Raw genomic sequence first — 56,789 nt, forward strand, 5'->3', positions numbered from 1 at the left:
ATGCCCGGCTGCGGCGATGCCACCATTGCTTCTTCGGTGACCAGCTTGACGGGCGCCGCGGCATAGGCGGATGCCGTTCCAGCTGCACCAGAAATAAATGTAAGGATAACTGATGATGCAAGACAATATGAGAACTTCATTTACGTCTCCGTAAGCCGTTTTTCCGGCCGTCTTATTAGGATGGAGACGTCACTCTATCAAGACCTGAGACATCATGTAAGAAGGTACTAAAAACTGGGCATAGGTCGACCCACCGGCTTGAACCGCGGAGATGCCGTAGAAGGCCCGCACAACGACACGGATGGGTGTTTCCCAGGCAATTGACGCGCTGGCGGTTGCAAATGCTACCCCTGAGCAATTCAGAATTGCTAAAAACGTGTTGCGCCCGACCGACGGCGCGTCTCGTATTGCTGTCGAAGATTGACGATAGTCGATCATCGCGTGCGCTGCGATAAAAGAGCGCCGTTTCTTTATGGAATACCTTGAAATCGTGAGTGAGCCCGGAATGTCCGGGAAGCGTTGACTGGCGGAAGGCAGCCGATTCCAACTTTCGGTCGCAAAGCCGCGCTAGGTTTGGATCCCTCGCATGCCGCTCGGACATATTCGGGACGTCCGTTGACTGCGAGGGTCCCGTCGGCGGCGCGAGTCTGTCCGAACTTCGTCGCGATCAGGGCACGCGATCGCACATCCTTGAGCGCGCGACCCAAGAGCAGTTCATTGGCGCCATCTCCATACATGTCGGAAGTGTCGAAAAGTGTGACACCCAACTCCACCGCACGATGTAGGGTCTTGACCGATTCCTGGTCGTCACGGCCCGCGTAAAACGTCGACATGCCCATACAGCCGAGGCCGACCGCCGAGACGGCCGGACCATAACGGCCCAGTTTTCGCTGATTCATTGCAGCACATCCTCTCTGGATTGCAAAAGCAGTTTGCGCCTGCAGACCGGGACGGGCGATAACCCCTCAGCCTTCCGACAGCTTTTTCAGGCGCGTAATCCACAATTCATGTCCGTCGTGCAGGCCAGCCGGATTCGATTGACGGCTCGCTATCGCGCCGGGTCCTTTAGTGGCCTCTTCGGTCACGACGTGGCAGGACTGCGCGTCGGGTACGAGCAACCACGTGTGGTATGCCGCGACCTTCGGCCCATAGCCGAACCAGCCGAGCCTCGTTCCCGGCACGTATTCGGCAACGGTGCTGCGGATCTGAACGCCAAAGGTGTCCCATGTGAAATGCGTATGCGGCCCGAGCCGCGCCGCGCCGCCGGCGAACCTCACGTTGTGCGAATTGGGATACCACGACGGCCAGCGCGAAGCGTCGAGGAGATGGGCCCAAACCACGCTGCACGAAGCGTCGATATTGATCTCGTTGTGCGAGAACACGTCGGCATGTGCGGGGTCAGGCGTACCGGGCCAATGAATCTGGGCTGATCGCTGGGCCAGATCCTGATCAACCTGATCGGCGAAAGCCACCTGCATTAACGGCAGCGAGGAAACGGCCAACGCACCGGCAAAAAGAACGGCGTCGCGCGGCAGCGAACGGCGACCGCTCGCGCGCTGCGTTCCCGGTGTCACCACGCGACGAAAACGATCGATAAAACCCGGCGCAAAACGCATGATTCGCTCCTGCAATTTCCAGACATTGATTGATCGAAACTGCCGCGACGTTTCGCGGCAACTCATCAGACGGCAATCAGACCGCCGCCGTCCACGTGCAAGGTAGCGCCGGTCGTGAAGCCATTGCTCGATACGAACAGGATGGCGGCCGCGACGTCCTCGGGTGTGCCGACCCGGCCTACCGGCAAGCGGTGGCTCTGGCGCGCATACATCGCGTCACGCTCGGCCTGGTCCATCGCATCCCATAGCGGCGTAGCGACGATGCCCGGCGATTCCGCTCATTTCAGCAGCTCCAGCACGCGCTGCGCCGCGGAAACCGACGAGGCGGGGTTCTGCCCGGTCACCAGCGTACCGTCCACCACGACGTGGGGATGCCAGTCGGCGGCGCTCGTGTAGACGCCGCCAAGACGACGCATTTCGTCTTCGATCAGGAACGGCACGACGCCCGTGCCATGCGCCGCCGCTTCCTCGCTGTTGGAAAATCCAGTGACGCCGCGGCCATCGACGAACGGCTTGCCGTCGACTCCCGTCACGCCACGCAGCACCGCCACGCCATGGCAGACTGCTGCAACAGGGCGCCCCGCGCCGTTCATACGTTCGATTAGATCGATCGACGTCTCGTCATCGGCAAGGTCGAAGACCGGGCCAAGACCGCCGCTGTAAAACACAGCGTCATAATCGCTCCATGTAAGCGTCGCAAGTGCAACCGTATTGGCGAGCGCATGCTGCGTATCGACGTCCGCCAAAAAGCGTCGCGTCGCATCGGTCTGCGCGAAGTCCTCGAGACTTGCCGGATCGATGGGTGCAGCGCCCCCTTTCACGGAAGCGAGCGTGATATGAGCGCCCGCCTCCCGAAACGTGTAATACGGACCGGCCAGCTCTTCGAGCCAGGTGCCGGTCTGGCGGTCCGTGCCCGGAACCAGTCCGGTCGAACTAAGCATGATCAGAATGTTTCTCTCTTTTGACGGCAGCGATAAGCTGCGATTAATGTCGGGCCCGCCCAACGAGCTCGGCCAGGACGTTTTCGAGCGACGTTCCGCCCGGGGTCGTTTCACCAGCGGGGCGCTCGAACGAAATCCACCTGTCGTTGAAACCACGCAGCATTTCGGACATTGCACTCGCCGAGCCCTGCGTCAGGCCCCACGAAAGCCAGGTGTCAGTCCAATGGGTCTCGGGCAACACCTCTGCGCGCACCGCGCGCCCCAGTACCTTCGCGAAGGTCATCGCGACATCGTTCGGCGAATAGCGGCGCGGACCTTCCAGTTCGACGACACGTTGACCACTCCAGTCGGAACTCAGTGCGCTTGCGACGGCCGCGCCCACGTCGGCTGTGGCGACCATCGGAACCGGTGCGTCGAGCGGGGTCAGCATGCTCGGCAGCACGCCGGACTCGCTGACATGAGGGACAAGGCCCGCATAGTTCTCCATGAACCAGCCTGCGCGAATTGAAGTGACATTGGGCAGGCGTGCAAAGCGGCGTTCCATGGCGTGAAGCTTGAGGATGGCCCCGGTGCCGTGTGGACGATGCGCACCGATCGACGACAGCAGCACCACCCGTCGAGGGCCGGCTTTGCCCACAGCCTCATCCAGCGCGTCGAGTGAGCGCTCGTTCTCGGCAAACATGTTGTCGGCCGCAAACCACGTGGGTGTCATCAGATAGACGGCATCGGCGCCCGCAAAGGCTTCCGTCAACGCGTTCACGTCGTTGAGATCGCCAAGGAACGGCTGCCCGCCGCGCTTGCGCCAGATCTCGGCATGCGCCTCGCTTCGCACATACGCCCGTACGGTATGCCCATTCGCCAGCAGCCTCGCAGCGGCGGCGGAACCGACGTTCCCCGTCGCTCCGATTAACGTGTAAGTTCTCATTGATAATGCTCCAGTGTGTTGGGCCGCGTAGAGGTCCCGCGTGTCGACCATTCAACTACCAACGACGGCCTCAATAAAGGCGGCCCGGCTTGAAGGACTCTTTTGAATTGCTTGATAATGCAAAGCTCGTAGATATCTGACGTACGCTGACGCCAGCGCAATCAAAGCGTTCGCATCACCGCTCAATGAGCCGTCAGGGTACGTAATGTCAAATCAGCCAGTGCTGCGTCGGAAGCAGGGTTCTGCCCTGTGATTAGCTCGCGGTCCTGTATCACGTTCGGCGCCCATCCCGATACCGAAGACATCTTGCCCCCGGCTATCGTCAGTCCATCCTCGGGGGTGAAAAGCGGATCGGCATGAAACACGTTACTGGCTGCGATGGACTCCTCTTCGTTGCTGAAGACCGTCATCTGGTAGCCACGATAAGTCCAGCCCGAAGCGAGCCGCTTCGCCTTCGCGATGTTGTCGCTGCGCAGCGCCGCCTGATACGCGGGCGCATCATGTAGCGTGGAGAGCAGCGCTACCGGGCCGTGACACAGAAGCACCGTCGTGCGCTTGTGCCGATGAAAGTCACGCAGGATCGTGCCGAGATCACGGTCGGCCATCAGATCGATCATCGGCGCCGGTCCACCCGGAACGAAGACCGCTTTGTACTGACTCAGGTCCTGGCGCGCGACATCGCTTAACTTCAGCGGGTGGGCCAGGCCGGTCAGCGTGCCCTGATAGCGTTCCGCCTCCTCGAGCGCCTGCTGGCTGCCACCGAAATAGTCGGCAGACAGCGAAGTCTGATCGACAGCGGGCGTATTGCCTTCCGGGTTCGCGAATACCAGTTCATAACCGGCGTCGGCAAATTTACGCGCGGGTATCACGAGTTCATTGAGGTAATAACCCGTTGTAAAGCTTTTATCGCCCTTCAAGGGCAATTCCTGTTGGCTGGACAGGACGATCAGGATTTTTCCTTTCGACTGCTGTGCCGACGCAGCGAGCGAGTGAAACTGGGTCAGGCAAACAGCCAATACACAGAGCACCATTCGTTTGAATGAGTTCATGAGACTTCCTTTGATTTTTTGCGTGGACGCGCACGTCAAGGCTTCAGTTCGGGTCCGGCGAAGCACGACGTTCGGCTGATGGGTATTGGATTCGTTATCGAGGCACAGATAAAGACACCGGCACTAAACTCACTATTTTGCGACGCTTGATAATCACTCATGTCGTCCGGCGGATCTGGCGGCCCGGGCGGCGCGAGCAGCGGTTGCGCAAGGGCGGGAGTTCGTGGTCCAGGCATACCTGGCCAGTTTCGTCTAATTGTTACAATGTCTCCGGCCTTAAAAAAGACCATCACGCTGAGGGTGAGAATGGACCGACTGACCAGCATGGAAGTCTTCGTCACCGTGGTAGATCGCGGCAGCTTTACCGCGGCAGCAGAGATCATCGGCGCGTCGACCACCTCGATCACCAACCACATCCAGGCGTTGGAGCGCCGACTCGGCACGCGTCTGCTCAACCGCACGACGCGGCACCTCAGCGTCACGGAAATCGGTCAAGCGTTTTACGAGCAGTGCGTCGACATCCTCGGCAGGGTCAATGCAGCGGAGGTTGGGGCTCGCGAGATGCACGCCGTGCCGCGGGGCCGCCTGAAAATCAGCGCCCCCATTGCGCTAGGCTCGTATCTACTGTTTCCGGCGCTCAGTGCGTTTCTCAAGGCTTATCCGCAGGTCGAAATACAGCTGATGTTGAACGACCGTCTGGTCGATCTGGCCGATGAAGGATTCGACGTTGCATTCCGCTTCGGCGATCTGGCTGATAGCGGCCTCGTCGCGCGGCGACTGCGCAATCTTGGCCGTATGGTCTGTGCGGCGCCGGAGTATCTCGCGCTACATGGGACACCGAACGCACCGGAGGACCTGAGCGCACACAACTGCCTTGCATTCCACTACGTTCAACCGGAACGCGAGTGGCATTTCAGCCAGCCGACGCCGCACACGGTTCCCGTCTCGGGACAATTGTCCGTCAACAACGTGCAGGCCCTTCTCGCGGCGTGTTTGAACGGCATCGGCATTGCGATGCTGCCGGACTACGTTGCCGACGAATACATAGACGCAGGCCAGCTCGTACGGCTATTCCCGGAGCAGGACTTCTCTCGCGCGCCCTTGCAGTTGGTGTACCTGCCCGACCGGCAAATGACGCCAAAGTTGCGAAGCTTCGTCAACTTTGTGCTGGAACGTTTCTGCTGATGGCCGGCCGCACGAGACCTCAAAATAGGCGATATCGCTATGTCAGTCCACGGGATGATTCAAGCGCACCCGGCGCGTGCATTTGCGTATCGATGACACCCGGCGCGATCGCATTCACCTTGACGTTGCTCGCCGCACGCTTGAAGCGATCTTTGGCGGCCAATTAACGGCTAGGCAGCGACGTGATTCACACAGTAGGACTAGAGTATCGCGTCAATCGCATATGCGAGTTCGCTAAAGGCCGGCGCTATCTCTTCATCCGCCACGCACGCATAGCCGAGCAACAAACCCGACGGCGCCTGCGCCGGCCGCGCGTAATACCCGGACAACGGCCGCACGACAATATTACGCTCCAGCGCAGCAGCAGCCACCAGGCGATCATCGCTGCCTTCGGGCAGCTGGATCACCAGATGCAGGCCAGCATCGCCACCCACGGCCGGCAGCGCGTCTCCATAACGTTGCGTGGCGGCGTCGAGCAAAGCCTGGCGGCGCTGGCCGTAGAGCGTGCGCATCTTGCGAATATGCGATGTGAAATGCCCTTCGTTGATGAACTCCGCGAGGATCGCCTGCTGCAGCAACTGGCCCTCCCGATACAACTCGGCACTCGCGGTGCCAAAGCTCTCCGCCAACACGCCAGGCACGACCATATAGCCGATTCGCAAGCCCGGAAACAAGGTCTTGCCGAAGCTACCCACGTAAATCACCTGCTCCGACGTATCCAGGCCTTGCAGCGAAGCCAACGGCCGGCTGCCATAACGAAACTCACTGTCGTAATCGTCCTCGATGATCCAGCACCGGTTCTGCCGCGCGTACTCGAGCAGCATGCGGCGCCGCGCCAGGCTCATCACCGTGCCAAGCGGATATTGATGCGACGGCGTGACGAGCATCAGCTTCGGTGGCTGCGCAAGGTCGTCGGCGGAAGGATTGATGCCCTCGTCATCGACGGGTATCGGTCGCGATTGCAGGCCCGACACGTGCAAAACACTACGCACGCCCCAATAACACGGGTCTTCGGTCCAGATCACGTCGCCTGGATCGGACAGCAGGCGCACGGCCAGGTCGACGGATTGATGAATCCCTGTCGTGACGATGATCTGCTCCGGCGTGCAATGCACCGAACGCGACGCGCGCAGATAGTCGGCCAGCGCGTGGCGCAGCGAAGCCAGTCCACCGCCCGGTGCATACGTGAGCAGGTCGGGGCGCACGCTGCGCCAATACTTGTTGTGCAAACGGGTCCAGACGCGCGCCGGAAAGCGGGTGACATCCGGCACGCCAGGCATAAAGGCACCCCACTGACGTTTCGACACGCCCGCACCCGCGACCAGCCGCGCGCCGCGGACGGAAAGCGCCCGCCTTACCTGCGCAGGTGGCGCGGACTGTGTCGCGGGTGTTCCCACGTCGCGCACGCCGACGATCTCGTCCGGTGCGCTATCGGCAACAAAGGTGCCGCGCCCCGTGCCTGAGCTCACATACCCTTCGAGCGTCAATTGCTCGTACACCTGCGTGACGGTATTGCGCCCGATGCTTAACTCCTGCGCCAGCAGCCGCGAGGACGGCAGCTGGCTGCCCGCCGGCAAATCCCTCGACAGGATCGCCTGCTGCAGCAGGCGATGCAGCTGACGGTAGATCGGCTGGCCGTTGCCCCGTTCGAGGCGCTGCGCCAGCCAATCGGACAAAACGCTCGCGCTCATGATTGGCTCCTACATTCTTATAAAAATGGCTCTGAATATAAGAGCCAAACTTCATTATAGTGCTGCATGTGCTGCGCTGGATGCGCGGCCTCGACAAAAGCGAGGAGCAAGAGAAATGACCGCGAAGAACGCAGAACTGAAGGCCCGTAAAGATGCCGCCACACCGCGTGGTGTCGGCGTGATGTGTGATTTCTACGCGGAGCGTGCTGAAAACGCCGAGCTGTGGGACGTTGAGGGCCGCCGTTTTATCGACTTCGCCGCCGGTATCGCAGTGTGCAATACGGGTCACCGTCACCCGAAGATTCTGGCCGCGATCCGCGACCAGCTCGATCATTTCACGCACACCGCGTATCAGATCGTGCCGTACGCTTCGTACGTCGAACTGGCTGAGAAGATCAACGAATGCGCACCGGGCGACTACCCGAAAAAAACCGCCTTCTTCACGACCGGCGCTGAAGCCGTCGAAAACGCCATCAAGATTGCGCGCGCCGCAACTGGCCGCCCAGGCGTCATCGCGTTCACGGGTGGATTCCATGGTCGCACGCTGATGGGCATGGCGCTGACCGGAAAAGTCGCGCCGTACAAGATCGGATTCGGCCCGTTCCCGTCGGACGTCTTCCATGCGCCGTTTCCGAATCCGCTGCACGGCGTGACCACGGCGGATTCGCTCAAGCACATCGAGTACCTGTTCAAGGCCGACATTGATCCGAAGCGCGTAGCCGCCATCATCTTCGAACCGGTTCAAGGGGAAGGAGGTTTCTACCCCGCGCCGGCCGAGTTCGTGCGCGCACTGCGCAAACTGTGCAATGAGCACGGCATCCTGCTCATTGCCGATGAAGTGCAAACGGGCTTCGCTCGCACCGGCAAGCTGTTCGCAATGCATCACTATGACGTGGTGCCCGACCTGATGACGATCGCCAAGAGCCTCGCTGGCGGCATGCCGCTGTCGGGCGTGGTAGGCCGCGCCGACGTGATGGACGCAGCGGCGCCAGGGGGTCTCGGCGGGACGTATGCGGGCAACCCACTGGCGGTGGCCGCGGCACATGCCGTGCTCGACATCATCCACGAAGAGAAGCTCTGTGAACGCGCCACGGCTCTGGGCGAGCGCATCAAGGAGAAGCTGACCGCGCTGCGAGTTGAAGTGCCACAGATCGCCGATGTGCGCGGCCCCGGCGGCATGGTTGCAGTCGAGTTCTGCAAGGCAGGCGAATCGGAGCCGGATGTGGACTTCACGAAGCGCGTGCAGACACGCGCGCTCGAACGCGGACTGTTGCTGCTTGTGTGCGGTGTCTATTCGAACGTGGTGCGCTTCCTGTTTCCGCTCACGATTCAGGACGCCGTGTTCGACGAAGCCATGGTGATTCTCGAAGAAGCGATCAAGGACAGCGTGGCTGTCGCCGCATAACGTTTTGACCTGCGCCCGCGTTGCACGATGTGCAGCACGGGGTGCAGAGCGAATCGAATCATCGAACTCGAAGCGCCTGGCGCAGAACACACATGACCACGTTGACCTTGAACGACCCAACTCTCCTGAAGACCCACGCCTTCATCGCAGGCGAATGGCAAGGCGCCGATGACGACGCCACCTTCGAAGTCCGCAATCCCGCCACTGGCGAAACGATTGCCACGGTGCCGCGAATGGGCACGGCGGAAACGCGCCGCGCCATTGACACCGCCAACGCGGCCTGGCCGGCATGGCGTGCCACCACCGCAAAACATCGCGCCACGATCCTGCGCAAATGGCATGATCTCATGCTGGAAAACGCCGACGATCTGGCGAAGATCCTGACCAACGAGCAAGGCAAACCGCTCGCCGAAGCCAAGGGTGAGATCCAGTACGCGGCGTCGTTTCTCGAGTGGTTCGCCGAAGAAGGCAAGCGCGTCTACGGCGATACCATTCCCACGCCCGCCGGCGACAAACGGATTGTCGTGACGAAGGAGCCGATCGGCGTTTGCGCGGCGATCACACCGTGGAATTTCCCCGCGGCGATGATCACGCGCAAGGTCGGCCCGGCGCTGGCCGCAGGTTGTCCGATCATCGTCAAGCCGGCTGAGGCAACGCCGCTGTCCGCGCTCGCGCTGGCCGTGCTGGCCGAGCGCGCGGGGGTGCCGCGCGGCGTATTCAGCGTCGTGACCGGCGAGCCGAAGACGATCGGCGCGGAACTGACCGGCAATCCGGTCGTGCGCAAGCTGTCGTTCACCGGCTCAACACCCGTCGGCCGCCTGCTAATGGCACAGTGCGCGCCGACCGTGAAGAAGGTGTCGCTAGAACTGGGCGGCAATGCACCGTTCATCGTCTTCGACGACGCGGATCTGGACGCGGCTGTCGCCGGCGCTATTGCCTCGAAATACCGTAATAGCGGCCAGACCTGCGTTTGCACGAACCGCTTCTATGTTCACGGCAAGGTCTACGACGCATTCGCCGAAAAGCTACGCGTCGCCGTCGAGCAACTGAAGATAGGCCGCGGCACGGAAGATGGTGTGACGCAAGGTCCGCTGATCAACGAGGCGGCCGTGCTAAAGGTCGAGTCGCATATTGAAGACGCGCTCGCCAAAGGCGCACGCATCGTGACTGGCGGCAAGCGTCACGCGCTGGGTCACGGATTCTTCGAGCCGACCGTGCTCGCGGATGTCACCCCCTCCATGAAGGTTGCACGCGACGAAACCTTCGGGCCGCTCGCGCCGCTGTTCCGCTTCTCGTCGGATGAAGAAGTAATTCGCATGGCGAACGATACGGAGTTCGGCCTCGCGTCGTATTTCTATAGCCGAGATATCGGTCGCGTCTGGCGCGTCGCCGAGGCGCTGGAATACGGCATGATCGGCATCAACACCGGTCTGATCTCAAACGAAGTCGCGCCATTCGGCGGCATCAAGCAATCGGGTCTGGGCCGCGAAGGCTCCCACTATGGAATCGACGACTACGTGGTCATCAAGTACATGTGCGTCGGCGGGATCTAAATACAGTAAGACATCGGGGCCTAAGCAAGCGCTCCTGCAAGCTGATTGCGTGCTGCAGTATCGTACCTGCGAATGCGGACTTGTTATGGAACACCGCGAAAGGCTCTCCGGTGTTGGCGCACCTTTCATCCTACGTGATGATCGTAGTTTCCATAAATCATGATGACGCAGTCTAAGCTTGCGAGCAGCAAGAATGGGGCTACGGATTTCCGATAGCGGTTATCGTTTCCGCTATGACTAGTCCATTTGACGGGGCTTCGACGGCTTTTAGCCGGCCGCCCGGTCAACTCCGGTGAACTGCAACTCATAGCTCCCCGCACATTCACCCACTTTGCTCTCCCTCCCTCTCCCGCAGCAAATCGAGATCAGGGTAACCCCTTATATCGCGTCTCTTTTTGTACCCGTCCAATATAAACGTATATTGTTGACGACGTACATTTAAGCCGTTTTCGGACCGGACATGACAGCGATGCAAGCAGATTTCCCAACAGCTCTGAGCCTTGCCCAGGACTACGCCAGCGGTCGGCTAGACCCGCTCGAGGTAGTCACGCGTGCACTCGATAACGCCGCACTCGAGCCAGGCGCCTTTATCACGATGACGCCGCAACGCGCGCTCACCGAAGCGGCGCAATCCACCGAACGCTGGAAACGTGGCGCGCCGCTGAGCCCGCTCGACGGTGTGCCGGTCGCGTGGAAAGACCTGTTCGACGTTGCGGGCACTGTCACGACCGCCGCCTCGGCGGTATTGGCGGCACGAGCCAACGCGCACGCCGCAATCGCTGACGCGCCGCTTGTCGCGAGCGCGGCCCGCGCAGGCATGATCTGCGTCGGCAAAACCAATCTGTCGGAGTTCGCATACTCTGGACTCGGGCTCAATCCGCATTTCGGCACGCCGGTGAATCGCGCGCTCGACGGCGGCGCGCGTGTGCCGGGCGGCTCGTCGTCCGGCGCAGCGGTGGCGGTCGCGGCCGGCGTTGTGCCGCTCGCAATCGGTACGGACACCGGCGGTTCGGTGCGCGTGCCCGCTGCGTTCAACGGCGTCGTCGGTTATCGCGCGAGCACGGCACGCTATCCCAAGGACGGCATGACACCGCTGTCCCGCACGCTCGACACCTCAGGCCCGCTCGCCCGTACAGTCGCAGATTGCATTGCGTTCGACGCCGTGGTTCGCGGCGTCACAACGCCTGCGCCGTATCTGCCGATCAGTCTCAAAGGCCAGCGTTTCGTTGTCGATCCGTCGTTCAGCGACCGTTATTCAGCCAGCGGACCGGTCCTCGCGAATCTGCGCGCTGTCGTTGAACGGCTTCGCGATGCAGGCGCTCAGGTCGACTCGCGTCGTTTCGCAACGCTCGATCAGCTACACGAATTGATCCGCTCACATGGCTGGCTCGGCGGTCTCGAAGCCTTCGATCTGTATCGCGATCTGCTCGATTCGCCAGACGCCGAACGCATCGATCAACGGGTGCGCACACGTCTCGAAGCAAGCCGTCACGTTCCCGCCGAGCGCCGTGCGTTTCTGCGCGAACAGCGTCTCGCGATGATCACAGCGTTCCGCGACGAACTCGCCGACGCGACGCTGATCGCCCCGACCGTGCCGCACGTCGCGCCGCTGCGCGCGCCGCTCGAAGCCGATCCCGAGCTTTTCGCGCGCGTCAATCTGCAAACGCTCTCGATGACGATGCCTGGCAGCTTTCTCGATATGCCCGCCGTCGCGATGCCGTCCGGCATCGATAGCGACGGCTTGCCCACCAGCGTGCAACTGCTGCGCGCCCAGAACGACGACGACGCGTTGCTGCGCATCGCCGTTTCCGTCGAATACCACGCATTCTGAAATTCGGAAATAAGGAGGAAGCACACATGGCCAAGGAAATTCTCATCGCATTCGGTATCGACGTGGACGCGGTGGCAGGCTGGCTCGGCTCGTACGGCGGCGAGGATTCGCCGGACGATATCTCGCGCGGGCTGTTCGCTGGTGAAGTCGGATCGATGCGTTTATTGAAGCTGTTCGAGCGGGAAAAGCTGAAAACCACATGGTTCATTCCCGGCCACTCCATCGAAACCTTTCCTGAACAGATGAAGGCGGTCGCGGACGCCGGTCATGAAATCGGCATTCATGGCTACAGCCACGAAAATCCGATCGCGATGACGCCGGAGCAGGAAGAAGCAGTGCTCGACCGCAGCATCGAACTGGTCACGCAACTGTCGGGCCGCCGTCCGACCGGCTATGTCGCACCATGGTGGGAATTCAGCAACGTGTCGAACGAACTGCTCGCCAAGAAGGGCATCAAGTACGACCACAGCCTGATGCACAACGACTTCCATCCGTACTACGTACGAGTCGGTGACAGCTGGACCAAAATCGATTACAGCAAGCATCCGGACACATGGATGAAGCCGCTCGTGCGTGGCAAGGAGACCGACCTCGTCGAGGTTCCGGCCAACTGGTACCTCGACGACCTGCCACCGATGATGTTCATCAAGAAGGCGCCGAACAGCCACGGCTTCGTGAATCCTCGGGATATCGAAACGATGTGGCGCGACCAGTTCGACTGGGTGTATCGCGAGCACGACTACGCAGTGTTCCCGATCACCATCCATCCCGACGTCTCCGGCCGTCCGCAAGTGCTGCTGATGCTCGAACGACTGATCGCGCACTTCAAATCGCACGACGGCGTGCGCTTTTGTACCTGCGATGAGATCGCCGACGACTTCCTGCGGCGCCAGCCACGTATCAAGCCCGCCTGAACATAACACCTAAAACGGAGCATTAACGATGAAAGAGAGTCCCTTGTCCAGCGCCGGTTTCAGGCTCGAAAAGATCCTGCCCGTCGACGTGAAGCGTGCGACGATCGTCGCATTCTTTGCGTGGGTGTTCGCGGTGTATGACTTCATCCTGTTCGGCACGCTGTTGCCGGAGATCGGCAAACATTACGGCTGGGACGCTCCCACCCAGGCTGAAATCGCCACGTTCGTCGCGATCGGCACGGCCGTGATTGCGTTCGCAATCGGGCCGTTACTCGACCGCCTTGGACGCAAGGCCGGCTTGCTGTGGACCGTTGCCGGCGCCGCGCTGTGCTCGGGGCTTACCGTCGTCGGCGGAGCGATGGGTCAGTGGCCACTGGTACTGATCCGTTCGCTGTCTGGTCTCGGCTACGCAGAAGAAACCGTTAACGCGACCTATCTGAACGAACTGTATTCAGCCGCCAACGATGCACGCCTGAATCGCAACAAAGGCTTTATCTACAGCCTCGTGCAAGGCGGATGGCCGATCGGCGCGTTGATCGCCTCGGGTCTGACGGCGCTGCTATTGCCGCGCATCGGCTGGCAAGGCTGCTTCGTGTTCGCGACGTTTCCAGCCATCGTCATTTTCTTCATGACGCGGCGCTTGAAAGAAAGCCCGCAATTCATGCTGCACAAGCGCATCAAGCAGTTGCGTGAAGCGGGTCACGACGGGGATGCACGAACGCTTGCCAGCGAACACCACGTCGATTACGAACAGCACAGCCGTGCGGGCCTGCGCGAAGCATTTCGCGGCGATGCATTGCGCGCGACGCTGGTGCTCGGCGGCGGTATTCTGCTGAACTGGTCGGCGATTCAGGTATTCAGCGTGCTGGGCACGACGGTGCTGACGCGCGTGCATAACGTGTCGTTTGAAAACTCGCTGCTGATTCTGGTGCTGTCGAACGTGATCGGCTATTGCGGCTATCTGAGCCACGGCTGGATTGGCGACAAGATCGGCCGTCGCAATACGCTCGCAATCGGCTGGGTGCTCGGCGGTCTGGCATTTGCCGGCATGCTGTTGGGGCCGAGCAGCTCAGGTGTGGTGGTTGCGCTGTATAGCCTGGGTCTGTTCTTCCTGATCGGCCCGTATTCGGCAGCGCTGTTCTTTATCGGCGAGAGCTATCCGACATCGATTCGCGGCACCGGCAGTTCGATCGTCCACGCCATGGGTCCGGTGGGCGCGATTCTCGCGGGCGTCGGTGTGACGTCGATGCTGAATCACGGCGTCGACTGGATGCACGCGGCGCTGTGGTTCGGCGCGTTGCCCTGCTTCCTCTCGGGACTGCTGATCTTCTGCGCGAAGCACGTAAATCCGGAAGCCACGAAGTAACCACCCAGCCACTTGAATACACGTCATGAGCGAGTCACAACACACGAAAGTCGCGCTGGTCACCGGCGCGGCAAGCGGCATCGGGCAAGCGCTGGCGGTCGCCTATGCGCAGATCGGCGTCGCGGTCGTCGGCGGCTATTTCCGCGGCGATCCGCATGACCCACGCCAGACCGAACGCATGGTCGCCGATGCAGGCGGCCAATGCGTGATGCATCCGGTGGACGTCACGTCTGCCGATCAGGTGGACGCGTTTGCGGCAGTCGCACGAGAACGTTTCGGCCGGATCGATTTCGCGGTCGCGAATGCGGGGCTGCTGCGTGCCGCACCATTGACCGATATGCGTGACGAGCAATGGTTCGAAATGCTCGACGTCGATCTGTCGGGTGTGATGCGTACGTTCCGGTCCGCTGCGCGTCATATGGCGGACGGTGGCGCAATGGTCGCGGTATCGTCGATTGCGGGCGGTGTGTACGGGTGGGAAAACCATACGCACTATTCCGCGGCGAAAGCGGGCGTGCCGGGTCTTTGCCGAGCCGTCGCCATGGAACTCGCGCCGCGTCATATCCGTTGCAACGCGGTGATCCCAGGTTTGATCGAAACGCCGCAATCGCTGGACGCGGTCAACTCGCTGGGACCGGATGGCTTGCGAGAAGCGGCGCTCGGCATTCCGCTAAAACGGGTTGGCCGTCCGTCGGAAATCGCGACATTGATCCGCTTTCTGACCAGCGATGACGCGTCATACATCACCGGCCAGGCAATCATCGCGGATGGCGGCTTGACGGTCCGCTGGCCGGGTTAATGAGCGCACGGACTTCACGGTCAATCGCTTCAAGGAGTCGTCTGTCATGAGCAGCACATTTTCACTCGACGGCCGGCGCGCTGTCGTCACCGGAGCGGCAAGCGGGATTGGCGCGGCGATCGCACAAACATATGCATCGGCAGGTGCGCGACTCGTGCTCGCCGACCGCGACGCGGCGCGTCTCGCGCAGCAAGCCGAAGTCTGCCGGAGACTCGGCGCGATCGTGCACACGGTGCAGGCCGACGTCGGCATCGAGGCGGATGCGAATCGCATCGTCGACACCTGTAGCGACGTGTTTGGAGGCATCGATATTCTCGTCAACAACGCGGGCATGCTAACCCAGGCCAGGTGCGTCGATCTCACCACCGAGATGTGGGACGAGATGATGCGTGTCGATCTGCGCAGTGTTTTTCTGTGTACGCGCCGCGCATTGCCGTCGATGATCGCGCAACGCTGGGGGCGCGTGATCAACATCGCGTCGCAGCTCGGCATCAAGGGCGGCGCGGAGCTGTGCCACTACTCGGCGGCCAAAGCGGGCGTCATTGGTTTCACGAAATCGCTCGCGCTTGAAGTCGCGCCCGACAACGTGCTGGTCAACGCAATCGCACCGGGTCCGATCGAAACCCCGCTGGTCGACGGCATCAGCACCGCGTGGAAGACTGCGAAATCCGCCGAACTACCGTTGCGACGCTTCGGACGTCCAGAGGAAGTTGCGCCCGCCGCGCTATTGCTTGCGTCTGACCCTGGTGGCAACCTGTTTGTCGGGCAGACGCTCGGACCGAATTCCGGCGACGTGATGCCGTGAGCGGGCCGTGTGCCCATTTCACCTGACGGAGAATCATCTTGTGCGGAATGTGCGGGCTGCTAGGAGGCGGCAATCACTGGTCGAATACGACCGCACCGGGCGCGGGCGCTGGCAGCCAAAACGCGCGCCGCCAGCGGCTGTTGCAGGCCGCGCTGGCGAATCGTATCCTGATTCCGCTGCGGCTGCGTCTCGACGACTTCCACGGTCAGTCGTTCGTGTTGTCGTCACCCACTGGGGCAAGTGAAATGGTCGGCGATTTCGCGCAAGTGTGGAAGGTCGCTGAAAGGATGCTCGGCCGCGCGCTCGATCCGCTGACGCTGTTCCAGGTGGACGAAGAGGAGCACGCATGAGCCTCGCTTACGACATCATCCCGGTCACCCTCGTGACCGGCTTTCTCGGCAGCGGGAAGTCCACCTTGCTCGCCGATGTGCTGACCGGCGATGCCGCCCGCGACACCGCCGTGCTCGTCAATGAATTCGGCGAGGTTGGGCTGGATCATCTGTTGATGGGCGAAGTCGATACGCAAACCGTGTTACTCGATAACGGCTGCGTATGCTGCTCGATTCGTGGCGAGTTGAAAGATGCGCTGGCCGGGCTCTTCTCGAAGCGCGCACGCGGCGACGTGCCGCCGTTCTCGCGTGTCGTGATCGAAACCACCGGACTTGCGACACCTGCGCCGATCATCGCGACACTGCTAGCCGACCTCGTGATCCGCAGTCACTACGAACTCAAGGTAACGATTACCGTCGTCGACGCGCTCAACGCCGACGCTCAGCGCGCGCGTTATCCGGAATGGCTCGCGCAGATTAGCGCAACAGACCGGATCATGATCAGCAAGGGCGATCTGACCACCGCGCCGCATATTGACGCATTGAAACAGTCGTTGCGGACCATTAATCCGTTTGCCGAGATTGTCGAACGCAATTCGTCGCCCGACGCGCTGCGCGAGCTATTGTTCAAGCCCGCGCGATTTGCGCCGGATTCCGTGCAGAGCGTCTGCGAGATCGGAGCCGGTACGGTGCGTCTTGGCAAAGGCGGCGGACGCCTGGCGCATCGTGTCGACTTCGAACGCAGCGACATCGTTTCAAGCTGCATCCGCATCGAAGACCCGCTCGACTGGCAGGTTTTCACGCTGTGGTTCACGATGCTGTTGAATCGTCACGGTGATAAGATCTTACGAGTGAAAGGCCTGCTGGCACTCGAAGGCGCCGACCGTCCCGCCGTGTTGCACGCAGTCCAGCATCTGGTCCATCCCGTTCTGCATCTCGAGGAGTGGCCCGACGCTTCGCGCGCGTCCACACTCGTCTTCATCACCGAGGGGCTTGATGGCGCAGTAATCGAGGCATCGTATCGCCGTTTTTGCGCAGCGCTCAAGGTAGCCGCCTGAACCGCATCCGAACTCTGTTCACCCGAAACCGCTAAAACCTGTGCGCACTTCCACTGAAGCACCCGCCGTCCATCGCAGCAAGGTCGAATTGCGCGTGCTCGGCACGTCGGTTACGTTGCAGGACCATATCCGCAAGCAGGCGGAACAGGACCTCGGCATCAAGCTGCGTTTTATGGTCGACGAGGGCTCCGCCGTGCAGCGCAACGGCGTGATGCATCCGCACAGCTACGATATCTACGACCAGTGGTTTCACAGCATCGACTGTCTGTGGCCAGCTCGTGCGCTTCAACCAATCGACGTCACGCGCATCGCCCGGTGGGATGAAATCAATTCGCTGCCGCGCGCAGGCCGTCTCGGGCGCCGCGTGTGCACCGGCGCGGGTTCGGTGCCGGTCAACCGTCTTTATGTACAACCGGACAACTCGCTCGGACGCAAGCCGTCGCAGCGGATCAGCATGTTGCCGCTTACCCATAACGCGGATAGCTTCGTCTATCTCGACGACACGTTGCCCGCTTCGCTAATCGAGCGTGGCGAAAGCTGGTCATGGCTGCTCGCGCCTGAACTGGCGGGCCGGGTCGCGTTGCAGGCGGATGCCGCAATCGGCGCAATCGACGCCGCGCTCGCCGTCGAAGCAAGCGGGTTGATGCGCTTCGACGACATCGGCAATCTGACGATCGAAGAAATCGACGCACTGATCGCGACGCTGATCGACTACAAGCGGCGCGGCCATTTTGCGGGTTTCTGGTCAAGCTATGCCGAAGCGGCGCAACTGATGATTTCGAACAAGGTCGCAATCCAGAGTATCTGGTCGCCTGCCACGGTTGCGCTGGCCAAGGCTGGCCTCAAATTCAAGCTCGCAAGTCCGCAAGAAGGCTATCGCGCCTGGTTCGGCGGCATGTCGCTGTCACGCGCCACAGCCGGCCGCGAGCTCGACGCCGCGTACGAATATCTGAACTGGTGGCTCGACGGCTGGGCCGGCGCGACGATGGCGCGACAAGGCTTCTACATCTCCAATCAGGAGCGTTCGCGTAACCAGATGACCGAAGCCGAGTGGGCTTACTGGTACGATGGCAAAGCCGCATCAGGCGAGCTGCCGGGGCCGGTCAGCGAGCATCTGGTAACCGCGGGCCAACGTCGCGACGGAGGCAGTTACGTGTCGCGGATGAGCCGCATTGCGGTGTGGGACTCCGTGATGGACGAGCATAACTATCTGGTGCGCCGCTGGACCGAATTCATGCGCGCTTGAATCCGGCCCATCAGCGTACCCAATCGAACGATGACAAGACGTGCAGGCGTAAGCGCATCGCCACCTGGCTCCGCGACCGAAGCGGCGGCCGAGGCAGCGACTGACGATATAACTGGAACCGACACCTCAGCGGAGGGCGAGACGCGCCTTCGCTACCGTCTGATTCACGATCAGTTGAAAAGTGCGATCGTGCGTGGCCGGATTGCACCGGGACTTGTGCTGCTCGAAGGACCGGTGGCGCGGATCTTCGGCACGAGCCGCGTACCGGTTCGCAAAGCGTTCGAATTGCTTCATGAAGGTGGGCTGCTGCGAACTTTCGAAGGTCGTGGCTATCTGGTTGCCGGGACCGACGGCGGCGAACCTCAACCGTTACGTGTACCGCTATCGGAAGCAGCGCTCGGCTTCGACGGGACGCCTGTGCCGCTCGCGTTGCCGTCCACCAGCGAGCGTATTTATCACGATCTCGAAGCAACGGTGTCGATCGGGATTGCGTTCGGCCATTTCCGGATCGACGAAACCGAGGCCGCCGAGACCTTCGGCGTCAGCCGCGGTGCGGTCCGCGAGGCACTGAGCCGGTTGCGCGATCTCGGTCTGGTCGAAAAATCCACGTACTCGCATTGGATGTGCGGCCCGCTCACCGCGCGCGCGGTTAAACATGACTACGAGTTGCGCTCGCTGCTGGAACCCGCGGCGCTCGCCGCGAGCGCGCCGCTGCTGTCACAAGCGATGCTCGGCTCGGCGCTCGCCGAGCTGGAGCGTGCGATCGCCGAGCCCGACAGCGTCGACTTCGACGCGTTGCAGCGGATCGAAGACACCTTGCATATCGATTGTCTGCAGAATGCGCCGAACCGGAAGCTGCTTGAAACGATCGGCCATGCGCATATGCCGCTGACCGTGAACCACGCGTTCTACAAGGCGTTCGATCTGCATCCGGAACCCTCGACGCTGCTCGAACATCGCACGGTCATTCGGCATCTGCTGAACGGCGATGCGAATGCGGCCGCAGACGCGTTGCGCGCCCACCTTCAGGCGGGACAGACGCGTACGCTGCAACGGCTGAAAGTGCTCGCCGTCTTGCCGGAGCCCGATCTGCCGGGGTTCATGCACAGGATCGCATAGGTGAGGCACTGCTAATCGCAAGCGCGCGTGTGTATGGCAAACAAAAGGAGAAAACCAACACCGCGGTGGCACGCGTAGTCTGCCTTAACAACCGTGCAATGGCCGCATTACAACGCCAGCGCAAGTTCAGGCAAGTTGGCGGTGGCAGCGTGTTTCAGGATCCACGCTACGGCGAAGACTGGAAAGGCGAGGAAGCGTTCCACAATGACCTTGAGATGGCGCGACTGGAATCATCCCTATTGTCCCAGAGCGTCCCCGAAGTAGGGGCGAGACCACGTAAATATCCGATTTTTATTATGTTCTGTGGTCCGGGTGGGAGTCACATTGGCGCCGCTTAGGCCCACCACATCTGGGTCTCCCGATGCGGTCATGCCAGGTTACCCCCAGATCTACCCCCGTGAAATGGCGGAACAAAGTGGAATTGGGCCCCGATGAAAATACAGCCCACGGAACAATCGCATCTATGCCGCTCGCCCCTGTCGATGTCGCGATCTCGCAACACACGCAGCGAAAACATCCCCGTTGCGAACCGGTGACCAACGAAGATAGTCAATGCGCCGGTGATTGGCTCGATTCGACTGCCAAGTCCGGAAGATGGGCAGCTACTCACCACTTGCAATGCGCGCCTCATCGCGAACTTCCCTTGTCCACCGCGGCCGATCAAGTCGCTGGAGGGGCAACGACCGCTCTCAGAGTCCCGCCGTCATTCGCTCGTTACAGTCCGGCTGCAGCTTGCCCGCCAATCCGGTTATCCACGGGCCGGCGATTTATGGTCGGCGAATGGCCGGTTCGGTGGAAAGCCTCAGGCAAAAGACGACCCTCAACTGCGATTCGGACTGGCACAACATAAACGGCGGCGCAGCTGGCCACTGTATCGTCAAGTTTGCGGGCGCACGATCAGATCAAGGCTGATCCAGCCGCGGCGGCAGCTCTCCGGCTGAAAGCCGAGAACGTCAAGAATATGTCGGCCGCGTAGATCGAAGAGATCATCCACAACCCGGAAATCGAGTGGACGATGACGCCCAGGAAGTTCATGGCCTTCGCGACATTCATGAACCGGACAGGCCGCCTCTCGACGAAGCTGGCCGACCGGCACGAGTTCTTCTTCGACAACATCAAGGACCTACCCGGCAGCTGAGGGCTGATGTCGACGAGAGAAGATGCGGCGCCCGGCCACGACGTGATCGCGGTCAGCGTTTAGCGTGGGGCAACGACGGATCGGCTCGAGACTTTCGCTTCCGCGACCGATCGTCGGGCGAACAGTCCTGATCATCGTGCTAAGACTGCGCCGGACCGGTCAAATACGCGTTGTCTGCCGCCCGCGCCCAGGCGACGATATGATCGATGAAGGTCTGCGTAGCACTACGGATATATTTTCGACTCGGGTAGGCAATACACATGTTCAGCGACTGCTCGACCACGCTGAAGTCCGGCATGAGCCGAACGAGCGACCCTTCGGTCAGTTCCGGCTCGATCATGGATTCCGGCAGGAACGAGAAGCCGATACCTAGCTTGGTCATTCTGCTAATCATAAGCAGATTATTGGCAGTAAATCTCGGAAGCAATTCGACAGCGAATCTTTCATTACCGCGTTCGAACTCGACGCTCATTCCCTTCTCGTTCATCGATCTACCAATGAAAGCGAGTTCCTTGAGTTGCTCCGGACGCTCCAAAGACGGCAAACCCAAACGTGAAAGATACGAGACGGACACGACCGGTGAGTTCGAAAACTGCGCCAGTGGTCGTACGATAGCGCTGCTGGACGTCACCGCGCGGCTCGGCACAACCGCTACATCGAATCCTTCGTCTACGATATCCACCTCCCGGTCCAGCAACGTCAAATGAAAATCGACGTCCGGATATGCCGCTATATAGCTCTTGATAGCGGGCCCGAGATTCGACAGCGCGAACGACGAAGACGCAGCCACCCGCAACGATCCGGCGCTGGTGGCGCTGCTGCGGGTGACGTTTCCTTCTGTGGTCGCGATCCGATCCAATATGTCCTTGCAGTCGCCAAGATAGCTACGCCCAATTTCCGTGAGCGTGACTCGCCGTGTCGTACGTTGCAGCAAACGCACATTCAGGCGCTCTTCAAGATTGGCAATCGCACGTGTTACCGCCGAGCGGGAAATTCTGAGCCTCTCAGCAGCCCGGTTGAATCCCTCTGTGTCGGCGACCTCGACAAAAATCGTCATGGCCTCAATCAAGTCCATCACGGTCCTCTATGTTGCAACGCTCCCTCCGACCGATGCCTACAGCCGCCCAATCAGCCGGATAGCGTCGGCAATGGCTCCGGCTGGGCAGTCGTTGTAGAAGACCGCAAGCCCGTCGCGACTCTTTCACGGCTTGCGGTCACTCTCTTAGTTATCGCCTTCGTTGAAGATCGTGATCCGATTGCTTACGGATACCACGCCCGCGACGGCCGACGCCGCGCTCGCAGCGAGATCAATCTGTGCTTGCGTCCGTAAGTTCCCGGAGAGCGTCACCACTCCGTTTGACGCCTTGACGTATATGCGCGTCGGGTCCAAGCCCTTTGTACGGCCGAGTGTGCGCCGAACCGACTTCGCGAGCGCCCGGTTCGCGGTCTTGATCGAAACCGCAGCCGATGCGGCGGTAGATGCCCCCTGTGCGAACACATTCGTGGCATTCAACGTAATCACCAACATACCCAGAGCCAGAATTCGCGTCGTTTTCATACAGCACCTCTATTTATGGCGTATTTGGAATTGGTAATCCGCGCGCATAAGCAAAGCGAACGGATCCATGCTCAATTAGAATGCGTGCCGTATCCCGACGATGACGCCGGTCTGGTTAAGATTGCCGGGCGACGACGTGTCGAGATAGTTCAAAGTAAAGTTCTTCCCGCCACCCACATCCAGATATCCAGCAAATGCATAGAGCGAGGTCTGCTTGGACAGGTTATAGGTTCCTTCGAAGATGAACCAGTTGGGATGGCCATTATCTCTTGTCTGGTAGTGATCCACCTCGGCGGATACGCCGAACGCGGGGGTTATCTGGTAGTAGGCCCCGCCCCAGTACATGTTGCCGTCCGGCGACATCTGAAGTTGTCCGTTGACGTTTAGAAAGCCGGCAAAGAGCGTGGCCGTTCCTACACGCAGCTTGGCTGCGGCACTGAATCGCTTGTCGAGTTCGGACGATGTGTCGACCGGCGCGGCGATCGTACCGCGCGTTTGTTCGTACACCACACGAGCCGAAAACGACCGGAACTGGTAGTCGACCCCGAGCCCCGTATAAGTTCCGGCCGCCATGTGACCCGGATCCTCCTGACCGAACGAGTATTCGGCTTCGCCGCTTAAGCCGCCCACCGCGATCGACTTGTACTTGATCGCATTCGACAGCGTCGTGCCATCGGGAATCAATCCAGCGGACAGCAAGGAGTACTGCGCCTGATACGTCGGATCGTAGTACAAGGACATATCGAACATGATCTTGTACTGACGGCCCACGGTAGCAGTACCGTACGGAGTATCCAGGCCCACATACGCTGAACGGTTGAAAAACGACGTCGGGCTTTGGTTCGCACCGTTGGCCATGTTGATACCGTTCTCCAGCTTGAAGACCGCTGCGTAGCCACCACCAAGATCCTCTCTACCCGTGATGCCCCAATTCGACGGATAAACGTTACCCGATTGAAGTCCGACGACCCCATCATGCTTCGAATTGGCATTAGTCAGGTATTGCACCCCGAGGTCAACCATCCCATACAAGGTCACGGACGACTGTGCCAAAGCCCCAGTCGAAAAGAGACCCAACGACGCAGCGGCTGCGCCGATCAGAAGTTTAGCTTTCGTGTCCATTCGCTTGTCTATTCAGGTAATAGTTATATGTTTCTGATCGCCTCGCCGAGCCAAACCATGGATATCCCGTTCGTCGAACGCGTATGACGAATTGAAATCTAGGTATGCTTATTGAAACGAGCTCATCAAACGCAGACGAAAGCCATCCGGAAGTACTGTCCGTTTATTCGTTCGCGTGAGATAGATTCTTAGACGCGAAAATAGTAGTGACAACTACCGTGGCGTTCAAAGGAGTTGCCACGCGTCCAACCTGGGGAAATTCCAGGGGGTATAGCGGAGAGAGCCCACGAAGAGCACACGGGCTGGGGGAGACAGGTGGTCGGCGAGAAGCGGACACGCGATCTGAAACACCGAAGCAGTGCGAATGAACTACTTCTGGTTGAAGGCGACGCTGGCCTTTACGCCGGGGATCAAGGAGATCTGTGATCGCCGGCGCTCGTCAGAGATCTGACGGCTGATGCCGCATTACCGCGAACCGGAGGCGCTGGAACCGCTCGTCGAAGATCCGTATTGCGTGGTGGTGGTTTGCTCTGCGGCGACTTTTCTCTCCGCGGCCTGCAGGTTGTACGGATAGTCGGGATCCTGGCTGTATGCGGGATGGTAGCCGGCACGCTCGAGCGCGGCGAGCTCCGCATTCACCTGGGCGCGTGTCTTAGGCGCCGCGTCCTGGGCACGAACTATCACCGGCCCGGTCGTCACGGCAATGGTTAAGGCAAGCATCAAACCTGAGAGCAATCGTTTCATCGTATCCACCTGGAGAAAGAGGCCGTATCGCCAACGCTGTACCCTGACTTTTCAGGAGACAACCGACGGCATAGGGACAGTTTATCGAGTGGGTACCGAAAGAGAAGCTAGCCAGCCAGGGACAATCTGTTCGCGAGACAGCAACAAACGCGCTGGCGAGTCATTCGCCGGTGGACCGCCTTAGAATCCGTGATGTATTCCAGTCAGGAAGCCAAGCTGGTTACGGGTCGATGAAGCCCCGATCGTATAGATTGCGGCCGCTGCGCCACCCGTGGCCGTTTCGAAAACCACATCCGCATATAGCTGAGTACTCTTCGACAACGCATACACGTTGCCGAACGACAACTCCGTATAACGCGCAGGCGAAAAACGCGTTGTACTGGCTCCAAGTGCGAGTGAGTCTGCCGGGGTAGCTTGATAAGTGGCGCCCGCGTCGTAGGTCTGGTAGATGGCTGACTGTCCGTCAGACTGTAGTTTCACGAGCGTAAAGAGCGCATGAAGCGTCACAGCACCAACGGTATACGTGGCTCCAGCTCCCATGTTTTCCACTCTGTCAGCGGAGTAAGTTGCTGCCGGTTGCCCTTGAAACGACGAAAGGCCCAACGTAGTGATTTGCGGCGTCCTGTTATGCTCATCGGCGTAGGTTAGTGCCGCTTTGACAGGGCCGCTTTCATACTCAGCACCAATGCTGACGTTACGGCCGAAACCGAAATTCGTTGTGTTGCCCAACCCGATCATCGTCCCTACGGAAAGGCCATTCCAACGCTGGGACACGAACTTCGCGCTGTTCTGAAACTGCACCACCCCGGTCGCGGCGAGTTCGTCGATATTTCCCGGATGGAACATGTACCAATTCGCAGTTAAATAAGCACTGCTCAGTGGGCCGAGCCAGTCGAAGCTGAACGGCGTTTGCCGCCCTAGCGTCACGGTACCAATCGAGTCATCACTCAATCCGACGTACGCCTCCCGATTGAAAATCACGCCAGGTGTCGTCATCGCGCCGGTCGCCGTTGAAAAACCGCTCTCCAGGCGAAATACGGTTTTCACACCGGAGCCCATGTCCTCGACGCCGTACAGACCGAAGCGATCAGGCTGCATCGTGTTGACCGTTGTGACCTTCGCGCCAGCGCCCGCGTTGTTGAAGTAACCGACTCCAACATCCGTACTGCCATACAGCGTGACGCTGCTTTGCGCTCGCGCAATCCCGCATACTGCCAACGCCCCGAACATCAACAATGCTTTCTTCATGCTGCAACCCCAAGCCAGAGACGAGATTTATCCGTGCGCGCCGCATGTGGGCGCGGCATGCGCTATCTTGACGCTGGTTTGGACCAGTGCCACGTTATTCCTACTTGTAGGAATTTTGACGAAACTGTGGAGCCCAAAAAATAGTTGTCAACGAGAACCATGAGGATTTTCGACGGACGCAACGTAGCGCAAGATCCACTCGTCGCACGACATCAGCACATATGGAGGCGAGCGACGGCACGCGGTAACGTTCGAATAGTCCCGCGCGCAAATTTCCGTGGCAACTACCGTGCTGCTCACAATGGTTGCCGAACGTATCGGGATGGGAAGCGTGGATCATCATCCGCGCCGATCTTGCATGTGCCGACCGGATGATAGTTGGTTTAACTGTCCATTTCACATCGCTTGCGATCTCCCCGCTCTTCTTTACGAACTGAAGCACCTGGAAGCATCTCGTCGCCGATGAACTCCGCGAGCGGACCAGTCCGCACGACCTTGCGAAGATAACGGACGGCCTCGACCAGTGTCGCCAGATGGCGCGGCTCTGCCAGAAAGTTGGGTTCGACCACTGATGGGGCCATCGGATCGGAACTGGCCAGTCGTACCCGTCCCCTCGAGAGTGGACTCACCAGATTGGCCAGTAGCGTAAAGCCGGGGGCGTTCTATCAATTGGCCTGCGATTTGTTATTTTTCCTTCTGCCCATCGCTAGGGACCTTTGCTTTTTATCGGCATCATTGACGATGCCCCGTAGGATCAGTTTGGTGGCGAAATCGATATATTGTTCCGCCAAGCCGTCGGGCCGCGCGTTCTTTTCGAAGAGAACATCGAGCAAAGGTCTCGCCTCGATGAAAAAAGTACAGATACCCAGCATCGCAACGTGCAGAAAGCGGGGATCGACCTCGTCCGAAATGGTATCGGATCCGCCAGGTGCCAGGAGGGCCTCGCTCAAAGAGACACCGCCCAATGCGATTCCCCGCAATATCTCATCGTGTCGCGGAGTGGAGTTGCCGCGGTAGATCTCGCCGAGCACCAGCCTGAGGAGATACGGATTCTCCCGAAGCACGGTGATCAATAGGGCCAGACGCCCCCGCAATCGCTGCTCAAGTGTGGTTCCGTCGGAAACAATCGGCCTGCTCTTCGCCTGTACGTCTTCGAGCATATGCGCTACTGCAGCCCGAAGCAGTCCTTGCCTGCTCTTGAAGTAATAGCGAACTAGCGCGGGGTCCACCTTGGCCGCGGATGCGACATCGACTACCGTCACCTTCTCCGGCGGTGTCACACGCAGTATCTGCAACGTAGCATCAAGGATAGCGACGCCACCCACGGACGTCGACTGGCTGGGTCGTCCGGCGCCTCGACGGCGACCCGATCGCTTAGCGACTGGCTTTGACGCTGCCATATGTTCGACGTGTTCCATGTTTCATGGAGACGAGCCCGCTAACGCGACTTTACTAACGGGGGATGAGCTTTAAGCGAACAGATCTAATCGACCTGAGCGACCACGCCTAAGGCGAAAGGTGCGCTTTTAGGAAACCGACGACCGCCTTAATTCTAGCATTGACGAGAGGGGTTTCAGGAGTGCATCAACCAGATGAAATGCACTCCAACCGCCGCCTTAACGGGCACCGGATGCCGACGTGCCGTCAGTCGACGGGCCATACTGCGATCCGTTCAATTGCTTCGCGGCAAGCTTTTTCTCAGCCACCTGCAGATTCGCCGGATAGTCCGGGCCGTGGCTATAGGCGGGGTTGTAGCCGACGTGCTCCAACGCCGCCACTTCTGCCTTGACCTGTGCGCGAGTGACGGGTTGCTCGTCTTGCGCAAAAGCCGGAACAGTTGCGAAACCGATAAGTGCTACCAGAACTGCCGAGATAGTCGTGCTTTTCATGATATCCATCCACTGGAGAGGTTCCGCGACTAGCCAGGGTGACTAGCCGCACCGAAACTAACGGTATGAAGCCAGTTTACCGAATGGATACTGAAAGAGAAGCGAGGCAACGAGGGATAGATTGTTCCGCAAGCAGCAACAGATTGGCCAAGTGCCCAAAGACCCGATCGTTACGTCTGCGCAGCTTCGTTGCGGCAATCAGGGACATGACGCGGTTCAAAGATCCAGCACCAGCCTGCCGCTTTTTAGACCCGAAACACATACCATCATGACTTTATTGGCCGATTTCTGCTCCGCGCTCAGCACGGAGTCACGATGGTCCGGACAGCCTGACAGCACGCGAGTCTCGCAAGCCCCGCAGACACCCTCTTCACAACTGTGATCGACGTCCACGCCGGCGTCCAGCAATGTGCGAAGAATGCTTTTGCCTTCGCTGATCTCCAGCGTTTTCCCGCTTCGCGCCAGCTCGACAGTAAATCCGCCAACCGTCGATGCCTGTAGACCTGCGCCCCCCGCGAAGCGTTCGACATGGACATGTTCAATACCTGTCTGGCTACATGCCGCCTCGAACGCATTCAACATCACTTCCGGCCCACAGCAATAGGCATGAACGCCAGACGGGCTCGACGCGAGTGCGGAGGTCAACTCGAGCGGCTTGCCGTCATGCTCGTCGTCGAAATGTAGCTGGACGTCACCGCCGAGACGCTCAAGCTCATCGAGAAACGCTGCCTGTCTGCGGCTGCGCGCACAATAGATCAGGCGCACTTCCGCATTCATTTCCCGTAACGTTCGGTACATGGACAGTATTGGCGTAATGCCAATTCCGCCTGCCAACAGAATCGTCGCGGCAGCAGTCTGATCAAGCGCGAAGTTGTTTCGCGGTTCACTGATAGGGATTGATGCACCGCATCGCAAGGCTTCGTGAACATACCTGGAGCCCCCTCTGCTGCGACTGTCCTGCAGAATGCCAAGCACGTACCGGTTCTTCTCGTGGAAGGAATTGCAAAGCGAGTAGCTACGCACGAGCCCGTTTGGAAGGTGTAAGTCGATGTGAGAACCGGGAGCGAATTCGGGGAAGTGCGCTCCCAACTGCGGAATCAGTTCGACACTAAGGACTCCGATTGCTTCCTGACGCAATGTCCGGACAAAAGCGTCCAGGAGTGTTTTGCCGCTCATAATTATCCGACGCCACTCGACGTGGCCTTCCATATAAACAGTTTCAATTGCAATCGGGCCGGATTCCGGCCGCTCCGGCATCCGGCCCGAGAACGGCTGCATTGCTCATTCGTCGCCGTTGGCGCCATGAACGACAAAATATTGCGCGCGCTGCGTCTTCTGCCCAATCGCTTCCTCATACGCCTCACGAACGCTCTCCGGTTGCCCAGACTGCCCAATGAAATCGAGCAGGAAAGGCCCCAGTAGCGGGTGCTTGATCTGCTCTTCCCTCGGCATGCCGTTAATCATTTCCTCTCGGCACGCGGAGGGTAGATACACGTCTTTATTCTTGTCCTTATCCGTGATCAACGCCTTCGGCTGTTTGCCACTCGCAACTGCCTCGAGCTCATCGAAAAATCTCCGGCGCATCATGATGACTCCACGGTCACTTGCGCCCAGTGTCTCCTTGGTACGGTCCGTGATGGTCCCCTGACCGACCCATGCCGCGAAGTCCTGGTTCGCAACGTGAGTTTTGATCCAATCGCCATTTTCGTCGTAAAGCGGCCCATACCACGTCGGAATCGACTTTTGAACGTACGGCTCCTGTTCCTTCGGTACCCGGCTAAACACCCAAAGGATACTCAGGGTTTTGTGATCATCGATCGGCACCCGCCATTCCACGTGATGCCCCAGGTAGAACGCATTCGGCCACAGCGTTACCCGACCGACCGTCCATTGCGGGTGGTGTTCGTGTTCGCTGGCCCGCAGACGCTTGTATATGAAACGTAAGCGACATTTGGCGGCCGTCTTGACGATCAGAATTTGATCTCGAAGAGGCGTTCGTTGAGGCCTTGGAGGTCAAAGGCAGAAGGATCGAAACTACCGCCGCACCAGTCGAGCAACCGGTGGTGTTCCTCATGAGCGGGATCGATGATCGCGTCGAGGAACTCGATGTAGCCGGGTACACCGCCAACATCTTCCGGCGGACAGGCATTGCGGCCGCCCAGGCAGATGGGCGAGCGCAACTCAGGATCAGGCGGCAGGACCTTCTCGACCTTCACACGATGCTGCCAGTTGTCACCGTAATCGTAGATGTAGGTGAATGACTTCAGCGCACCGAGCGCCTTGCCCAGGCTCACCCGCGCTTCGTTGAGCATCGGAGGGTCACTCGGGAAGTCCGGATCGGGCACCCCGTAGTTGATGTCGCCGAACACGAATTCGTGCAGATGGCCGCCATCCCAGCCCATCGCCCACAGCAGCAGGACATGCAGCTTCGGCAGCTTGATCGAGGCGGGGACCAGAACCCGCCTCCAGACCGCCGGCTTCAGATACTTCAGCTCGATGTGCAGCTGGTAGACCGGTGCCGGTGAGTTGACCGCGCGTAACGCGGGTTTGCGAGTCAATGTCATCGTCACGCAGCCTGCTGGACCGGTTGCTTCACCGGCATCAAATGCCACGGCAGCAACTCGTCAATCCGGTTGATGGGATGATCGGCAATCCGCTCGAACACCGTACGCAGATACGCATACGGTTCGATACCATTCAGGCGTGCCGTGCCGATCAGGCTGTAGATGACCGCCGCACTCTGTCCACCGCCGTCAGAACCAGCGAACAGATAGTTGCGCCTGCCGAGAACCAGCGGCCTGATTGATCGCTCCGCGGTGTTGTTATCTATCTCGATGCGTCCGTCTTCACAGTAGCGCACCAGCGCAGGCCAGTTCCCCAGCGCATACCGGATCGCCTTGCCAAGGCCCGACTTCACCGAGACCTGCGCGAGCGTATGTTCGAGCCAGTCCTTCAGCGCACCTGCGAGCGGCAATGCCCGCGTCATGCGCACCGACTGCCGGACCTCCGGCTTGCGGCCGCGCACCTCGCGCTCGATGGCATATAGCGCCGCGATGCGGCTGAGTGCCTCCTGCGCCACCGGCGAACGCTCCAGTTCGTACAGGTCGTAGAACTTGCGCCGCACATGGGCCCAGCACGCTGCCTCGATGATCGTGCCATCGCGGTACAGCGCATCGTAGCCACTATAGGCATCCGCCTGCAGGATGCCCGACCAGCCCTGCAGATGCGTACGGGGTCGCTCTCCCTTGCGGTCGGGCGAGTACTGGTACCAGACCGCCGGGGGTGCCCGGCTGCCCGTCGGCCGGTCATCGCGTACATACGTCCACAACCGCGCCGTACGCGTCTTGCCGCGTCCGGGCTCCAGCACCGGGACGGGAGTGTCATCCGTATGGATTTTTTGCGCCTCACGCACATATCGACCAACGACATCCGCCAGCGGCTGCAGCAGTGCGGCGGACTCGCGAACCCACGAGGCCAGGGTGGCACGGTCGAGTTCAATGCCGGCACGCAGATAGATTCCTGCCTGCCGGTACAACGGCATATGGTCGGCGTACTTGGCAACTACCACCTGTGCCAGCAGGCCGGCTGCGGCCATGCCGCGTGCGATCGGGCGCGACGGCGCCGCTTCCTGGACGACCTTCGCACAACGGCTGCAGCTCAGCCGGGGGCGCACGTGGCGGATCACCCGGAAGTACCCCGGCACGTAGTCCAGCATCTCGGAGGCGTCTTCACCCAGCTTGCGCAGCCGGCCGCCGCACTCGGGGCAGTCGCAGTCCTGTGGCTTGTGCTCCACCACCTCGCGTGGCAGGTGCGCAGGGAATTCGCGCGAGCGGCGGCGTAGTGGGACCACCGGCGCTTTCGTGTCTACAGGTTCATCACGCACCGGTTCTGGCGCCGGTGCCGCCACGGCATCTTGCTGCGGCAGTGACCCGTCACTGAGTGCGAGCTGCAGTTGTCCCGTCAGTTCTGCCATGCGCTCCGACGAGCGTCCGTACTGCCAGCGCTTCAGACGCGAGATTTCGGCAAGCAGGCGCGCGATGGTTTCTTCGCGCGAGACAAGCATGCGCTTGAGTGTGTCGATGTCGTCGGGAAGTCGGCTGACTGGCATGCCTGAGAGCTTACCAGGCACGCGCAGAAGTAGGGGCAAATTTACGCGGCGCATCCGGGTTTCCACGTCCGTTCGGGGCGTCGCCAGTCGATGCCTTCGAGCAGCATCGACAGTTGTGCCGCCGACAGATGGATGCATCCCGCGTCGGCCTGCGGCCAGATGAAACGGCCACGCTCCAGGCGCTTGACGTACAGGTTCATTCCATCGCCACTCCACCACAGCAGTTTCACCAGACCGCCCCGGCGACCACGGAAAGCGAACACGTGGCCTGAGAACGGGTCTTGCTCAAGCGCCACCTGCGCCAGTGCAGCCAGACCATCCATGCCACGGCGCATGTCGGTGATGCCTGCGGCGAGCCAGATGCGGGTGCCGGTCGGCAGCGCGATCATGCCGGCCTCAGGCAATGCAGCACCAGTCGCAGCTGGGCTGGGTCTACCTTCCCGCTCACTCGCACGCGTGCGCCATTAAGCTCGATCTCGATACCTGGAGTCGCGGCTTCCTGTGCGCGCAATGGCAATTGCGCTGTTGGCACCGGTAGCGACGAAACCGCCGTCGGATCATCCAGCGATATCGCCACCGGAACGAACACTGCCGCTTCGCTCTCCCTCTTGTTGCCCGGCAGGTCGGCACGGTATTGCCTGCGCCACTTGAACACCATGTTCGGATTCAGACCGTGCGACTGCGCGAGCTTCGCCACCGAGATGCCCGGCTCACACGCGGCCACTGCAACTTCACGCCGGAATTCAGGCGCGTAATTCGGCCGCCCCTTGCGGCTTCCAGCTCTGCCGGTCTCTGTCATCAAAGTGGTCCCCACTACTCGAAGTGATGGACATCACTTTGGACACTCTCAACGTCGATGTCGATACGGCCTTCAAATGACGCTTACCAAGGAACTGCTAGCGCAGGCAGTTCACGCGGCGAGTTCGCGCAGCCGAGCACCATTTGTAAGAGTCAATTGTGGTGCGGTCCCGGAAGCGTTGTTCGAATCTGAGTTGTTCGGTCACGAGAAGGGAGCCTTCACCGGCGCTTCGACCAACAGGACCGGTCGCTTCGAGGAGGCGGACGGCGGTACCTTGTTTCTCGACGAAATTGGCGACCTGCCCTTCAGCATGCAGGTCAAGCTCCTGCGCACGCTGCAGGAGCGCACAGTGTCGCGCATCGGCTCCTCGAAGGAACGCAAGCTCGACGTCCGGATCGTTGCCGCGACGAATCAGGACCTCAAGCAGCAAGTCGCCAACGGCACATTCCGCCTCGACTTGTTTTACCGGCTTTACGTGGTTCCCATTCACATCGCGCCCCTTCGCGAGCGTGCGGAAGACGTTGCTTCGCTGCTCGGGCATTTTGTGCTGGAGGCGAACAAGCGATTCGGGCGCAACGTGCGTCTGTCCGGCGACGCATTAGCTGCATTGATCCGCTATACATGGCCTGGCAACGTGCGCCAGCTGCAGAACGTCGTGGATCGGCTCGCGCTGCTTTCGGACTCTGTTCTCATCGATGCCCCTGCGGTTCTGTCAGTCCTCACTTCGGAAGACAGTGTACCCGTGACAGGAAAGGAAGCGCCGACGCAAGGCGCAGACATCGTGATCCTACCGGCGCGTCGTATCGGCGAAGCAGACCGCGAGCAGATCATCATGGCGCTAAAGCTAGCTGGAGGCGTCAAATCGCAAGCAGCGCAGAAACTTGGACTAACGCTCAGCCAACTGAACTATCGGATCCGGGTGCTTGGAATCGTGACCGTCAGGTAAAACAGGACAGAACTGCCGCTCAAATCGATTCTGACGCGACGTCTCGGGCCAATCAGACCGATAGAGCCAACCAGTCGCTCGTACCGTTCAGGCACGCCACTAACCCCGTCGTCCGGTGGCAAGGGCCTTCGGCGAGGCCCCTTTTAGTACCGTTATCCAGCAGCTATGTACCTGCGCACGTATGATCGCTCGCATGACAAATTTAGGGGGTGTCGATTTGAGGCAACCCTTCAGTCGGAGTGAGCACAATATCTTGTATGCCTCCCGATTGGACAGTAATGTAGACGACAATGTCATCAGTTTCATTTTTAACGTGATGCGTCACGCCAGGATCGATGGAATAGTAATCATGCACTTCTATTTTCTCAACCATATCGCCAATTTTAGTTTCAACGGTCAACACACCTCTGATTACAGTGAAGCGATCGTTGACGTTTGTATGACGGTGCCATAATGTCTCCCCCCCAACAAGAACTGTTGTCTGCGCAACTCCGTACCCTTCTTCTCGCAGTAACGTTCGATATAAAACCTTGCTATTGGCAAGAGGAATGTCCTTGTCGTTCATTTTATTGCTCCAGTAAAAATTGACAATCTTGATAATTTAATAGCTTCACAGCAGGTGTAAAAATTTTGTGGCCCGACGAAGAACCTACATGGTCTGAACGCAAGAACCGAACCATGCAGTCCGAGAGACGCGTGTCTGAGGGAATGCGAGCATTTGCATGGTCTGCCAGACGGAACCTGCACCACCTATCTAATGATGGCGGTTGAAATGTTAACAAAGCACATAATTTTGTTAACAATCATTTGGACGCGGTGTCGTCGAGAACGTTGGCTCTATAGCCCGGTTGGTGTGGCGTGCGAAGCAAACAGCATGACTGCATGCATTCTGGCCGCTACTAACCGACACAACGCTTAACGACACACATGGCATCATTATTGCTTGCCCGGGGTATCAACCCCTGACACGTCGTGCGGTTAACAGCTGAGGTGTCGCCCTTCGAAAAGCTTGTCTAGGCTTTTCAGCTTGCTCGTTATCGGTCATCAGTTCGAGTTGTTGGAAATCAACGATCCACGGCCTATGCAAGGCGGAAATGATTCATCGTCGTGGCCGTGGAAAAGGCGTGAGTCTGTCGAACAGGCGACGCTGGAACGGGTGGCATGGTTTTCATCGACTGATGGAACCGCTCGGCTATATCCCGCCCGCAGAAGCTAAGGCAAAAACTACTACGGGTAACTCAACAATGCTGCTGGACTCGCCCCTGCATGACCGCCCCGCACGTTCCACTTAAAATCTCAGAAGACTGTCCGAACGAGTGAGGCCACCTCTTTACGCGATAACTCTCAGCATGTACCTCGGCAGATTCTCCTCACCAATCGGAGCTTTCGCCATGCATGACGCCTCGAATTTCCGTATTGTCCAGAAGGTGCTCATTCACCATGAGGAAGGCAAATGAACGCGAAGAAAAGCGGTTTGCACAGCGCCTTGGCGAAAGTTGACTCGCAACGTATCAAGAAGACCGACTACGACGAAATCCCCGAACTCGGCGACGAATTCTTCCAGGGCGCCGACGAGGACCGCGCAGGCGAGCTCGTGAGGCGTGGGCGCGGCCGACCGACCGGCTCGAACAAAGCTCAAATGAACCTGCGTATCGATCTTGACGTGATTGAAGCGTACAAGGCTCAGGGAGAGGGTTGGCAAACGCGTATGAATGACGCGCTGCGCGATTGGGCGAAATCACACGGCATGATGCGTTAAGGGGCCCAATCAAGGGGGCCCACCGGTCCAAGCGCTCAAACCTCATGGGACACCGACGCCCCACCCGCCCTCACCCCCTCTCCCCAATCCCCTCCACCCGCGGAATCATCGCCGCCTGCCCCCGATACGTTCCCGCCTCATCCACCAACTGCCAAACAGTAGCGTGTTCGATCCAGAATCGCTCACCCGACTTGGCAACACGCACTCCCCGATACCCGGTAACAAAACCATCACGCGCGACCTGATCGAGAAACGCCTGTCGCTCGCTACGCTCAGGCATTTCCGCAGAAAGCCGCGAAGGCAGCGCGATAAGCTCATCCCAGCTATACCCAAAGATCGCCTGAGCGCGCACGTTGCCATAAACGAAGACAGGATCTGCCGAAGCACTATGTGCAAGAACACCAAACGGCGCCGCCTCATAAAGCCAGGCAGCGCCTTCAGAAACGCTCATGCCGTCAGGAACGAGTGACTTCCCCACGAGTCGGCGGTAGCTGTCGGAGAGGAGGCAAAAGAATTCGGTATCGGTACACCGTGACATCAGAGAAGGCTCCTGAAATCGCATAAGAGAGGGTCGTAGCAACAAGAGAAAACGCTGGCCCTCGCGAGTTTATTCCAACGAAGTCCCCCGCCCGCTCGACAATTTTCCACAACTCAAGAGTAAATGAAATGCGGCAGAAGCCTCCAGACCGCAAACTAAAAACCGACCTTTTCTTACGTGCGATTACCACATCCGCAATACCCCCGTCGGCTCAGTACAATCCATTCCACGCTACTTCAACCCCTCGTAGTAGCGCCGTTGGTACCTCGACGTATGTGCTAAGGTCCGCCCTTCCCTCGGCGGGCCTCTTTTTTTGTGCCGGCCGAACGTCGTCGACATCACCAGGAAATCGCCCGTAAGGTCGCGTAAAAAACTTTGTTGTCCTGTTTGAGTCTGTATTCACCGATATCAACGTGATTCGACTCAACATGCGCGCAACAATCCTTGGGACCCTCCTGATAGCCGTCTTTTGCATCCTCGCGGTGGCATTGTGCGAATCGAAGACCATCGAGCATCTGGTTCTCGATGGCGGAAACGACGATGTGCAACAGCAGGACACGTACGTCGAATGCGCGCACTACCCGCTGGGCCTCTGGACAACGTTTCGGGGCGATTTCCACCACGGGCTCGGAAGACTTCGAGCGACGTACGACCGTTATCACTTCAGCTACCTCGATGCGATCGATGCCGCAACAACGCTTCCTATCGAGACCCTTGCACTCGAGGAAGCCCACCCCGCCGCCACTCAGGCAATTCACTCAGAGCTGGGCGCGTCTGGCGCAACTTCAACAACGTCGGGCATGACGTGTGACCTGGAATCGACCAGCGACACGGCAACGCCATGATCCTCGCCCCGCTGCACAGGCACCAGCGCACCACTCGATGCCAGTTTCCAACTCGGTTACCGCAAAAAAAAAGCGTCGTGCAAGCACGACGCAATAAATCCTGAGTTTCGAGGGTCAGGACGTGAGAGACCAGAAGCACTGGAGCCATCTATCTCCAGACACAGCGAGTTATACGGCAAAACGGGGCTGCAACTGAAGATCGGGGATGGCTGAAAATTACGTCAGGTAATCCTGAATGAAAGTTCTGTGACGGTCACAAACGGGGTCAATGTAGCGCTTTCCCTATAAAAGCAGCCTTCCAAGCTCCAAAAAACGCGCCCTTACAAAAAATTCAGGAAATCCCTACGCCCACGCGCTACAGAGATCGATGCGCGCTGCCGTATACCGAAGTAGCAACCATGGTTATGGTCCCTTCACCTTAGCTTCACAAAGTTCAGCCGCGGACATAAACGATTCGATACACGCAACAAGGACAACTTCGGACAATGGACAGGCCGCGTATCGGTACCGTTAGGAGAGCCGAGATTGGCGCTTGGCGGTCCGATTTCGCAGATTGGACTCGTTAGCGATGGACCCGCGGGAATACGCAATTATGAAGCTCACGAAACTCCTGAAAGCCGTTAGAGAAATTGCGAGCATTCCGCGAGACAATCCGGATCTGCTGATCGCCCAGTACCGAGCTTTCACGTTTCAGATGCCGCTCATGTACGTGGTCCTGATGATCAATACATGGGGGCTCGCGACAACGCACATGCACGTGGCGCCGCATTGGCTGACCGTCGACATACCCGTCATCATGACTGTGATCTCGGTGGTGCGCTTGATCGGCTGGCTGCGTCGCTCGCGGCAGGAAGCAACCCATGAGATTGCGTTAAAAGCGCTCTCCCGTACCCAACGACTCGCGCCCGTTATTGCTCTCACCTTTACGCTGTGGGCGTTCGCGCTCTTCCCTTACGGCGACCCGTATGAAAAGGCTCACGTAGCCTTTTATATGGCCATCACCGTGATTGGCGTGATTTTCTGCATGATGCATTTGCGGACGGCCGCCTTCACGGTTGCATTCATTGTAAACGGCTTGTTTGTCGTCTTCTTCGCCCTGTCCGGGACCTTGGTCTTTGTCGCAATCGCCGTCAACACGGCGCTTGTTTCCGCGGCGATGCTCGCCATCCTGCTGGTTCACTATCGTGACTTTACCGGCATGGTCAGTGCGCGAGCGGAGAATTTCCGGCTCGCCAATATCGATAGCCTGACGGGGTTGGCCAACCGTCGCGCGTTTTTTTCGTACCTTGATTATGCCTATACGAAAGCGAAATCGGATGGAAGCCGTCTCGCCGTCGGCATTATCGACCTGGATGGCTTCAAACTCGTCAACGACATCTACGGCCATGCCACCGGCGATAAACTGCTGCAGATCATTGGAACGCGCCTCGTCGAGGCATGTCCGGAAAACTACTATGTCGCAAGACTCGGTGGGGATGAATTCTCGATTGTAGCTTCGAACTTTGGCGACACGGTCGAACTGCTGGCGAACGGAGAATTGATCTGTTCTGCCATACGAGCTGTTGCATCGATGGGCGATATTACGCTGCAAATAGGCGGGTCGATCGGCTTCTCGGTCTTTCCCGATATGGCGAGCGACACGACGCAACTGTTTGCGAACGCCGACTATGCGCTGTATCACGGAAAGCGCGGCAGTCGTGGCAAGGTGACGCTGTTCTCCACCGACCACGATGCCAAGATCCGCTACGAAGCAAAGATCGAGCAGGCGCTGCAACACGCCAACCTCCAGGATGAACTGACGGTCGTGTTCCAGCCGATCGTCGATGTTTCGAACCGCGCGACCATTGGATTCGAAGCACTCGCCCGGTGGACCAGCCCCACGTTGGGCTCCATCACACCGGCGCAATTCATTCCCGTTGCAGAACGCACCGGAATGATCGAGAGGATCACTAAAACACTACTGAAGAAAGCACTTGTGCACGCGCTGCTTTGGCCGTCGTCCATCCGTCTTTCGTTTAACCTGTCTGCCCACGATCTTAGCTCTCCGGATACCGTCCTCGACATCATTACGGAGATCGGCAAAAGCGGCTTCGATCCGGCTCGTCTCGATCTGGAAATAACCGAAACCGCTTTCATTCGTGATTTTGCGCAGGTCCGTCGTGCCACGGAGACGTTGCGAGCACTCGGATGCGGTATTTCTCTCGACGACTTTGGAACCGGCTTTTCGAGCCTGACGCACCTTCATGCGTTGCCGCTCACCAAGATCAAGGTCGACCGTAGTTTCGTCGCGGATCTAAACACGAATCCCACGAGCTACAAGATCGTCAAGTCGCTCCTCGCGCTCAGCCGGGACATGGATCTTGATTGCATTATCGAAGGCATCGAGACAAGAGACGAGCTGGCCATTCTCAAAACGCTAGGCGGTCTGATGGTTCAGGGCTATCTGTATTCCAGACCCATCCCGGCAAATGAAGTCGTTAGTTTCCTTGAACAACCGCTGACGGTCGCTTAGGCAACGCCGTGCAAACCACACATCATACCGGCCGCGACTCCTCGATTAGCCGCTCCAGCAGGCGCTTCAACTGCTTCGAGTTACGCGGTCCAAGCGCGTCTTCGATCGCCTCATGATGCGCATCCACGCTACGCTTCAATCGCCCCACCATCTCCAGCCCGCGATCGCTGATATACAAGAGTACCTTGCGACTGTCTTGCGCGTCCTGTGCGCGCTGTACGAGTCCGCGGCTCACCAGTTTGTCGACGTTCTTGGTCAGCGCGGGCCCATTCAGTAGCACCTGCTCGGCGAGTTCGCCCATCGAATGACCTTGCTCGTCGGATACGACCTGCAGAATGCGCCAGTGCTCCTCGTTGACGTCCTCATCGGCAATCGATTGGGCAATGCCCATCTTCATCTGCCGGTGCGCCGAGGCCAGAAGCCAGGCGAGATACTGCGAAAGGTCGTGTTCGGGCATGGTAGATGCATGGTGTCGAAGCAATGGCATCGATCTTACGCAAATTAATTTTCCGTGGAAAGTATCGGTGCAAAACTGGCTGAAAATGTGCCAAGCTGGCGCTCGTCCGCCCGTGGTTGGTGCAACGCTTGCGTACGGCATGACGTTTTTGCCGGTCAGGCGTCGCGGCTAGCCTCGCTTACGTGTTCGACCACTTTGGCATCACACGCCCATCGATGAGTCAGCGTCTCGGTACCCGAAGCAGTAAGCAGGAATTAAACATCGCCTTGTGCGTGCCGCTCGGTGGCGCCGCGGGCATCTGGGGGCCGTCCGCGCTGGCGTCGGCGCGCCTCGCCGTGGCTGAGCTCAACAGCGGGTCGGGCATCACCGGCCGGCCTTGCAGGCTGATCACCCTCAACGCCGGCGACGACGCGCAGGCGATCGAAGACAGTCTGGTCGAACTGGTTGAGGAAGGCGCCGTCGATGCCCTCGTCGGCATGCACACCAGTGCGGTTCGCCATGACCTCCTGCACGCAATCGGCGGCCGCATCCCTTTCGTGTACACACCGCTCTACGAGGGCGGCGAACGTACGCCCGGGGTATTCGCAATTGGCGAAACGATCTCCAGACAACTGCGTCCCGCCATTCATTGGCTGAACGAGCACCACCGTCCGCGGCGCTGGATGTTCATCGGCAACGACTATGTGTGGCCGCGCGCGTCGCATCAGGTCGCACACCGTTTCGTCGCCGAATCCGGCGGCAGCGTCGTCGGCGAGATGTTTCTGCCCTTCGGCGGCGGCGACTATGAATACGTTCTCGACCAGATTCGCGAGCAACGTGCAGACGCCGTCCTGCTCTCGTTGATCGGCCAGGACGCGGTGGACTTCAATCGCGCCTTCGGCCACGCCGACCTCGCCTCACACGTTCTGCGCCTGTCGTGCGCGCTCGGCGAGAACGAACTGCTCGGTATCGGAGCAAGGAACACGGACAACCTCTACGTCGCCTCCGGTTACTTCGCATCACTGGATACCGACGCCAACCAGTCGTTCAAGGAGCGCTATCACAGCCATTGCGGCGTACGTGCGCCGACGCTGGATACCTTTGGGCAGTCGACCTACGAAGGCATCCACTTCCTTGCCGCTCTGCTCAACGACGCGCGACAGCGCAATGCCACTACCGCCAGTCTGGCCCGCCTCGGCACCGCGCCCCTCTCCTACCGCAGCGCTCGTGGCGCAGTTTACGCTGGCGGCCGGGTCAACCGGGTGCCGATCTATCTGGCAAGGGTCGACGGTCACGCATTCCGCGTGCTGACCCATCTCTGATCGCGCCGCACACTCCGTTGGTGCCATTTTATTTTCCATGGAAAATAAAATGGTTGACTCAGAAAATAGTCGTCCATACCATTGCTCGCAAGTTGGTCAGGCATCCAGGTGCCTGACCGCGCCGCCTTCCATCGTCGAATGGTTACCGGCAGCACAGTAGCCGCAGGTCTGTCCGGAATTCAACTTACGGAGCAACCATGGCAGTCAAACGTCCTACGCTGAGCCAACTTGAAGATGTCGCGTTGAGCCTCGGCATTCACCTTTCAGAAACGCAACTGGCTAGCTACAACGGCTTGCTGCAAGCGAACTTCGACGCTTACGATGTCGTCGATGCCCTCCCCGACTATCTGCCGCGCGTAACCTACCCGCGAACGCCGGGCTATCGTCCGAGCGGCGAAGAAAATCGCTATGGCGCGTGGTACGTCAAAGCCGAAGTCAAAGGCGCGCCGGGCGGCAAGCTGGCTGGCAAGACGGTCGCGCTCAAGGACAACGTCTGCCTCGCCGGCGTGCCGATGATGAATGGCGCCTCGACGCTGGAAGGCTACGTGCCCGACGTGGACGCCACCATCGTGACGCGCCTGCTCGACGCCGGCGCGACAATCGTCGGCAAGGCCACGTGCGAGTACTTCTGCTTTTCCGGAGGCTCGCATACGAGTTCGCCAGCGCCCGTCCATAATCCGCACCGCAGAGGGTATTCGGCTGGGGGCTCGTCGTCCGGTAGCGCCGCGCTGGTGGCTGCGGGCGAGGTCGATCTCGCGATCGGCGGCGACCAGGGCGGCTCGATCCGCATGCCGGCGTCGTACTGCGGCGTCTACGGCATGAAGGCCACGCATGGTCTGGTGCCGTACACCGGCGTCATGCCAATCGAGTTGACGATCGACCACACCGGCCCGATGACCGCGAACGTCACTGACAACGCCATCATGCTCGAAGTCCTCGCCGGCCCTGACGGCCTGGATCCGCGTCAATACGCGGGGCAGACGGCCAAGCCCTACAGCGACCTGATGAAAGAAAGCGTCAAAGGCCTAAAGATCGCCGTGGTCAAAGAGGGCTTCGGGTGGCCGCAGTCGCAGGCCGCGTCTGACGCCAAAGTGCGCGAAGCCGCGGCGCGCTATAGCGATCTGGGTGCGAAGGTCAGCGAAGTATCGATCCCGATGCATCTGCTCGGCCCCGCCATCTGGCTGCCGATCGCCGCCGAAGGCGCGACCCAGCAGATGATGAAAGACAACGGTCACGGCTTCAACTGGAAGGGACTGTATGTGACCGGCATGGTGGACTTCCATGCCGGCTGGCGCGAACGTGCAGACGAGCTCTCGGAGACGCTGAAGCTCACCATGGTCTTGGGCGAGTACTTCATCAAGCACTATCGTGGCCACTTCTACGCGAAGGCCCAGAATCTGTCGCGGCAACTGACGCTGGCGTACGACACGGCGCTGGCCGATTACGACCTGCTCCTGATGCCGACGTTGCCGCTGACTGCGACGCCTTTGCCCGCCGCAGACGCGCCTCTCGAGGAAGTGATTCAACGTGCCTTCGAGATGCTGCCCAACACCTGCCCGTTCGACGTTACCGGCCACCCGGCGATGAGCGTGCCATGCGGCATGGTTGAAGGCCTGCCGGTCGGCATGATGTTGATCGGCAAGCACTGGGACGAAGCGACGATCTATCGCGGCGCTTACGCATTCGAGCAGGCTGCAGACTGGAAAACGCTTTGACGCCACTGGCGGATTAGGCGTAGAGAGCGCTAACATAGCGCTCGTATTCGATCTTGTTCACCTTCAGGAATCTTTCCATGGATCGCCGTTCCTTCATCAAGACCTCCGCTCTCTCGCTGGCTGCTGGTGCGGCCTGCGGCATATCGTTTGACGCATCGGCCGAGGATGAAATTGTCGTGGGCGGGATCACCGATTTATCAGGAGGACTCGATATTTACGGCAAGCCCATGGCCGACTGCCTGACGCTCGCCGTCGAAGAATGGAACGCGCAAGGTGGACTGCTGGGCAAGAAGATCAAATTGCTCACCTATGATCCGCAGTCGAACATGCAGCTTTATACGCAGTTTTCCCAGCAAGCTGCCTTGAAAGACAAGGTCGCGGTCGTGCACGGGGGCATCACCTCCGCTTCGCGCGAGGTCATGCGTCCGGTGCTCGACCGCTACAAGACCCTGTATTTCTACAACACCCAATACGAGGGTGGCGTGTGCGACCGCAATACGTTCTGCACGGGCGTGACGCCGGGTCAAACCGTGGCGAAGCTGGTGCCTTATGCAATGAAGAAGTGGGGCAAAAAGGTCTACGTGGTCGCAGCGGACTACAACTATGGCCAGATCACCTCGCAGTGGGTCAAGAAATTCGTGCAGGACAATGGTGGGTCGGTGGCATCGATCGATTTTTTCCCGCTCGATGTCACGAACTTCGGTCCGTCGATCTCGAAGATTAGGCCGCCAAGCCCGATATGCTCGTCTCTGCGCTGGTGGGCGGCGCGCATATGTCGTTCTATCGCCAGTGGGCCGCAGCGGGTCTGCACAAGAAGATTCCTCTTGCCTCCACCACCTTCGCTGGCGGCAACGAGCAGATCGTGCTCTCGCCCGACGAATGCGACGGTTTCCTCGTCTGCTACAACTACTTCGAGACGATCGACAACCCCGTCAATACGGCATTCAAGGACCGCTTTCACAAACGCTTCGGCGCCAACTATCCGAACATCACCGAACTGGCGATGGGCACTTACCAGGGCTTCAACCTGTGGGCGCAGGGCGTGAAAAAAGCCGGCACGCTGGACCGCATAAAAGTGATCGAAGCGCTGGAGTCGGGTATCAGCATCGACGCGCCCAGCGGCAAGGTCTCGATCGACGCAGCCACGCATCACTGCGTGCTGAACGTCAATATTGCCGAGGTCCGCAACAAGAAGCTCAATATCGTCGAGACCTTCCAGGCGCAACCGCCGAGTGACACCAGCGCCGTCTGCAACCTCATCAAGAACCCGCGCGACAACCAGCAATATGTCATCAAGCTTTGATGCTTGTGCGAAGCGCCCCCGCGCCGTCCGAAGGAGCCGTTGATGGATCTTGCCGCGATCGTCCTGATTCAGATCCTGTATGCGATCTCGAGCCTGATCGTCATCTCGTCCGGGCTCGCGGTCATCTTCGGGATGATGAAGGTGATCAACCTCGCGCACGGCGAGTTCATGATGCTTGGGGCGTACGCGACCATTGAAGCGATGCGCCTCGGCATCAATCTGTGGGTGGCGATCTTCGTCGTCGCGCCGCTGACGGTGGGCCTGATCGGCATCGTACTGGAGCGGGTTTTCATCCGTCGCCTGTATGGCCGCATGATCGATACGATGCTTGCCACGTGGGGCTTGTCGCTGCTGCTGATCGGCGCGGTGACGTCGATCGCCGGCAATACAACCGCCGGGGTGTCCGCTCCGCTTGGCAACTTTACGATTGGCGCTTACTCGGTCAGCAGCTATACGCTCGTGATCATCGTTGTCGGCGCGCTGCTGGCGCTCGTCTTGCGCTGGGTCTTGCTGCATACATCCCTTGGCCTGATCGCGCGCGGCACCATGCAGAATCCGCAGATGGCCGACGCGCTGGGCATCAACCCGAGCCTCGTGTATTCCGCCACCTTTGCGGTCGGTGCGGCCTTGTCCGGCTTTGCGGGTGGCCTGCTGGCACCGCTGACCGGCGTCGTGCCGACGATGGGCGGCGCGTTTATCGCCAAGGCGTTCATTACCGTGATCGGCGGTGGCCCGGCGATTGTCGTCGGCCTCGTCAGCGCGTCGACGCTGTTCGGTGCGATCAACCAGATCGCCACCTTTGCCTCGACGCCGGTGTTCGGCGAAGTCGCACTGCTGGTCGGCGCAATCATCATGTTGCGGCTTCTGCCGCAAGGCATTACCGGCCGCTTCTTCAAGGGGTCGCTGTGACGAGGCCTGCGCAATCCAGCCGGTCGGCGCAGGGGCCTGACGCGCTGCAGCGTTTCTCGCGGTCGTGGGCAAGCGCTGCGCTGACCGTTGCACTGGGGCTGGCGCTGCTGTTCGTGCTACCGCACGTGCTCGACGACTTCGCCCTAGTGCAGGCCACCGTCTACGTGGTGATGTCGATCCTCGCCATCAGCCTCGCGTTTATCTGGGGCTACGGCGGCATTCTGTGTTTCGGGCAGTCCGCCTTCTTCGGGCTAGGCGCCTATACCTACGCGATTGCGGTGACCAACCTCGGCGACAGCACCGTGCCCTTCGTGCTGGCCATCGTGGTGCCTGCCGCGTTCGCCGCCATCCTCGGGTACCTGATCTTCTATGGGCGGCTGTCCGACGTCTATATGGGCGTCATCACGCTGACCGTGACGCTGATTCTGTTCAACCTGATCAACTCCACCGCGGGGCCGGAGTGGAAAATCGGCACTGCCCCGTTGGGCGGCTTCAACGGCATACCGGGTATCGCACCGCTGAACACGCCCGGTAACATCGACGACACGATCGGGCCGCGTGGCCTGTTCGAGCTGTCGCTCGGCGCGCTGCTGCTGGTCTATCTGTTGCTGAGGGCGCTGCTCGCCACGAAGCCGGGCCGGGTCATCGTCGCCAGCAAGGAAAACGAGCAGCGTCTCTTGCTGCTCGGTTACGATGCCCGCGCCTACAAGCTGTTCACGTTCGTGCTCGGCGCAGCTATTGCTGGACTGGCCGGGTGCCTGTTCGCCAACTGGGGCGCCTTTACCAGTCCTACCGTATTCAGTCTCGCGCAATCGGCGCAGATCATCATCTGGGTGATCGTCGGCGGCCTCGGCACTTTAGTGGGTCCGGTAGTGGGCTGCATCGCCATCCAGTGGCTGACCACGCAGATCGGCACCCAGCAGACCATCAACTCCAACCTGGTCCTCGGCGCCATTCTCGTGGTCTTCGTCTTGATGGTGCCCAAGGGGATCGTGCCAAGCCTGGGTTCGCTCGGCGCCGCGCTCGTATCGCGCTTGCGCCGTCAGCGCGATATGGCCAACGTCAACGCCGCCGTGAAGGAAGACCCGGACGCCGGGACGCAGGCAGCAAAGATCGATCAAGCCGCAAAGCTCGATCCGCATGGAGAAGCCGTGCGATGACACCGCTTCTCGAGACCCGTGATCTGAACGTACGCTTCGGCGGTGTCCACGCGACCCGCGACGTCAATTTCACCTTGGCGGAAGCGGAACTTCGCTGCGTGATCGGGCCGAACGGCGCCGGCAAAAGCACCTTCTTCAAACTGCTCACAGGCCAGGTGAAGCCCACGTCGGGACAGATCCTGTTTCGTGGTCAGGACATCTCGAACATGCAGCCGCATCAGCCGGCACGGCTTGGCATTGGCATCAAGACCCAGGTGCCGAGCCTCTTCAACGGGCTCAGTGTGTGGGAGAACGTCTGGCTCGCCGCACGCCGGGTGAACACGCCGCAACAGACAGAACGCGTCACACGGGTGACGCTCGAGCGCGTCGGCATGCTGGCGTACCGCGATGCGACGGTCGGCCTGCTTGCGCACGGACAGCGCCAGTGGGTCGAGCTGGCGGTGGTGATTGCACCGGACCCGCCGTTGATCCTGCTCGACGAGCCTGCGGCCGGCATGAGCGATGCCGAGGTCACGCGCACCGCGGAGCTGATCCTCGAGATAAACCAGCGACACGCGCTTGTCGTGGTCGAGCATGACATGAGTTTTATCCGCAAGATTGCGCGGACAGTCACGGTGCTGCACCAGGGCGCCATCATCCGCGAAGGCGCGCCGGATCGCATCATGAGCGACCCGCTGATCCAGCAGATCTATCTTGGCAAAAAGCCGCAATGAGCGGAGTGCGATGATGCTCGAAGTTGTCGATCTATGCGCCGGCTATGGCTCGATCCCGGTGCTCTACGACGTGTCGCTGTCGATCGCCAGTGGGGAATCGATCGGCATTCTCGGCCACAACGGCATGGGCAAAACCACTTTGCTGCGCTGTCTGATCGGAGCGTTGCCGGCGACCTCGGGCACGATCCGTTTCGATGGCACCGACGTGACGCGCGCGGCGCCCCACGCGCGAGCGCGACGCGGAATGGCCTACGTGCCGCAGGGCCGCGAGATCTTCCCCGCGTTGAGCACGCTGGACAATCTTCGCCTCGGACTCCTGAAGACAGGCCAGCGTCCGGTGGATGCGCTCGAACGGCTGCTGGCCGATTTCCCTCGCCTCAAGCCCTTGCTAGACCGCACCGGCGGATCGCTGTCGGGCGGCGAGCAGCAGTTACTGGCCCTTGCCCGCGCGCTGGCCGGCAATCCCAGCCTGTTACTGCTCGATGAACCGACCGAGGGCATCCAACCGTCGATCATCGACGAGATCGCCGAGACCCTGGTGCTGTTGCGCGAACGCAGCCAGCTCACCATCGTGCTGGTCGAACAGAATCTGGATTTCATCGCCGCGGTGTCGCAGCGGGTGCTGGTGATCCGGCGTGGCCAGGTCGGCGACGAGATTCCGCGCGAACACCTTGGCAACCTCGACATCATGAGCCAGTACGCCAGCGGTTACGCCTGATGTGTACCGACCTCGGCGTGGCTTGAGGCAGTCCCCGACGACGTGCGTGTCATCGCGGCCGCTTCAACCTGGCTATATGTCAGCGCCGACAGCACCGTATGATCATTGAAGCGGAACGAGCACAGTATCTGCGACACCGCGGCGAGCTTCGTAAGCTCCTGGAGCGAGAGCGTCACCAGAACATCGGCCACCTCGGGCGACACGCCAAGGGTGCTCATAGCCGTGCTCCTGTCTTCTGCAAGCAGGCGCTGGATCAGCAGAAGATAGGCGAAATTCATCTCGTGTATCAAGCCTTGCGTGTCCTGATTCATTTCAACCACCCCCGTGGTACCGGCCGGATCGGCTCTACTGTGAGAGCACGGCGCTTCGTACAGACACAAGCAATCGCCACAAGTCGATACTAGACACGCTGCGCCGGTAGCGCCGTCAGGACTCCCAGATATTGAATTAGGCCGATACGGAATTCTCCGTAAGGAATTCCTTAGCCGTGCTCCACGTCCCTGTCCGTGAAACCCATTGTCAAGAATTTGACTTTTTTGCCGTCAACCAGGAAACGCCCTCGCCTGGCGAACGCCGGGCCGGCTCATGAATACCTGATTTGAGGATAGCCACGATGACATGGCGCGTGTACACAATGCCCCGGCCGGCCAGTGCTTTCAACTGGATGCCGACGCTCGAACGCATCAGGGAACTGGTGGAGGCGGACGGCGGCAAGTTCTCGCTTCAGCTTGTCGATTCCGAATACGAGGCCGCGACCGAGGCCGCGAGAGCGTTTGGATGGGACGGCCAGTTCCTCGAAGGACCGCACGTTTTCACGCTGCCGAATGCGGATTCGATGCAGTTCGGGCTGGTGTGGACCCAGCCCGACGAAAAGCTTACGACGTTTATCGTTTCGCCGCGGGCGCTGCCCTGGCTCGAATGATCATGCGACCCTGGGCGCCGTGCCTCATTCGTTCGCGACCTCCGGCATGATCTTCCCCATCTCCATTGCCTGACTTGGAAGCAGTTCCTGAATGCCGATGACAATCTGGTCATCGGGTGCGCCGGTCGCGGTCTGAAACAGCTTCCAGAGACGCTGGATCAGTTCCCGCTTGTATTCAGGTGTACGACCGGTCCGGATCAGAAGCGTCAGCGCGGCGGTGGCCGCCGTTTCTCCGGCAGTAAAGCCGTTACCGGCCGGATACTCCTGAAACACCACATGCACCCAGTTCTTCGGCACACCCGAACAGGAAGCGTGTAGCTCCGTCAGGTCGACCGCGAGCCGCGTCTTGGCCTCGCTGCTGAGTACGCCATCCTGAGTCACCAAGGTATAAAGCGGCATTGAGGCTACTCCTGTCCTGACGTTTCCAACCCGTCACTCGACGTAGTTCTTCAGAATCCGCAGATCCGTCACCGAGTACGACATCCCCAGCCGATAACCGCGGCCAACGCGCAGCGGAGCGATCAGGTGCATTTCCTCGCCGGCGACCTCGGGAAGTTTCAGCTCCGCGGATCCGGTCCAAACATCGACGATCGCCAGATTGTCCGTGAGCGACATGGTCAGTTCATCGACGGGTGGTTTGTCCTGAACTCCGGCGGCAAGCTGGGGAAAGTAGCGGCGCATGGTCGTCGGCCGGTTGAACACGGTCGTTGGGTCTGCGACAGGCGCCTCTAGCTGGATACGGGCCGTCGCCAGCCGTTCGCCGTGCGCCGAGACACTCGCGCCGAAGCGGCTTCCCTTGGCAAGCGGCGCGGCCGCTGCACTCGGCGCGGAGAAACTACGGGTCTGATAGACGCTCGCGAGTTTCTTCGGGAAGCCCTGCGCCCATCCACGGGCGATAGCGGCATCGTTGTCGACGAAGATATACGGGCAATAGTTGACCGGCACGCCGTCGAATACCGCCTCGACCAGAACGAATGCCTCGCGGTACTGATAGCGGGCCGGGTCTGTCAATTCGTCGTTTGACGCCGTGAACTGCCAGTCCAGAAACCAGAAGAAGGCGCGCCCTCCCGACTTCTCGTCCACGCTCACGCCTTTCGGCAGCACGGCCGCGATGGCCTTCGGGTCGGCCCAGTATTCGATGGCCATACAGTCGCTCGAATAGTGCCACGGCGGCATCGTCGCAAGTGCGGATTGTCCTTGCGGCGTAACAGGAACTGAAAACGCTTTAAGCATTTCGTTTCGTCCTCGATGGGAGAGACTGCAGTCGCGATAACCCATTATTCTCGAAGGCGCTACCGTGTCCTATCCCCCGATCGGGGGGCGAAATGGCCGTTTGAAAGCGTCACGCAAGGCAGTTGTCCGTGCCGGTACATCGAAGGTTTTCGCAGTCATTTTGCCGGTATAGAATCGGCCAAATGTTTAAAACTACGTTAACGCCTGCCGAAGACGCCAGGGCTCGCCATGACTCAGTGGTCGATTGCCTTGCCGTGATGAAATCCGCGCCAGACCCAGCGCACCGAGGCGACCATCGCGCTTCATATAGGATTGCAAGAATGAATGGGCCGTGCGGTCGGAGACAAAAGTGAGCGAATTCCCGCCTTTCCGGCTCGACCGGGCCAACCAGTGTGTCTGGCAAGCGACGCCAGACGGGGGCCATTCCCGGCTCAATCTCAGGCCCCGTGCGTATGACATGCTTCAGTACCTGGTCGACAACGCTGGCCGTCTCGTGACGCACGACGAGTTTCTCGACGCGCTCTGGCAAAACGTCACGGTGCAACCGGAAGTGCTGAAGGGGCACATGCTGTCCATACGCGCTGCGCTCGGCGACGATCCGGCCAACCCCCGCTTCATCGAAACGCTGCGCGGCCGCGGCTACCGTTTCATCGCCCCACTGCTGGCCCGCACGCCAGTCAACGCCACGGATAATGCCGAGAAACCGGCTGACGGCACTTTCGTCGGACGCACCCCGCAGTTGAACAAGCTCAAAACGCTATTCGACGAAGCTTGCGCAGGCGAATCGCGGATTGTGTTCGTCGCCGGCGAACCGGGCATCGGCAAGACCACGCTCGTCAACCAGTTCCTCGAATCGCTCGACGGCCGCGGCGACGTGCTGACATCGCTCGGGCGCTGTGTGGAGGGTTATGGCGGCACCGAGCCGTATTACCCCGTGCTCGAGGCGCTGACCCAACTGGTGCGCGGCGACGCAGGCGCCGCCATCATGCGCAGTCTAATCTCGATAGCCCCCACCTGGGCCGCGCAGCTTCCCGGTTCGGTGCCGGAGCGGCATCGCGCGCAGTTACAGCGGCAACTGGTCGGCGCGGTCAGTGGCCGTATGCTGCGCGAGATCTGCGAATTCTTCGCCGCTCTCTCGGCGCAAACGCCGCTCGCCCTCGTCTTCGAGGACCTTCATTGGTCGGATTATTCGACGGTCGACATGCTTTCTGCCCTCGCCCGTCATCGCACCCATGCGCGCTTGATGGTCGTGGTCACCTATCGCCCTGAGGATGCGGAGTTCGCTCAGCATCCACTGTGCCGCCTGAACCACGACCTCGGTTTGCAGAAGCTTTGCCACGACATCGTGCTCGAGCCTCTGACCGAAAGCGCCATCGCCGAGTACCTCGAAGGCAAGGCGCAGAACGCTCGCGAGAACGGCCTGGCGCAACTCGTTTGCGAGCACTCCGGCGGGAACCCTCTCTTCATGGTGGCGACGCTCGATCATCTGGTCGCACAAGGCATCGCGCAGTCCACCCCTGAGGGGTGGAAGCTGCATCTTTCTCCGTCGGAAGTGCGGCTCGAAGTGCCGCTGACACTAAGCCAGGTGATCGAGCATCGTATCCAGCGGCTGACGGGCAATCAACAACGCGTGCTGGAAGCCGCGAGCGTGGCGGGACTCAGCTTCGATGCGACGCTTGTCGCTCCAGCGGCCCAGCTAAGCCAGGAAAGTATCGAGGAGACGTGCGAAGCGCTGTGCCGCCAGGAGAGCTTCATCCGTCGTGAAGCGCCTGCGCCGCTTGATCGCATGATCACGGCACGCACCTACGCATTCCGCCATACGATGTACCGGCAAACCTTCTACGAGCGTCAGGGCGCCCTGCGTACCGCTCATTCGCATCTGCGGATTGCCGAGGAACTCGAAGCGCGCAGCGCTCCAGAAGAGCACGGCAGCGTCGCGGCGGAGCTGGCCCAGCATTTCGCGGCGGCCAAGCAATGGTCGCGTGCGCTGGGGTATCTGCGGATCGCCATCCAGACCGCGAAGAAGCGTCTCGCGTACAACGACGCACTCGCTATCCTCGATCGGGCCATGATGCTGGCCGCTAACTTGCCGCACGAAGCACGGGCCGCGGCCGAGGCTGAGTTTCTCGAGGGGCGTGCGTCAGTCTTTACCGCCGCGCATGACCGGCGTGCGCTCGAGACCTGCGAACAACTGGCGAGGCGTGCCGCGCAACTCGGTCTGATCGATATCCAGAGCCGCGCGTTGCTGAGCCTCGCTTACGCCTATAGCTGGCGCGATCAGTTGCGCAGCAGCCGGATCATCGACGAAGCGCTGGTGCTGAGCGAGCGGCAGACGAATCTGCAACAGCAGGCGCGCACCCGCATCAGTTGTTATGTCTGGAGAATGTGGGTGCGCGGCTGGCGTGCCGACGACATCCGTCAGTGCGAAGCGGCGCTGGAGCCCTTGGGCAACGGCGACGATCCGTTCACGACCGCCTGGTCGCAGTGCGAATACAGCATGGTGCTGATGGTGTCCGCGCAGTATCAGCAGGCCCAGGACAACATTCTTGCGAACTACCGGTTCCTCGTCGACAACGATGAGAACCGGCCCGAGTTCAACATGGCGCGCGCCACATGGATGGTCAATCTCGGCGTGCCCTGGACGCTGTTGTATCTGGGCGAGCTTGGTCGCGCGCACCAGGAGTTCGACCGGGCGATTGCGATGTACGCCACCAACGGCAATCAATACGGCGCCGATACACTCACGCTGTATCGCTGCTGGGTGCAATTCCATGCGCTGGACTTCGACGCGATGCTCGAGTCCTGCAGCCAGGTTCTCGCGGAAACGCTGGCCGGCACCGCTGTGCGCTGCTCGACCCTTCCCGCCGAACAGCGGCTCGCCATTCTCCTGAAGGGACTGGCTTATCTCGGTCTCGGCGACACCTGTACGGCGCGCGTGCATTTGCTCGATGTCATGCAGCGCATGGATAACGAGCCGGTGATTTTCGACTGGTACTGGCGGCTCGCGCTCGAATGGGGACTCGCGAGCCTTGCGCTAATGCAGGGCGATCTCGACGAAGCGATGACGCACGCCGCGCGTCTGGTCAAGGCGGCGACCGCTACGGAGGAGCGCACGTGGCAAGGTTTGTCGTGGGAGATCCAGGCCCGCGTCGCGCTGCGTTTTGGCGCGCTGCCGGACGCCGTGCGTTATGTGGAAAAAGCGCTCGTTGCCACGCAGCATTTCCAGACCCCGCTCGCGGACTGGCGCATCCATCGCACGGCGAGCGAGACCTACCGCTTGAGCGGCGATGCGCAAACCGCCGAGCGCCACGCCGAACTCGCGGCTTCCAAAAAAGCGGCGCTCGCGGCAAGCTTGCCTACCGGGCATCGTCTGCGCGCCACGCTCGACGCCGGGGATTAGCCCTCGACCGGCTCCGCGAGGCGCCGGCCGAAACCCGCGTCCCTCGGGATCGAGCTGGCCAGATGGGCACGCGATTCGACGTAACGCTGCTGCGCTGCCGCCATATGCTGCGTGTCGCCGCGCGCTTCATGCAGCCACATGGCGGTGCGCTGCAAACGCCAGTTCGCGAGCGGCGTCTCGAAGCCTACGGTCACCGAAAACGCGGCTTCCAGCTGGACCTTGGCGTTCTGCAAATGGCCCTCGCCCAACGATGCTCGTGCCATTGTTTCCCACGCGAGCGCGTGCCAGGTCCGTTCTTCGGTGGCAAGCGCGCGTTCGAGAAAGCGGCGCGCACGATATTGCGCCGTATCGTGATCGCCTTCCGCCATCGCGAGGTCGGCGCATCCCCATTCGAGCGCCAGTCGCCAGTACCAGTCGAACATGATCGGCTCACGCTCCATCTGCCGTTCTGCTTCGGCAAAACGCGCTGCGGCAGCGACGGTTTCACCCAGTCCTGCATGAGCCAGCCCGGAGAGAATGGTCCAGACGCGCTGCTGCGGCGGCAGGAATGCAGCGCGTTCACGGGCCTCGTCGTCGGACCCAGGCCGATCCGCCGCCTGCCTGAACTGACGGTCGAGTTCGAGGACAGTCTCGAAGTCCATCGTATGAACCAGCAGCCAGCCGCGATAGACCTGCAGCGTGCGTGCCGCGAAGTAGTTGCCGTTGTCGTGATACTGCCGGATGCCACGGTCGAATTCGTCGAGCGAGCGTCCTAGTTCGCCAAGCGACAGGTACGCCCACGGCACACCCAGACGCATCATCCACATTGCGCGTGCAATATCGAAGCCTGGAGAGCCCACCGCGTGGTCGTACAACACCCGATAGCTCGCTTGCGTGGTCTGCAGCGCTTTGCGGTACTGCGTCGACACCATCATCAGCATGCAGTGCTCCATCTGCGCTTGAGCAATGGACACCGGATCGCCTACCTCGCGCAAGGTGGCGAGCGCGTCGCTGAATTGCTGCGCATCGGCCGCGTTCCAGCCTTGCGTCCAGATACGTCGCACATTGCACGCGATCTGCGTCGACGCGCTGACGCGCCGGTCCGGATAAGACACACTGAGTCTGAGCGCATCGTCGAGGCATTCCACCGAGCGAGCCTGATCGTCCCAGCTCAGGACGTACGAGAGACCGAGCAGCGCGCGCAGTTGCACTTCGATCTTGCCGAGCCGCGTAGCCTGTTCGTGCAGCGCCCGGTATGCGTCGATCGCCTGCCGGTCATGGGCGGCCGCATACAGCGCCGCGCGCGCTTCGACAAACTCGACGCGGCGCAACGCGCGCAAGTCGGCCGGCAGGCGTGCGAGCAGCGTATCGGCCTGATCGAGCGCGGCGAGCGCTTCGCGATATGCACAGCGAACCTTGGCGGTTTGCAAGGCGGTGCGTACATAGTCGAGCGCCTTATCCCATTGCTGCGCATCGGCAAAATGCCAGCAGAGCTCCGCCGAGAGACTGGCACGTTGCCCTGCCGGAAACAGGCTCTCGAGACGCTCGCCAATCAGCCGGTGCGACCTCGATCGCCGCGTCAGCCCCTGGCGGTCATAGAAGACGCTGCGGACCAGCGCATGCGTAAAGCTGAACAGTTGCGCGCTGGTGCCATCGGGCAAGCTCTGGACACCGGCGCGGCGGATGAACTGGCCCTGGCGAGCGAGGTTGTCACACTGTTCCTCGAACGCCTCGACGCTCATCGCGACTGCTTCGGCCGTTGCCGCCGGCGCAAACGTCAGTCCGGCCACGCTCGCCGCCTCAAGCGTGCGTTGCGCCTTGGCAGCCAGCCGCCGGATTCGCATTTCGATGACCTGCACGATCGTGCGCGGAAGCGCCTCGCGCAACTGCGCGGCGCTCGCCGTCTGATGCCATCCGTCAGCCGTCCTGATCGCCAGGCCATGCTCGTATAGATGCTCGAGAATCGCCTGCATGAACAACGGATTGCCACCCGAGCGTTCGGCGACCAGATGCGCCAACTCCTCGTCGAGCGGGTTCAGGCTCGCACCATGCATGAGCCAGGCGCCGACCGAATCGGGCTTGAGCGGCGCAAGCTCGACCACCTCGCACGCGCCACGAAGCAGTAGCGTGTAATTGAGTTTCATCACCGGATGCCGGACGGACGAGACGTCGTCGTTACGGTAAATGGCCACGATCATGAGCCGCAGCGATCCCTCGAGCTGAGCAAGCGCGGACAGCATGTCGATGGTCGAAAAGTCCGCCCAGTGCAGATCGTCCAGCACGAGCAACAGCGGGCGTTCTCTCGCCAGCGCCTGCAGCAGGTCGCAGATTTCGCGCATCATGCGTTCGCGCCCGGCGCCGATCGTCCGGGCGAGCAAGGAATCGAGGATATCCGCGGGCACGTAGGACGGCATCAGGATGGCCCAGGTAGGCGCGATCGAGACGAGCGCCGCCTTGACCTGTTCGCCGCCTGCTGCGCGGCAGAGGCGGCCGAGCGCTTCGAGCACCGGATAATACGGTTCGGTGCCGCCATAGCCTTCGACACACCCGCCTCCCAGCACCCGCGTGTCCTGGGCTGCCGCGGCGAGGAACTCGTCGACGAGCGCTGTCTTGCCGATACCCGCCTCGCCTGTGATGAACACGATCTGCCGCGTGCCAGCCTCGACACGCAGGTGTGCCGCCAGCAAGGCATCCAGTTGCGGCGCGCGGCCCACGAAACGCTCCGCTCTGCGCGCAAAGAAGCCCGACTCGCCACCCATGGCGAGATTGCCGACCGGCGCGATGAAGCGATAACCCTGCCCACGATGCGTTTCAACATAGCGCGGCCGGCCCGCATCGTCACCCAGCGCGCGACGGATCGCAGCGACATGTCCTTTCAGCACTTCGGGCTGCACATGCACGTCGGGCCACACCGCTTCGAGGAGCGTGTAGAACGACATCAACTGCTGCGCGTGTTTCACCAGATGGCGCAACACAGCGAAGGTCTTGGGCGGGAGGTCGATACGGGTAGCAGCTTGCGCCGGATCCAGTCGCCACAGACATTGATTGGACAAATCAAGCTGAAAGCCGGGAAACTGAAACGACGAGTGGATGTGCAAGTCTGCGTTCAAGCCGGAAAATTCCTCGGGATCTGGATCAGGCCAAGGCGGGTGGCGAGCGTGACCGCCTCGGTCCGGTTTCTGACCGACAGCTTAGTATAGAGATGCTTCGCGTGCGATTTCACGGTCTCAGGCGCGATGCACAGTTCGACCGCGATCTGCTTGTTGGACAGGCCTCGTCCCATCAGGTCGACGATCAGGCGCTCGCGTTCGCTCAGTCCCGCGGCCGCGTTCGGACGTCGCGCCGCGAATGGCTCAATGGCCTGGCGCGCGCCGCGCTGCCGGTGCACCAGCAACAAGCCCGCATAAGGCAGCAATTCGCCTGCGTCATGCACGGACCCGATCCGCCGTTGCACGATCGCCTCGATCAGCTCCGCGACGCGCACGCGGCAATCGACGAGCGTTTGATGCAGACCGACCGATGGCGCGAGCTTGAGCAGATTGACCAATACCTCGACGGCTTCGGCGCGTTGACCCGTCACGAGCAAGGCCTCGACAAGCAGTAGTGCAACGGGCACCGCCGCATACAGACCGCCGCGCCGTACCGTGTCGAAATGAGCCTGCCGCAATGACGCAACATCGACGGTACCGGGCGAGCGGGCCAAAGCGACGTGCGCCCGCGCGATGGTATGAAACCGCACGATCTCGAGGGCAGCGCTGCTACCACTGGCGCTCGCCGCCCGCTTTTCACATGCGAGCGTGGCGAGACGTTCCAGACATTGCCCGGCCTGCTCGACGCGCCCGTTACCTGCTTCGATTTCGACCTGGTACGCGAGGCTCGCCGCCTGCAGCCGCGCCCAGCCGCGCCGTACACCGAGCGCCTCCGCCTCGCTGAGAATGACC

At 60.4% G+C, this 56,789-nt stretch carries 54 protein-coding genes and 3 pseudogenes; 27 read left to right on the forward strand and 30 right to left on the reverse strand.

What is annotated here, in order from left to right; all coding sequences use genetic code 11:
- Positions 1-470: 470 nt before the first annotated feature.
- The 6 genes from M0954_RS03150 to M0954_RS03175 all read right to left on the reverse strand — a co-directional run bounded on the left by M0954_RS03150 (position 471) and on the right by M0954_RS03175 (position 4,570).
- Complete coding sequence (locus tag M0954_RS03150; protein WP_297351592.1) at positions 471-899, reverse strand: aldo/keto reductase; 429 nt, start codon at positions 897-899, stop codon at positions 471-473.
- Between the two features lie 66 nt (positions 900-965).
- Positions 966-1,616 (reverse strand): SRPBCC family protein, encoded by a 651-nt coding sequence (locus M0954_RS03155; RefSeq protein WP_297351594.1) that lies wholly within the window; start codon positions 1,614-1,616, stop codon positions 966-968.
- A 65-nt stretch (positions 1,617-1,681) separates the two neighbouring features.
- Positions 1,682-1,879 carry an SDR family oxidoreductase gene (locus M0954_RS03160; RefSeq protein WP_297351655.1) on the reverse strand — a complete coding sequence of 66 codons (198 nt, stop codon included), beginning with the start codon at positions 1,877-1,879 and terminating at the stop codon, positions 1,682-1,684.
- A gap of 15 nt (positions 1,880-1,894) precedes the next feature.
- Positions 1,895-2,557 (reverse strand): type 1 glutamine amidotransferase domain-containing protein, encoded by a 663-nt coding sequence (locus M0954_RS03165; protein WP_297351596.1) that lies wholly within the window; start codon positions 2,555-2,557, stop codon positions 1,895-1,897.
- 43 nt (positions 2,558-2,600) lie between these two features.
- Positions 2,601-3,482, reverse strand: coding sequence for an NmrA family NAD(P)-binding protein (locus M0954_RS03170; RefSeq protein WP_297351598.1), 882 nt, complete (start codon positions 3,480-3,482; stop codon positions 2,601-2,603).
- Positions 3,483-3,664: 182 nt separating this feature from the next.
- On the reverse strand, positions 3,665-4,570 hold the full coding sequence (locus M0954_RS03175; protein ID WP_297351600.1) for a type 1 glutamine amidotransferase domain-containing protein: 906 nt from the start codon (positions 4,568-4,570) through the stop codon (positions 3,665-3,667).
- 267 nt (positions 4,571-4,837) lie between these two features.
- On the opposite strand from M0954_RS03175, the gene M0954_RS03180 reads away from it, so the two are divergent.
- A complete protein-coding gene (locus tag M0954_RS03180) occupies positions 4,838-5,716 on the forward strand; it encodes a LysR family transcriptional regulator (protein WP_297351602.1) in 879 nt (292 codons plus the stop codon).
- Between the two features lie 200 nt (positions 5,717-5,916).
- Here M0954_RS03180 and M0954_RS03185 read toward each other — a convergent pair whose 3' ends face one another.
- On the reverse strand, positions 5,917-7,407 hold the full coding sequence (locus tag M0954_RS03185) for a PLP-dependent aminotransferase family protein (RefSeq protein WP_297351604.1): 1,491 nt from the start codon (positions 7,405-7,407) through the stop codon (positions 5,917-5,919).
- Positions 7,408-7,522: 115 nt separating this feature from the next.
- On the opposite strand from M0954_RS03185, the gene M0954_RS03190 reads away from it, so the two are divergent.
- The 12 genes from M0954_RS03190 (at position 7,523) to M0954_RS03245 (ending at position 20,970) form a co-directional block, all read left to right on the forward strand.
- Complete coding sequence (locus M0954_RS03190) at positions 7,523-8,812, forward strand: 4-aminobutyrate--2-oxoglutarate transaminase (protein WP_123386253.1); 1,290 nt, start codon at positions 7,523-7,525, stop codon at positions 8,810-8,812.
- A 92-nt stretch (positions 8,813-8,904) separates the two neighbouring features.
- On the forward strand, positions 8,905-10,365 hold the full coding sequence (gene gabD / locus M0954_RS03195) for an NADP-dependent succinate-semialdehyde dehydrogenase (protein ID WP_297351606.1): 1,461 nt from the start codon (positions 8,905-8,907) through the stop codon (positions 10,363-10,365).
- A gap of 460 nt (positions 10,366-10,825) precedes the next feature.
- A complete protein-coding gene (locus M0954_RS03200; RefSeq protein ID WP_221182725.1) occupies positions 10,826-12,196 on the forward strand; it encodes an amidase in 1,371 nt (456 codons plus the stop codon).
- Between the two features lie 26 nt (positions 12,197-12,222).
- Positions 12,223-13,110, forward strand: a complete 888-nt coding sequence (locus tag M0954_RS03205) for a polysaccharide deacetylase (protein WP_297351608.1) — start codon at positions 12,223-12,225, stop codon at positions 13,108-13,110.
- A 28-nt stretch (positions 13,111-13,138) separates the two neighbouring features.
- Positions 13,139-14,476, forward strand: a complete 1,338-nt coding sequence (locus M0954_RS03210; protein ID WP_122156650.1) for an MFS transporter — start codon at positions 13,139-13,141, stop codon at positions 14,474-14,476.
- Between the two features lie 25 nt (positions 14,477-14,501).
- Complete coding sequence (locus M0954_RS03215; protein ID WP_122156651.1) at positions 14,502-15,275, forward strand: SDR family NAD(P)-dependent oxidoreductase; 774 nt, start codon at positions 14,502-14,504, stop codon at positions 15,273-15,275.
- Positions 15,276-15,321: 46 nt separating this feature from the next.
- Positions 15,322-16,080 carry an SDR family NAD(P)-dependent oxidoreductase gene (locus tag M0954_RS03220; protein ID WP_297351610.1) on the forward strand — a complete coding sequence of 253 codons (759 nt, stop codon included), beginning with the start codon at positions 15,322-15,324 and terminating at the stop codon, positions 16,078-16,080.
- A gap of 47 nt (positions 16,081-16,127) precedes the next feature.
- A complete protein-coding gene (locus tag M0954_RS03225; protein WP_367279487.1) occupies positions 16,128-16,430 on the forward strand; it encodes a hypothetical protein in 303 nt (100 codons plus the stop codon).
- Positions 16,427-17,467 (forward strand): GTP-binding protein, encoded by a 1,041-nt coding sequence (locus M0954_RS03230; protein WP_122156654.1) that lies wholly within the window; start codon positions 16,427-16,429, stop codon positions 17,465-17,467. Before M0954_RS03225 ends, M0954_RS03230 begins: the two co-directional genes overlap by 4 nt.
- A gap of 40 nt (positions 17,468-17,507) precedes the next feature.
- The gene (locus M0954_RS03235) at positions 17,508-18,713 is read left to right on the forward strand and encodes an extracellular solute-binding protein (protein WP_297351614.1); all 1,206 of its coding nucleotides are present in this window, start codon (positions 17,508-17,510) and stop codon (positions 18,711-18,713) included.
- A gap of 30 nt (positions 18,714-18,743) precedes the next feature.
- Positions 18,744-19,832, forward strand: a complete 1,089-nt coding sequence (locus M0954_RS03240; protein ID WP_122156655.1) for a GntR family transcriptional regulator — start codon at positions 18,744-18,746, stop codon at positions 19,830-19,832.
- A gap of 1,015 nt (positions 19,833-20,847) precedes the next feature.
- Positions 20,848-20,970, forward strand: coding sequence for a hypothetical protein (locus M0954_RS03245; RefSeq protein ID WP_297351616.1), 123 nt, complete (start codon positions 20,848-20,850; stop codon positions 20,968-20,970).
- A 139-nt stretch (positions 20,971-21,109) separates the two neighbouring features.
- Here the strand turns inward: M0954_RS03245 and M0954_RS03250 are convergent, their stop codons facing one another.
- The 15 genes and pseudogenes from M0954_RS03250 to M0954_RS03315 all read right to left on the reverse strand — a co-directional run bounded on the left by M0954_RS03250 (position 21,110) and on the right by M0954_RS03315 (position 32,438).
- Positions 21,110-22,045 carry a LysR family transcriptional regulator gene (locus M0954_RS03250; RefSeq protein ID WP_133894375.1) on the reverse strand — a complete coding sequence of 312 codons (936 nt, stop codon included), beginning with the start codon at positions 22,043-22,045 and terminating at the stop codon, positions 21,110-21,112.
- Positions 22,046-22,192: 147 nt separating this feature from the next.
- Complete coding sequence (locus M0954_RS03255; protein WP_122156658.1) at positions 22,193-22,528, reverse strand: BON domain-containing protein; 336 nt, start codon at positions 22,526-22,528, stop codon at positions 22,193-22,195.
- A 75-nt stretch (positions 22,529-22,603) separates the two neighbouring features.
- The gene (locus M0954_RS03260) at positions 22,604-23,650 is read right to left on the reverse strand and encodes a porin (protein WP_133894374.1); all 1,047 of its coding nucleotides are present in this window, start codon (positions 23,648-23,650) and stop codon (positions 22,604-22,606) included.
- Positions 23,651-24,115: 465 nt separating this feature from the next.
- A complete protein-coding gene (locus M0954_RS03265) occupies positions 24,116-24,394 on the reverse strand; it encodes a DUF4148 domain-containing protein (protein ID WP_133894373.1) in 279 nt (92 codons plus the stop codon).
- Positions 24,395-24,574: 180 nt separating this feature from the next.
- A complete protein-coding gene (locus M0954_RS03270; RefSeq protein ID WP_133894372.1) occupies positions 24,575-25,642 on the reverse strand; it encodes a porin in 1,068 nt (355 codons plus the stop codon).
- 383 nt (positions 25,643-26,025) lie between these two features.
- Positions 26,026-26,271 (reverse strand): GMC oxidoreductase, encoded by a 246-nt coding sequence (locus M0954_RS03275; RefSeq protein WP_297351618.1) that lies wholly within the window; start codon positions 26,269-26,271, stop codon positions 26,026-26,028.
- 36 nt (positions 26,272-26,307) lie between these two features.
- Positions 26,308-26,802 carry a hypothetical protein gene (locus M0954_RS03280; RefSeq protein WP_297351620.1) on the reverse strand — a complete coding sequence of 165 codons (495 nt, stop codon included), beginning with the start codon at positions 26,800-26,802 and terminating at the stop codon, positions 26,308-26,310.
- Positions 26,803-26,823: 21 nt separating this feature from the next.
- Positions 26,824-27,060, reverse strand: a pseudogene (locus M0954_RS30305) (TetR family transcriptional regulator); the annotation flags it as partial.
- Positions 27,061-27,258: 198 nt separating this feature from the next.
- The gene (locus M0954_RS03285) at positions 27,259-27,531 is read right to left on the reverse strand and encodes a DUF4148 domain-containing protein (RefSeq protein WP_297351622.1); all 273 of its coding nucleotides are present in this window, start codon (positions 27,529-27,531) and stop codon (positions 27,259-27,261) included.
- A 216-nt stretch (positions 27,532-27,747) separates the two neighbouring features.
- A complete protein-coding gene (locus M0954_RS03290) occupies positions 27,748-28,707 on the reverse strand; it encodes a PDR/VanB family oxidoreductase (protein ID WP_133895043.1) in 960 nt (319 codons plus the stop codon).
- 105 nt (positions 28,708-28,812) lie between these two features.
- Entirely contained in the window at positions 28,813-29,355 is a 543-nt protein-coding gene (locus M0954_RS03295; protein ID WP_297351623.1) for a hypothetical protein, read from the reverse strand.
- A gap of 146 nt (positions 29,356-29,501) precedes the next feature.
- Positions 29,502-30,095 carry a plasmid pRiA4b ORF-3 family protein gene (locus M0954_RS03300; protein ID WP_297351625.1) on the reverse strand — a complete coding sequence of 198 codons (594 nt, stop codon included), beginning with the start codon at positions 30,093-30,095 and terminating at the stop codon, positions 29,502-29,504.
- Positions 30,096-30,097: 2 nt separating this feature from the next.
- A complete protein-coding gene (locus M0954_RS03305) occupies positions 30,098-31,639 on the reverse strand; it encodes an IS66 family transposase (RefSeq protein ID WP_297351627.1) in 1,542 nt (513 codons plus the stop codon).
- Between the two features lie 41 nt (positions 31,640-31,680).
- Positions 31,681-32,028, reverse strand: a complete 348-nt coding sequence (gene tnpB, locus M0954_RS03310) for an IS66 family insertion sequence element accessory protein TnpB (RefSeq protein ID WP_133894297.1) — start codon at positions 32,026-32,028, stop codon at positions 31,681-31,683.
- Positions 32,025-32,438 (reverse strand): transposase, encoded by a 414-nt coding sequence (locus M0954_RS03315; protein ID WP_297351629.1) that lies wholly within the window; start codon positions 32,436-32,438, stop codon positions 32,025-32,027. The genes tnpB and M0954_RS03315 overlap by 4 nt, the downstream gene beginning before the upstream one ends.
- Before the next feature lie 76 nt (positions 32,439-32,514).
- On the opposite strand from M0954_RS03315, the gene M0954_RS03320 reads away from it, so the two are divergent.
- Complete coding sequence (locus M0954_RS03320) at positions 32,515-33,384, forward strand: sigma-54-dependent Fis family transcriptional regulator (RefSeq protein WP_297351631.1); 870 nt, start codon at positions 32,515-32,517, stop codon at positions 33,382-33,384.
- Between the two features lie 202 nt (positions 33,385-33,586).
- Here M0954_RS03320 and M0954_RS03325 read toward each other — a convergent pair whose 3' ends face one another.
- Positions 33,587-33,949, reverse strand: a complete 363-nt coding sequence (locus tag M0954_RS03325) for a cupin domain-containing protein (RefSeq protein WP_297351633.1) — start codon at positions 33,947-33,949, stop codon at positions 33,587-33,589.
- 502 nt (positions 33,950-34,451) lie between these two features.
- Here M0954_RS03325 and M0954_RS03330 point away from each other — a divergent pair.
- Together M0954_RS03330 and M0954_RS03335 are read left to right on the forward strand one after the other, a co-directional pair.
- Positions 34,452-34,676, forward strand: a pseudogene (locus tag M0954_RS03330) (hypothetical protein); the annotation flags it as partial.
- A 161-nt stretch (positions 34,677-34,837) separates the two neighbouring features.
- Positions 34,838-35,143 (forward strand): BrnA antitoxin family protein, encoded by a 306-nt coding sequence (locus M0954_RS03335; RefSeq protein ID WP_297351635.1) that lies wholly within the window; start codon positions 34,838-34,840, stop codon positions 35,141-35,143.
- 70 nt (positions 35,144-35,213) lie between these two features.
- Here M0954_RS03335 and M0954_RS03340 read toward each other — a convergent pair whose 3' ends face one another.
- Positions 35,214-35,681 carry an MEKHLA domain-containing protein gene (locus tag M0954_RS03340; protein ID WP_297351637.1) on the reverse strand — a complete coding sequence of 156 codons (468 nt, stop codon included), beginning with the start codon at positions 35,679-35,681 and terminating at the stop codon, positions 35,214-35,216.
- Positions 35,682-36,094: 413 nt separating this feature from the next.
- Between M0954_RS03340 and M0954_RS03345 the strand changes: the two genes are divergently transcribed.
- Complete coding sequence (locus M0954_RS03345; protein ID WP_122155974.1) at positions 36,095-36,526, forward strand: hypothetical protein; 432 nt, start codon at positions 36,095-36,097, stop codon at positions 36,524-36,526.
- A 592-nt stretch (positions 36,527-37,118) separates the two neighbouring features.
- Positions 37,119-39,038 carry an EAL domain-containing protein gene (locus M0954_RS03350; RefSeq protein ID WP_297351639.1) on the forward strand — a complete coding sequence of 640 codons (1,920 nt, stop codon included), beginning with the start codon at positions 37,119-37,121 and terminating at the stop codon, positions 39,036-39,038.
- Between the two features lie 22 nt (positions 39,039-39,060).
- Here the strand turns inward: M0954_RS03350 and M0954_RS03355 are convergent, their stop codons facing one another.
- The gene (locus tag M0954_RS03355) at positions 39,061-39,495 is read right to left on the reverse strand and encodes a MarR family winged helix-turn-helix transcriptional regulator (protein WP_297351641.1); all 435 of its coding nucleotides are present in this window, start codon (positions 39,493-39,495) and stop codon (positions 39,061-39,063) included.
- 215 nt (positions 39,496-39,710) lie between these two features.
- Between M0954_RS03355 and M0954_RS03360 the strand changes: the two genes are divergently transcribed.
- The 7 genes and pseudogenes from M0954_RS03360 to M0954_RS03390 all read left to right on the forward strand — a co-directional run bounded on the left by M0954_RS03360 (position 39,711) and on the right by M0954_RS03390 (position 47,314).
- Positions 39,711-40,796 carry a substrate-binding domain-containing protein gene (locus tag M0954_RS03360; RefSeq protein ID WP_122159097.1) on the forward strand — a complete coding sequence of 362 codons (1,086 nt, stop codon included), beginning with the start codon at positions 39,711-39,713 and terminating at the stop codon, positions 40,794-40,796.
- A 197-nt stretch (positions 40,797-40,993) separates the two neighbouring features.
- On the forward strand, positions 40,994-42,511 hold the full coding sequence (locus tag M0954_RS03365) for an amidase (protein WP_297351643.1): 1,518 nt from the start codon (positions 40,994-40,996) through the stop codon (positions 42,509-42,511).
- Between the two features lie 227 nt (positions 42,512-42,738).
- Positions 42,739-43,814 (forward strand): annotated as a pseudogene (locus tag M0954_RS03370) (transporter substrate-binding protein).
- Positions 43,815-43,856: 42 nt separating this feature from the next.
- Positions 43,857-44,723: a branched-chain amino acid ABC transporter permease gene (locus M0954_RS03375; protein ID WP_123387235.1), complete on the forward strand. Its 867-nt coding sequence runs from the start codon at positions 43,857-43,859 to the stop codon at positions 44,721-44,723.
- The gene (locus tag M0954_RS03380; RefSeq protein ID WP_122155980.1) at positions 44,720-45,883 is read left to right on the forward strand and encodes a branched-chain amino acid ABC transporter permease; all 1,164 of its coding nucleotides are present in this window, start codon (positions 44,720-44,722) and stop codon (positions 45,881-45,883) included. Before M0954_RS03375 ends, M0954_RS03380 begins: the two co-directional genes overlap by 4 nt.
- Positions 45,880-46,596, forward strand: a complete 717-nt coding sequence (locus M0954_RS03385; RefSeq protein WP_122155981.1) for an ABC transporter ATP-binding protein — start codon at positions 45,880-45,882, stop codon at positions 46,594-46,596. The genes M0954_RS03380 and M0954_RS03385 overlap by 4 nt, the downstream gene beginning before the upstream one ends.
- Positions 46,597-46,606: 10 nt before the next feature.
- The gene (locus M0954_RS03390; protein WP_297351645.1) at positions 46,607-47,314 is read left to right on the forward strand and encodes an ABC transporter ATP-binding protein; all 708 of its coding nucleotides are present in this window, start codon (positions 46,607-46,609) and stop codon (positions 47,312-47,314) included.
- Here M0954_RS03390 and M0954_RS03395 read toward each other — a convergent pair.
- Positions 47,305-47,625 (reverse strand): flagellar transcriptional regulator FlhD, encoded by a 321-nt coding sequence (locus tag M0954_RS03395; protein ID WP_122155982.1) that lies wholly within the window; start codon positions 47,623-47,625, stop codon positions 47,305-47,307. The genes M0954_RS03390 and M0954_RS03395 overlap by 10 nt on opposite strands.
- 302 nt (positions 47,626-47,927) lie before the next feature.
- On the opposite strand from M0954_RS03395, the gene M0954_RS03400 reads away from it, so the two are divergent.
- Positions 47,928-48,236: a hypothetical protein gene (locus M0954_RS03400; RefSeq protein WP_074268421.1), complete on the forward strand. Its 309-nt coding sequence runs from the start codon at positions 47,928-47,930 to the stop codon at positions 48,234-48,236.
- Positions 48,237-48,260: 24 nt separating this feature from the next.
- On the opposite strand, the gene M0954_RS03405 is transcribed toward M0954_RS03400, so the two are convergent.
- A complete protein-coding gene (locus tag M0954_RS03405; RefSeq protein WP_122155983.1) occupies positions 48,261-48,635 on the reverse strand; it encodes a tautomerase family protein in 375 nt (124 codons plus the stop codon).
- Between the two features lie 33 nt (positions 48,636-48,668).
- A complete protein-coding gene (locus M0954_RS03410) occupies positions 48,669-49,469 on the reverse strand; it encodes an acetoacetate decarboxylase family protein (RefSeq protein ID WP_297351647.1) in 801 nt (266 codons plus the stop codon).
- 349 nt (positions 49,470-49,818) lie between these two features.
- On the opposite strand from M0954_RS03410, the gene M0954_RS03415 reads away from it, so the two are divergent.
- Positions 49,819-52,869: an AAA family ATPase gene (locus M0954_RS03415; protein ID WP_297351649.1), complete on the forward strand. Its 3,051-nt coding sequence runs from the start codon at positions 49,819-49,821 to the stop codon at positions 52,867-52,869.
- Here the strand turns inward: M0954_RS03415 and M0954_RS03420 are convergent.
- Together M0954_RS03420 and M0954_RS03425 are read right to left on the reverse strand one after the other, a co-directional pair.
- Positions 52,866-55,958, reverse strand: coding sequence for an AAA family ATPase (locus tag M0954_RS03420; protein ID WP_297351651.1), 3,093 nt, complete (start codon positions 55,956-55,958; stop codon positions 52,866-52,868). The genes M0954_RS03415 and M0954_RS03420 overlap by 4 nt on opposite strands.
- Positions 55,955-56,789, reverse strand: an 835-nt coding sequence (locus M0954_RS03425) for a LuxR C-terminal-related transcriptional regulator (RefSeq protein WP_297351653.1), incomplete at its 5' end; no start/stop codon positions are given. The genes M0954_RS03425 and M0954_RS03420, both read right to left, overlap by 4 nt.

Origin of the sequence: Paraburkholderia sp. (genome assembly GCF_026225065.1) — a bacterium.
In the GTDB taxonomy this organism is placed as follows: domain Bacteria; phylum Pseudomonadota; class Gammaproteobacteria; order Burkholderiales; family Burkholderiaceae; genus Paraburkholderia.

Coding starts and splice junctions, on each gene's coding strand:
- M0954_RS03320 (WP_297351631.1), top strand. CDS start 32,515: ATGACGCTTACCAAGGAACTGCTAGCGCAGGCAGTTCACGCGGCGAGT.
- M0954_RS03205 (WP_297351608.1), top strand. CDS start 12,223: ATGGCCAAGGAAATTCTCATCGCATTCGGTATCGACGTGGACGCGGTG.
- M0954_RS03180 (WP_297351602.1), top strand. CDS start 4,838: ATGGACCGACTGACCAGCATGGAAGTCTTCGTCACCGTGGTAGATCGC.
- M0954_RS03335 (WP_297351635.1), top strand. CDS start 34,838: ATGAACGCGAAGAAAAGCGGTTTGCACAGCGCCTTGGCGAAAGTTGAC.
- M0954_RS03220 (WP_297351610.1), top strand. CDS start 15,322: ATGAGCAGCACATTTTCACTCGACGGCCGGCGCGCTGTCGTCACCGGA.
- M0954_RS03240 (WP_122156655.1), top strand. CDS start 18,744: ATGACAAGACGTGCAGGCGTAAGCGCATCGCCACCTGGCTCCGCGACC.
- M0954_RS03215 (WP_122156651.1), top strand. CDS start 14,502: ATGAGCGAGTCACAACACACGAAAGTCGCGCTGGTCACCGGCGCGGCA.
- M0954_RS03340 (WP_297351637.1), bottom strand. CDS start 35,681: ATGTCACGGTGTACCGATACCGAATTCTTTTGCCTCCTCTCCGACAGC.
- M0954_RS03305 (WP_297351627.1), bottom strand. CDS start 31,639: ATGCCAGTCAGCCGACTTCCCGACGACATCGACACACTCAAGCGCATG.
- tnpB (WP_133894297.1), bottom strand. CDS start 32,028: ATGATCGCGCTGCCGACCGGCACCCGCATCTGGCTCGCCGCAGGCATC.
- M0954_RS03325 (WP_297351633.1), bottom strand. CDS start 33,949: ATGAACGACAAGGACATTCCTCTTGCCAATAGCAAGGTTTTATATCGA.
- gabD (WP_297351606.1), top strand. CDS start 8,905: ATGACCACGTTGACCTTGAACGACCCAACTCTCCTGAAGACCCACGCC.
- M0954_RS03405 (WP_122155983.1), bottom strand. CDS start 48,635: ATGCCGCTTTATACCTTGGTGACTCAGGATGGCGTACTCAGCAGCGAG.
- M0954_RS03400 (WP_074268421.1), top strand. CDS start 47,928: ATGACATGGCGCGTGTACACAATGCCCCGGCCGGCCAGTGCTTTCAAC.
- M0954_RS03155 (WP_297351594.1), bottom strand. CDS start 1,616: ATGCGTTTTGCGCCGGGTTTTATCGATCGTTTTCGTCGCGTGGTGACA.
- M0954_RS03260 (WP_133894374.1), bottom strand. CDS start 23,650: ATGGACACGAAAGCTAAACTTCTGATCGGCGCAGCCGCTGCGTCGTTG.
- M0954_RS03360 (WP_122159097.1), top strand. CDS start 39,711: ATGAGTCAGCGTCTCGGTACCCGAAGCAGTAAGCAGGAATTAAACATC.
- M0954_RS03170 (WP_297351598.1), bottom strand. CDS start 3,482: ATGAGAACTTACACGTTAATCGGAGCGACGGGGAACGTCGGTTCCGCC.
- M0954_RS03225 (WP_367279487.1), top strand. CDS start 16,128: ATGTGCGGGCTGCTAGGAGGCGGCAATCACTGGTCGAATACGACCGCA.
- M0954_RS03355 (WP_297351641.1), bottom strand. CDS start 39,495: ATGCCCGAACACGACCTTTCGCAGTATCTCGCCTGGCTTCTGGCCTCG.
- M0954_RS03290 (WP_133895043.1), bottom strand. CDS start 28,707: ATGAGCGGCAAAACACTCCTGGACGCTTTTGTCCGGACATTGCGTCAG.
- M0954_RS03230 (WP_122156654.1), top strand. CDS start 16,427: ATGAGCCTCGCTTACGACATCATCCCGGTCACCCTCGTGACCGGCTTT.
- M0954_RS03255 (WP_122156658.1), bottom strand. CDS start 22,528: ATGAAAACGACGCGAATTCTGGCTCTGGGTATGTTGGTGATTACGTTG.
- M0954_RS03210 (WP_122156650.1), top strand. CDS start 13,139: ATGAAAGAGAGTCCCTTGTCCAGCGCCGGTTTCAGGCTCGAAAAGATC.
- M0954_RS03365 (WP_297351643.1), top strand. CDS start 40,994: ATGGCAGTCAAACGTCCTACGCTGAGCCAACTTGAAGATGTCGCGTTG.
- M0954_RS03410 (WP_297351647.1), bottom strand. CDS start 49,469: ATGCTTAAAGCGTTTTCAGTTCCTGTTACGCCGCAAGGACAATCCGCA.
- M0954_RS03190 (WP_123386253.1), top strand. CDS start 7,523: ATGACCGCGAAGAACGCAGAACTGAAGGCCCGTAAAGATGCCGCCACA.
- M0954_RS03150 (WP_297351592.1), bottom strand. CDS start 899: ATGAATCAGCGAAAACTGGGCCGTTATGGTCCGGCCGTCTCGGCGGTC.
- M0954_RS03200 (WP_221182725.1), top strand. CDS start 10,826: ATGACAGCGATGCAAGCAGATTTCCCAACAGCTCTGAGCCTTGCCCAG.
- M0954_RS03250 (WP_133894375.1), bottom strand. CDS start 22,045: ATGGACTTGATTGAGGCCATGACGATTTTTGTCGAGGTCGCCGACACA.
- M0954_RS03270 (WP_133894372.1), bottom strand. CDS start 25,642: ATGAAGAAAGCATTGTTGATGTTCGGGGCGTTGGCAGTATGCGGGATT.
- M0954_RS03245 (WP_297351616.1), top strand. CDS start 20,848: ATGACGCCCAGGAAGTTCATGGCCTTCGCGACATTCATGAACCGGACA.
- M0954_RS03385 (WP_122155981.1), top strand. CDS start 45,880: ATGACACCGCTTCTCGAGACCCGTGATCTGAACGTACGCTTCGGCGGT.
- M0954_RS03315 (WP_297351629.1), bottom strand. CDS start 32,438: ATGACAGAGACCGGCAGAGCTGGAAGCCGCAAGGGGCGGCCGAATTAC.
- M0954_RS03165 (WP_297351596.1), bottom strand. CDS start 2,557: ATGCTTAGTTCGACCGGACTGGTTCCGGGCACGGACCGCCAGACCGGC.
- M0954_RS03350 (WP_297351639.1), top strand. CDS start 37,119: ATGAAGCTCACGAAACTCCTGAAAGCCGTTAGAGAAATTGCGAGCATT.
- M0954_RS03265 (WP_133894373.1), bottom strand. CDS start 24,394: ATGAAACGATTGCTCTCAGGTTTGATGCTTGCCTTAACCATTGCCGTG.
- M0954_RS03390 (WP_297351645.1), top strand. CDS start 46,607: ATGATGCTCGAAGTTGTCGATCTATGCGCCGGCTATGGCTCGATCCCG.
- M0954_RS03300 (WP_297351625.1), bottom strand. CDS start 30,095: ATGACATTGACTCGCAAACCCGCGTTACGCGCGGTCAACTCACCGGCA.
- M0954_RS03395 (WP_122155982.1), bottom strand. CDS start 47,625: ATGAATCAGGACACGCAAGGCTTGATACACGAGATGAATTTCGCCTAT.
- M0954_RS03280 (WP_297351620.1), bottom strand. CDS start 26,802: ATGCTCGAAGACGTACAGGCGAAGAGCAGGCCGATTGTTTCCGACGGA.
- M0954_RS03285 (WP_297351622.1), bottom strand. CDS start 27,531: ATGAAAAGCACGACTATCTCGGCAGTTCTGGTAGCACTTATCGGTTTC.
- M0954_RS03375 (WP_123387235.1), top strand. CDS start 43,857: ATGGATCTTGCCGCGATCGTCCTGATTCAGATCCTGTATGCGATCTCG.
- M0954_RS03185 (WP_297351604.1), bottom strand. CDS start 7,407: ATGAGCGCGAGCGTTTTGTCCGATTGGCTGGCGCAGCGCCTCGAACGG.